The sequence below is a fragment of the Loigolactobacillus zhaoyuanensis genome (assembly GCF_003946385.1).
Taxonomy (GTDB): domain Bacteria; phylum Bacillota; class Bacilli; order Lactobacillales; family Lactobacillaceae; genus Loigolactobacillus; species Loigolactobacillus zhaoyuanensis.
This window is the reverse complement of sequence record NZ_RHOE01000006.1, coordinates 1-55,305: the sequence shown is the minus strand read 5'-3', so window position 1 is coordinate 55,305 and position 55,305 is coordinate 1. Positions and strand designations below refer to the sequence as shown.

Below are 55,305 nucleotides of genomic sequence, written 5' to 3'. Positions count from 1 at the left end.
TCGTTCCATGCCGTTTTAAGTCGATCGGCAATGTTCTCGATCGTTTTAAAGATGTTCGTGAAGATATCTAAAATGTTAGCTGCTATTGACTCACCAACGCCTGAGTTCCACGCCTCACGGAAGGCTACTGCAATGGAATGCAATAACTCAAGAATGGCATTGAAAGCATCAAAGAACGTCTGAATCAGCCGCGTACCGCGTCCATCATCGTTCCAGGCATCCTTGAATGCCTTAGCAATATCGCCAATGATATTTAGTACATCAGCTAGCAGGATCAACAAGTTTTCGACAAATTTCTCGCCGGTCCCGTTATCCCAAACTTTCAGGAATGACTTACCAATGGCTTCGACTAATCCTAGTAATTCGCCTAGTGCGTACTTAAACGCCTTGACCACTTTATCGCCAACGGCATCCCACGCTTCAGCAATTGGTGTCCATAAATCCTTAGCAATTGCTTTGACTGCATCAGCAAATGCTTTTAACCAAGCTGGAGTACTGTAATTGCCCGTGGCCGCGCCAAAGTCGGCACCACCAAGCGGTGATTCTGCGGCTCCGGTATCTGGTGTTGCTGTGTCCGGTGTATAAGTATTTGGTGTACTACCAGTGCCTGATTCATCATCGTTGTTTTGTTGTAATGTATTAATTTCGTCAAAACTAGCTAGTGATTGTTGTAGTTCCTTAGCTTTCTTGGTTGCATCACTAGTGTTGTTCGCTAATTGTTTAGCATTATTAGCTGCCTTAGAAACGCCGGTAGTACCAGCCGATGTAGCATTCAAACTTTGAATGCTTGATTGCAAACCAGAAGCACCTTGCTTAGCCGCACTATAAGTCGTACCAAATAAATTAGCAATGAAGCTAGCAAGTACCCCGGTAGCTTTAGCTAAGCCTGCCATTAGGGTATTCAGCGCTGGCATCACTGCCGTATAGATTGGATAGAAGGCCGTGAGCAAGTTGACATAGACCTGGTTAAATGATGATGCAAACTGACTGTTAGTGTTTGCTGCACTCCATAGCCAACCGACTAGTGACATCAAGCCTTGACCAAGCAATGAAAATAGGAACACTTGTGACCCAACCATTTTCAAGCTACGGCCAATGCCACCCAAACTACGTTCTATTCTGCTGGAACCAACTTGAACTTCATTGCTACCGGATCGGAATCGATCAAAGAAACCGCTGGTTGAATTTCTTAAGTTATTAAAAAATCCGCCACTTTGCGTAGACTTCTTGCCGCCGTTACCACCTCTACCGCCAGAACCATCACTGCCAGCGTTAACTCCGGCTGCAGCCATGCGACCAGAAATAGCTTCCTTATCTAGTTCGGTGTTCACTGATTTAAGCGCATTGCGTAGCCCTGATGCACGATCCTCTGTGTTAGCATAGGATTGCGCTAAGTAATCATTTTCCGAAATTAACTTACTCATTGAACCTTGCAGCTTTTCAATTTGTTCTTTAGTTTTAAGTGATTGTTTAGAATCACCCATATCAAAGCCAGATTCAAAGTTTCCACCAACTGGGACTCGTTGTTGTTCATAGGCTGCAGATAAACTTTTAACTTTGGCGCGCAACTGTTCGATTTTACTTTCATTCTGACTCATTGCACCGTCAATCTTCTTAAACGATGCTGGAACGGCGTCTAGCTCGCGCGACATGCTTTGTGCTAAGTCTTTAGCCTGATTCTGATAACGTTGCATCTGTGCTTGGGCACCAGCAATCTGCGAGTCAAACTGTAACGCCTTACCAGTGTCGCCGGAGCTTTGCGCCGCTGCACGCTTAAACGACAACGACTGCAGCTTAAGCTGGGCCGCCTTCGCCTGCTCCATTTTGGCATCAATATCACGGACCATTGAATCAATATCTTTACCAACAGCTGTACGCATCTTAGTCGTATTTTTAGTGACGCTATCGGTTAAACTAGCCGACCCCTTAGTTGTAGTTTCACGCATCTTAGTAAAGCCTTGCGACATACTCTCGTTCATCTTGGTTACTTGCTCAGATAACTTTGTAACGGCCTTGCTAATATCAATACCGGCTGACGCATCCTTACCAGCCTTTGCACTGGACTGTTTAACGGTGTCGCTTAGCTTCTCAAACATCTTTGCTGCTTGATCAGTCATTTGTTTTAAACCACTTAGATCAAGATTAAAGCGACTTTCTAAATCACCAATATCAATTCCATCCGCCATGATTAGTTCACCTCCTCGTTATTTTTGTGCATGTTTCCGTTGCAACGTTGCTTTCACCACCATTGCCTGTTGTATCAGCATTGCCTGATCATTCTGCCATTCTGCTACAGGTTCTTGCTTCGGTTGTGATTGATTACCTTCAAATTTATCCAGGAACGGATAGGCCTTGGCCACCGAAGGCATCTTTTGTGGATCATTCATCGCGAATGCCATTAAAGTTGCTTGCGTGTGATCCATAATAGCTTGTTCTCGTAGCTGTTCCTCATGTTGATAACGATTAGCCTTAATCTGAGATATGATCTGCAAATAAGGCATATCATCGTATTCAGTTGCTGAGATACCAGCATTAATAGCTGGTTGCCGCAGAGTCTCAAATAAATCAGTTAGGCTATCTATTCGAGCGGACTGTTCTTGTTTTCCTCCGGTGCGTCGAGCGTAACGACTTTGCCAGATTCCTGCTTCTCGCCCTTCTTGTTGTCCGCCTTGTTTCCTAAAAAACCTGATGTATCAAGTAAGTTTTGAACAATATTCATTAGATCCATCGTGGTGTGACCTTCTTCCAAGTACTTACCGAACGCGTCAGCAATGACTTCATCAGTCACACCATGTGTAGTATTTGCACCTTGAATTACGATTAACAATTTGTTGGCTGGTGGTAATCGAAACCCACCTTCACTGTTAATAAATAGACCCACCATTGATTCGCGTAAGCGGCCCTCGATATTTAATACGGTACGTCCTGTGAGCTGTAGCTGTAATTCCAATCCGCCGAATTGAATTTTTGTTGGTTTCTTAAGTGCCATTATAATGACCTCTTTCTGATTTTATTTTGGTACAAAAACAAGCCACCCTTTGACAAGTGACTTGCTAGTAATTTCTAATTATCCGGCTGCTTGAGTATCCACTGGATGAAAATCAGGTCCGTCTGAAACAACAACGATCAACGTGAACTTCAATGCACCATTAACTTCGGCAGAGCCTAATTTGATTGATGGCTGCCCAGTAAAGGTAACCGTCATCCCATCAGGATAAGTTACAGTCCAATCATAATTAGTTGTCGGAACTAGGGCATTGACAGCTTTAAAGTTAGATCCTTTATAAATTGCTGTAAATGCAAGACTAGAAGCATCCTGCAACCCCACAACTGATTTTTTCTTACTATCTGCTAGAGTTGTAACATCAACCTTTTCTGGATCAGCACCAATTTCCGGTACTGTGCTAATCCCAACAATCTCAGTCGGTGTTCCTCCAGTAGCCCCATGAGGGGTATAACTTAATTTAGTACCTTTTGATAATAGGCCATGACTTGCATCAACTTCTTCGGCAAATTTTTGTAAATTAATCTTCATCTGTAATTTCCTCCTTAGTGATAAACGCGCTGCAGATCGTTATCGATCACAGCATTAAACGTACATATTGTGCGCCGCAAACCGGCAGTATTTGATTGCGTAGTATCGCCAGAAAAACCGATCAACGCAAAGGCAGAACGTAGTTGCTCGGTTAAATCAGTTAGACTACCAGTATCCGTATAGAGTTCAACGGTAATCGTCCAGCGCGTCTGCCGTTCAATTTGATCAGCATCAATATAAATCGGCTCGTGCGCCGTACGGTAAATCGCAGCAGGAAACTGTGACCAAGTATCGGGATAATCGGCCGCACGTAATTTTAAAGTAGCGATACGATTAAGTATCCGCATTACTTCGGTGTTCATGTTGTAAATCACAGTTGCATACCTCCCTGTACTTCATCATGAATCCGCTGCTGTAACAACCGCCGTGCATCTTTCTCACCAGTCTCACGCAGTGCCGGTACTAAGAACTGCCGCGCCGGCTGACCGCTAGAGATATAAAACTTACGCCCCTTAATCGTGATCACACGCATACCGTAAATTTTATTTAGGTCCACATCGACCATTTCAGCGGGGATAAACCACGGCGTCTGCCGATATACTGGCTGGAACCCAGACGGAATATCTTTAGGCGATGCTTGACCATGCTGACCAGTACCGAGTTCTCGATAAATGGCGACCGCATTATCCGACCAAACACGACCAACGATATTACCTTTATCATCATTGACGACCTCATACTTAAGGCTACGCGCTAATTCACCACTAGAATGTTTCATACCAGACTGTAGGCGCTCGGTCGCCCGCGTGGCCGTTAGTTCCATGATGTCGAACGCGGCATCCCACGCCGCCTTTTGTATCAACTCTGGCAATCGTCGTAAGTTAGCAACTACTTTGCTAACATCAAGCTCCATTCCCATCGGTACCACGCTCCAATCGTTCAATCAGAATATTCTTGTGGGTGGCAAACTGCTGAATACTGATGATTTTGTAATCAGGCTTATCTGTGTCCAAAACGTCAACACAAATACCAGCGCCTTCGTCGTGATTGGCCGTGATCATGTCACCTTGATACTTTAGCTGCAACATATAAGCTAGTCGCTCACCATACAGAGATGCATTAAGTTGACCATTAGCCGGTTGCACATTGGCGTTGATCTCAATTGCATCCCCCCAGCCTTTGAGCGGATTACCTTCATCATCATAGCCGCCACCACGTCTCCGTAAATAAACAGTATGCAAGTCCTGCGGTCGCAGTCTCATGACAATCGCCTCGTTCGTCCCAGTCGGTAAGGTGCAATTGCGGAGCGGATAGATCCGGGAATGCCAATTTCAAACGTTCGCGATACGCCACCCTCAACGCGTTGAGTTTCACCTTCGTCTGCCTGCTGATTGTAGTAGACAATTGCTAAGCGACGCGCAGCAATCAACAATGAGTGATTCAGTTGAGTAGTGGTGCGGCCAGTATAATCAAGCACAGTTTGTAGTGCCTCATCATAAAAATCTGCAATCAGCTCTTCATCTGCGGCATCCGCCCCCAGCCGTCGTTTCATTGCGGCCAATTGAGCGGTCTTATCATCTTCGACTGCCATCTAATCACCTACTTACTTAAAGTGACAGTTGCTTGGATAATTTGATCAGGCTCAGCTAAGGATGGCAACGCAACCGCAGACGCCTTTTCAAAAGTACCGATTGGATCATGCGTTTCGGTGTAGATCATGTCGTAAACATTTGACACAGTGGAAGTTTGCGCGTCACTTAAATTAGCAAGCTCTTCCGGCGTTGGACCGAAGACTTTTTCGCCAACGATTTCGTCATCGAATAACGCAATCTTGTCATCAGGCCAATAATTTTTACTGATGTACTTACCATTAGCGGCCTGAACGCGATACTTTTCACCATAAGGGCGAATAACCGGTAACCCCTGTGCTTGCATGAAACTGTCAAGGTCGGCCTGGCCTACGACACGACCAGAATCTTTGCCAAATATTGCAGCGATAATCTTAGGATTACGTGTTAGTGCCCGGTAGATTTTCTTGGAGGTCATGGCCCGCGTTGGATTAATATCTAGCAAGTCGCACCAATCCTCTAAGTCACGTAATGGATCAGAGGCATCATTGTCCCAGCCAGTAGCGGCAGTAATTTTATGAGCTTTTGGTACTTGATAATCGATCACACCACTCTTCTTGTCCTCAGAATTGAGTGTGACAACACCAGTGGATAGCACTTCCATCGCCATACGCTCAACCTGTGCCAAGACGCCTTGATTCAAGACATCAAAGTCGTTATAAACGCTGTTACGCAAATATTCACCTTCTTGAGGTGTGCGCGGATTAAGCAATGCATATAAGTCCTGCTCCTTGATCTGCATTTTCCGCTTGATCAGTGCTAAATCCTGAACTGCCTTATTAGCATCACGACTACCGATTTCTGCTTCACTATCAAACCCGGCAACATTAGCTAAAATCGGCACCTTAGTGCTGCGCGTTAAAATATCAAGTGTCAGCGCTTCTACTCGCCGTGTTGGAAATAAACTGTCCCCAAGTAAAGTTGGGTAAGTACGGTTGGCCGAATAGTCGATCAAACCGTGTTGTGTAAATAAATCTGCAATAGTTGTCATGAATTAGTTCCTCCTTTTTTTAAATCATTATTCCGCTGTAGTTGGTGTAGTACCGTCAGACATATCTTCCTCGTCTGACGGAGTTACGCTTTCGGGCCGCTTGCGCCACCTTCAGTAGCGGCTGGTTCATCCCGCCACTTAATTTCTGTCATTGCCGTTTTGGCAGCATCAGTTGGTGCTACCGGCAAACGTTGTTGTAATAGATAGCCTTCCACAATAACACCAACTGGCACTGCATTGTCGGTCACATCTACTTCGTCAATCGTGACACCCTTTGCTGTTGCGTCATTGGCCGGATAAACCGTCCCAGCTGGGATGACTTTACGACCACGGTCATCGGTGATTACAGCAGTATTAGTGTTATCAACGTATTCCGTAAATGATTGAAAATGACCACTGGCCAAAAAATTAATTTGATCGATATGTTTACTTTCTACATAAGGCATAGTTCATTCCTCCTTGTTATTTCGTCTTCCATGGATCAACTACAGTTGTATGTTGTTCGTTGCGCGCCTTAGCGGCAGTTTCACCCGCTGATAAATTCTCGGCACCGGTGCCACCAGCACCTGGCTTACCGGCAGAACCAGCCAATCGCTGATCGACGCCAGACTTAACAGCATCACGAAAGATAGTCGTGATTTTTGTGTAAGCCTGTTCGATATCGTTGTCTTCGGCACCAAGCACATCATCAAAAACACCAATCAAGTTCCCAGGCAATTGATCAGTGGCTAAGCGTTCACTGAGTTTGGCCTTATTAACTAATTTGGTATTTTCCAACTTGGTTTGGGCAAGCTGATCCTGTGCTTGTTTCAAATCATAAGTCTGCTTTTCAGCCGGAGACATATCTTCATAGGCCTTTTGTGTTTGTTTATCCTTTTCCCATGCTGACTTAGCTTCGTTCAACTTATTGCTGATCAATTCATCCAATTCAGCTTGAGACTTAAAACTGACGGCATCTGGGTTAGGTTTATTGGGATCCGCTGGCGGATCAGTAGGATCTGCACCATTTGGATTCTGATTACCAGAATCACCTGCACCGTCTCCTGCATCACCATTACCACCGTCGGCAAATAGTTGTAGATTCAATTTGAGTGGCGCTTGTAACGTAATTAAGTTCTTTTTCATGTTGATCTCCTATTCCGCGGCCTGATAATAGGCACAATAAAAACGCCCTGCAATTAAGCACGACGCTAGTTCAGCATGTCCATTTCTCGATGCCACATTCATATTTGAGTTTAGGTATAATTTAACGACCTCCGCAGGTCAATTAGGGTAAATTAAAAGCACCCATGTAAACTATGAGTGCCTAATGCTGAATATGCTCCTGTTTTTCATAAAGCTTGTTAAACTCTTCCTGTGAAAGGACTCGTTCGATATCGTCAGAAGTGAAGTAGATGATCTCCCATGTGCTGGGATCATGTCCAATCGTGCCAGTGTATGACTCCGCAACTGCATCCTCAATAGTAGTTACTCGTCCGTCTTTTAATAAGACGTTGTCGTATTCTTTTGCATGCACTGCCATCTTTATCCCTCCTTCACTTCATTAATGAACATCGTAGTCATACGAGTCTCTTTCTCAGTTACAGCCCAGGCAACTCGAACATTTGCTAAGTGACCGTTTGGACCCTTCACAATAATCTGTTGTTGCCATCCACCTCCGCCATTGTTAGGCAAGGTGCGCGTCAACTTAGCGGGAAAGTGTGGCGCAAGATCAATAACTTGATGCTTCAAGTCCTGCCAATTGCTTGCACTATATCCGAGAACACTCTCAAAGTTTTGGCCCTTGGCTAGGCCGCTCTGATGGTTACCACCAAAAAGATACCCAGTGAACTTTGCATCAGCAGCAGTGGCCTTATCCGCGCTCGGTAACGCCAACTCTGGGTTGCGTTGCAATCGCATGCGCCGCTCATAATCAAGTTGAAGCATGTGCCAATCTCTATCATCATTATACTTCATCATCTGGAAGTCGTCGAAGGTTTCGGGCATATCATCAGGCATTAAATCACTGTATCGATCAAATAATTCAGCATCACTACTATAATTGGTAGCTTTCATCTGCTCAATTTCAATTGCCTCTTTACCATACTTATCAATAAGAGCTTGCTCCCACTCATGCCAAGTCGTGCCGGCCGGCAGCTCAATGGAATGCCCTAATGGATTATTAACTTGATGTTTGCCAACAAACGTTTCGTCCCCGAAGTAAGCTGCAGCGACAGTACGGCAAAACGAATGAAATGGCGGATAATTCCCACTAGGTCCATTGCAGTGCGCATCAGCAACATTGAATACCTTGCCATCTTTCTCACGACAGATTGTAGACGTACGAAAATCAAGCACAGCAATTAATACATATTGCTTGACACCATGTGCTCGCCAGCCCTTAAGCTTGGCTTGCCCAGCAACAAAGTTAGCTTCAGTTCTAATCAGTCGGCGTGCTTCATAGGCACCCACCTGAAACTCTTTCTGCAATGCAGTCATCATATCCCGTTCCGACATACCCGATAATTGCTGTGCTGTGAACAGTTCCTGTAGTTGTTTAGCCAACTTGTCGGTATTACCCCAAATGCGACTAGAGTAGTTACCACCGACCCAGTTAATATCAAGTATCGCCTTGGTCTGTTGCGTTGACATGTGCTTAAAGATCTTGACCGGTTTTTCCGGCTGCAAAGTAATTGATTTGACTACCTCACCAGTATCAGGGTTCTGAAACTCCATCACATTCGGCAACTTACGCGCACCTGGTACTGCACTGGGCGAATTCAATTTAACATCATAATCAGTTTTACTTAGAACTGCTTCAGCGGCCGCCTGCTTGTAGGCAGTCTGTGCCACCTTAGTCAAGAAGTCAGTCTCTTGCCGCAACTGCACATCTGCTAGTTGCTTAGTTGCAACATACGCTTTAGCGCGTAGCATCTCTAATTGTGTGATACGGGACTTTGCCGCCAAAGCGCTAAGATAGGCTTGCAGCTGTTTACGAACCTGTCTATCTTCAACTGTTTTAAGCAGGATGATCAAATCGTTTATATCCGAATTACTAGCTTTAGTGTTCAAAATATCGGTTAACATTGCTTCAGACACGCCGTCACGATTCGCATAACGGTCAAATATTTTCTTTGCTTCGGTCTTAAGATATTCTTGAGCCTGAATGTACGCCATAAGAATATCGTGTTCTGGACGTTTAATTCCTTTATGAAGTGTAGCATCTTGCTCAACAGCGCGACGTTCCCAGTAACCGAACGTTGCCGAGTTATCTTTAGAATTATCGGACATAGGCTACATCTCAATCTGTAAGTATTCTGGGTATTGACTAGCAATACTTTGCAGACCATGTTTTAATGCCTGAGTCAATGCCTGATTGGCTAATGTCGGGGCTATATCAGCTACAGTGAGAATATTATCATCTGTAATCTGCGGTGTTCCCTGTAGCTCATTTGTGATTGTAATAGCTAACGCTGATACTGCCGCACAAACTATATCCATACCCTTCGGCAAATAATGAGCATGACCACTAATTTGATAGCTCATCAGATTCCGATTTTCGTCCAACTTTAGTCGAGCCTTGATCATTGTCATCACCTCCGCCCTCATCATAGCTTGAAGTGTTTGGACCGCCGGCCGCAGCAATTTGCGCCGCCTGTCGTTCCATGTTGGCTTGCTTTTCTGCATTAAGCATCGCTACTAACTCATCTGGATTATCAGACCCAGGTAACCAACCTAATGCGATCTGCTGCGGAATAACGCCCTGCGCATTCTTGATATTATTGACAATATCAGTCATATTAACGGGGATGTTAGGCACAATCGTAATTTCAGTACCACTGGCATCCACTGCTTGACCCTTTATGTTGACCATATTAGTCAATAATTTAAGCCGCCGCTGAATGCCGCGAGCTAGATAACGTTGCTTAGTTGCCAACAATTGTAGTAGACCAAACAACTTATACTTCATCGCTTCACCAGAAACATTGCCCATGAAGTTCTTGTCGTTCATATTGGGCACATAGGTAATTTTATGAATGTCATCCTCGATTGCTTGTGCTAATACTTGGACCTGTGACTCATCAAATGATTTGGTCAACCAATCAACCTCGGCGCCATCATCACCCTTGCCTGGTGCTTCAATCATCCCATTCTTAATTACATCGTCTTCCAGTTTAAAGCCATATACAACGAGCAATGCGTCAACAAATGCATCCTTATCATCTAAGCGATCACTTTGTAACGAATTATAAGCGTCAATTAGTGAGATTGCCTGCTCATAATCGCCTTGTCGCTCCTCGTTGTTGCGTAACTCATTGAGTTGTACATCTCCGAAATACTGCGGCGTTACCGTACGCTTACGCACATTTGTAGCAGTCGGATAAAGTCCACTGGTGCGATAAGTGATCACATTATGTGGTGTATAGATTGTAGTTAAATAGCCATCGGCGGCACCAGTTAGCGTAAACTTCTTTAACCAGTGCACACCGAACAATGGTGTTTTATCAACAGTGTCATCAGTTACTAGCACACACCCACGCGGATCGATTTTAGCCACACGCTCCTGAGTGGTGCCATCATCGTTGAGATCCAGATAGATTAATTCATAAGCTTCACCAAAAACTGATAAGTCTTTTTCAAGCTCAGCGTCATGTGAGTTGATATCCATCGTGTCTAAGACGTCCATCAATGGCTGAATATTCTTACCCTTACCGCCGGTGATACTAATTGGATTGCCTGTTGTAAAGCCAACAATCATATCCGTCACGTACTTAGCGTGGTTGACCATTACATTAGGTGCAGCCTTACCGGTCGTACTTTCATGCTGTAACCGCCGCTGTAAAATTGATTGTTTGCCATTGTACGTATCAAAAAGGTGATCTAAACGCTGTAACGACTTCTGCCGCTGCTTGATAGCGTACGAGATCACCTCAAAGCTGGGATTGTCGATATCACCAGCAAGTTCTCGATCAATTGGAACTCCCATATAATAAACCTCCTTCCTAGCCGCGTAACCGACTTGGCTTGCGGGTAACTTTCGCCTTAGTTCCTTTATAAATTACTAAGTAAACGAAGTACCTTAGTGCATCACAGCAATGATCATGCTGCTTAACTACCTTATCTTCGCCGCGCTCAGCCGCCTTAGCATCCCAGATGTAAGAGCCAAACTCGGCAAATAGTTCTTTGAGGTTATCAGCAAACACAATCTTACCGTTGTTCATCGCCCGTTGTGTAGTGCGAATACCAGGTAACACATCGTTTGCTGCTTTACGCACAGTGTAGCCACGATTCTGCAAAGTCTTGCGAAACGAACTGGCCGACGGATCAATGATGATTTGAGCTTTGATGCCGTCCATGAACTCATCCATCTGATTGGCGTACCAAGCATCATCATGCTCTATTTCCGACTCACGGCCGGAATGGTAGAACATCTTGCAACAATGCCACGTATCACCGTTGCGGCCAAACATCAAGAATACGGTGGGATTCTGAATACCATAGTCACAGCTCACATAATACTCTTCGAAGCCATGAACATCTGGCGTTGGTTCAGTCATAGTCTGCTGATTCCAGTTAGAATAAACAACTCCATCGGCCAGCACCCACAGGCCAAGAATGTAACGCTGGTAAAATATGCCACTGTAGCGTGTTTTGTAATCCTCAAGAATATCATTAGTAAGGGATGGGTTATCCGGCATCGTAAAGTGAATGTGTAGTGCACCTTTTTTAGTTAGCTGATCTAGCCATTCTAATTTGAACCAGTGGTAGGGTCCTTCTGGATTACAATTGAACCACAGCTTTGAATTAGGCCGCGAACAACGGGCAGTTGCCTGATTAGCAAAGCTCTGTGGCATCAATGCTACCTCATCAAAAAAGAAACCGTTGAGCGTGATACCCTGAACTAAATCTTGGGACGCTTCATCTTTGCCGCCAAAATAAAAATAGTAATTAGTTTTACTGCCTTTACGAACTTCAAACATGTTATCAGTTCGGTGTTCGATTACGATATACCCACGGCCTAATAGCATCTGCTTAAGTGGACGAAATACATTTCGGCGGAATGAACCAATCGTTTTCCCAGCCATACCAAATTGTTCGTAGTTGAAATCAGTCATTGACCACATTACATAAGACAAAGACATAATGACAGTCTTACCTGCACGGACAGACCCATCACAAATGATTGCCTTATAATGCTTAGTCTTTGGATATCGCCACCACGTCAGAACCTGCAATTGTTTGCGCGAAAATGGCGTAAATTTGAATCCATTATTAATCTGTGCCATCATCGTCACTCCAAACTTTATCGCTAGCTTTGTCAATTGCGGTTAGGAACCCATCATCATCACTACCGGAATCAATCACAATGTCAGGCAGATTCTTGAGTAGCATATCCATCGCTTTCTGCGGATCATTGATTTCGACAATAACGCCGTCCTTACCTACGCGGACCGACTTAAGCAAGGATGTATCGACCTCCGACTTATCTCGCAATGTGACACGGGAAACGCGCTTCATACGTGGCTTACCCGTAGCTGAATCAATTACTTTTCGTCCTTGCTTGTCAGTCACTGGAACTTCTTTGCTGCCAAAATCGATGTAATCGCCAATGTTAGCCGTCATCTGCCGTGCTGCTTCGTTGAGAACATCCATTTTAGTCATGTGCAACTCAGCCGCCTGCTCTGCTTTAAGTTCATCGATCATAGTCCTGACGCTAACATTTGCTAACAACCGTGGGGCACTTGCTCTTGCCGTATCCGCATTAACTTTATAAGCTTTCATATATGCCCAAGTACCGTTAAAACGTTCTAAATAATATTGTGCAAATAGCTTTTGCTTTTCAGTAGCATCTGAATCTTCAATGACTTTCGGCACATTTTTAGGGTGCACCCGTTCACTAGTTTTGGGTGCACCCTTTTTGCTTGACGGTGCACCACGTGACCAACCGTTGCGCTTGCGCCATGATTTAACTGTATTCAGCGATACATCGTATTTTTCGGCAATGTCCTTATACCTCATCCCGGCCGCGTAATCGACAGCCGCTTTCTTCTGATTATCATTCATTACATGATCACCACACCTCATTCCAGCACAAAAATACCGCATCCTTTCAGATACGGTAAGGCTAATTATATTAATGTGTTCTTTGACGAATTTTATTCAGTAACTACAGACTCATTGTTGATATAGGCTTTAGCATGAAGTGTAATTTGTCTTTTTAGATTATCTGCACCAGAAATACTATTATTATAGAATATTGTTTCATTACCATGAATATCGAATGGAAGTTTCTCAGCAAAATCATTAACATAGCTTTCTTGATCACAAAGAATTATTGTTTTCTTCCCTAGAGTATGGCAAATACCCAATTCATAGAAAACGTTTGGATTTTTTTCTGAAATATCGACAATGACAAAATTTGCGACATTAATTCCAATCCAAATATTTTCCATTATTCCTTGTTGACTAGGATTAATGATACTCCCAGATTTCACAACATTCACATCAAAAGCAGATGCAAGGCACTGTTTAACAATATCAAAAATAGCTAAACGTTTCTCACTAAATTCTAAAGCATAAAATATCTGTTTTTCGTCTATAGTCAAATCGCGAGCTTGAAAAATAGGATTAATTTTCATTCTATGAGCCTCCCTAAATAATTCGTTAACAAAATATTCACATGATTTTACAATATTTATTATCCACCATGATGCTTTACCAGTATTAGAATGCTCTTCATCAGATATTCTTGATAGTTCTTGCCATGTTTTTCTACTATCACCACGAGAATTCAGAATAAAATCATTCAAAAATGGGACATTACTATCGTTTCTTGATAATTTTAACACCATGATTGGACCATTCCAGCCTAATTCATTATTTGCCGTGTCTACAAAGCCTTTTCGAATCATCTCAATATCATCGCTATACGCTTCTTTAATAAAGATTAGCGATGTTTGCTTAATTTGGGCACCACTATATGTAATACCAAAATAATAAAATTTAGAGCTAGTAGCTACTAAACAATTATAGGGTCTCAACTTAGGTAAAGGAGGTACCCCGCCTTTTTGAATATACATACCAGAACTCACAAGCATTAATACATCTAATAACCATTCTATACTATCCTTTTTCAAGCCACCAATAGCCAAGTCAGCAGGATAAACAGAAAATGGAATTGATTTTGTTGAATACTCCAAAATATCACCTCACTAAAAATAGTACCTGATATTTCTACCAGATACTACTCTTTGAGGTAATTTATTTACGCTATCATACTAACACTTAAAAAATGACATTGTCACGAAGCGTTTACGACACCATCTCTTCTAGACTGACAATACCGAATAAGAAAATAGAAAATTCCTTGATTGCTTCTTTTTGATCACGCTGACTTGTTCGCTCGGTCACTCCTAACTGCTCTGCAACTTCCATAAACGTACATTTATGTTCTGTCGTAAACATATGAACTAAGGTAAAATAGCGTCTGTGTGCGGCGTCGTCACGCTTATCCGTGTAACGCTTATACGCTCCGATCATCATATCCGTATACTCCATCATTTTCTTAGTCCGCGCTTTATATCCAGTTAAACTGCGTAGTTTTAAGTCTTCTTGACTGAATACATCTTTTAAATACATATCAATGTCAGTATCGATTTCCATAGAGTGCTCTTTTAGTATGTCGTAATTCTTAAGTAAAAGACGTGTATTTTTAAGTCTCCAAGTCTGCTCATGTAAGAATTGCTTGTGCCGTTCCTCTTTTACCAGTTGAGTCACTAATGTTGCTATATCTTTTACGGTCTGTTCGTTTAGTTCACTCACATGATCAACCCCTGTGTTATAATTAATCTGCTAAGATATTGAGCTGCCATGCAAATGGTGGCTTTTTTTATATTAATGCGGCATCACTATCCTTACGGTTATCAATCACGTAAAACGTCTTAGTTGTTGCTGTTGAATTGTGCCCCATCATCACGCTAACTGCTTCGATTGGTTTGTGCTCGCGAACCACCAAATCGGTGGCTCGTGTTGTCCTCAGATCATGCGGGTGCACATTGCGACCTAAAACTTTGCTGAAATCATCAGAAAACCAATACGCAAACGCTGCCGGGGTTAAATCAGTGACGCCACTCCGATCAATGTGTACAAATAGGCTGGCGGCATCATCCCCTAATCCCAATTCATTAACTAGCTCGCGGCGCTGTTTATCCCAACGGCGGATATAACGCATTGTGTCGGTCGATATCTTAAACTCACGCACCTTACCTAACTTACCAGCGCCCTTACAGCGAATTGAATTACTCACAAAATAATTATGATTAATCCCGTAATCATCTTGATAATAATGCATGTCCTCAACCGAATACTGTGCGATTCTCCGCTCAAACTGAGCTGATTCAGCTCGACGACACGCAGTTTGGTAGGTTAAGACTAAGTAGCACAGGCGCTGATAATCCTGTCGCTTTTCCAAAGTATTCATCAGCAATTCAAATTCCTCTGGCGTGATTGGATGCTTCTCTTTCCTAGGAGTCTGTACCATGTTTTCGCGCCCTTTACGAATCGGATTTCGAAAAGATGGGTACTCGTCTTCATAATATTTCTCAATATATTCACAAAGCTCGGAGGCCGCAGCCAACTTGACCTTGACGTTATTCGTCGATCCGTTATGTCCGAGCAACCAGTCCTGATAAGCTTTACCGTCCCTGATTTTAAGCTCAATGATTTTTTTATTATCACAATAATCATAAATCCACTTGGCGAAAATTCGCAGGCACGATCGATATTGCTGCAATGTTGCCGGAGACAATCGCGGCGAATGCTGCAAGTACTCTTCTATTTTCTTACGATTAAACTTACGGGCCTGTTTCTTAAGCCATTGATCTGTAACGGGGGCGATTCTAACTGTTTGTTCCACTTCTTAAATGCACTCCTTTAATTAATGACGAACCAAAACCAGACTAAATATTTACATACCGACAAAACAAACATTCCAGTGAGTGCCATCGCCCACCAACAGATGACTGCACCCGTGATGACTGTCAAAACATCAGTTAAAAATTTCATGCTGGTGTCACCTTTCATAAATTGCTCATATCATTGGACAATTTCTTGTTCAGATTTTCTATTCTCAGGTCAAGTACATGCAAGTAATCTCGCATGTGACCTAACTGCATTTCTAGCAAATGTCGCTGTGGCTCATATAACACGCCGACCGCACCGTTACCGCGATCTATTTTATTCCACAGTTCATAACGTTCGGATAGCAAGTCGTGTAATGTCTGCTCGTTTGTCTTCATCTTATTCACTTCCTAAAAATTACTTTTTATAATGATAAAAGCCGACCAATATCGCTAGGTTGGTGTCCGTCCCATTTGGGCGCCTGCGGCAATTCTGGGACTTTAAACATATCCCATTCCGACAGCTCATAATGATATGAGTAATCTCCTTCCGGTGTGTGAATGCCAACAACAAAGTAACCTGGGAACATAGAACCGTCCTCGTGCTGTTTTGACTTCCATGCTACGTCTGGGTGATCCTTGCAAACTACCGCAAACAGAACTGCTCGGTGATGATACAATTCACCAAAAGTATGCGAACCGTCACTGATGCCATTTGTTTCATCGCCTTTAAGCTGGTATTTAATAAAACCGTTCATGCGACGAACCTTTGTTTTACTCAAACTAATTCCTCCCTAAAGTTAGCTTTTAACGTCAACCTAGCGACGCCATTATCATTGATATTTTGTCATCCGCCTTATGCTCCGTATCTTTGAGCAAATGAGCATACGTTTCTTGTGTTGTAGAAACATTAGCGTGACCCAATCGCTTGCTGACAACCATAATTGGAATGCTGTTTGCGATTAAGACTGACGCCTGGGTGTGACGTAAACCGTGACATGTGATTACTGTAATGCCAGCTTTCTCGCAGAGACGTTTCAAATGCGTGTTAACAGTTGAATCAAATACTCGTTTACCATGTACGAAAATTGGTTCATCCCCCGGAAATTGATCAATAATACGATCAATTATTCTTGCTGTTTTGTAATCTATTGCGATTGTTCGCATGCTAGATGGTGTCTTGGTCGGCTTAAATCCGCCCTGGCTACTCTTATGATCCCAAGTCTTATTTACAGTTAACGTTAGATTATCTAAATCAAAATCTGCTGGTGTCAGCGCTAATGCTTCCGCAAAACGTAGGCCCGTTTTAGCCAGTAAAAAAATGAATTTATCCCAAGTTGGATCGTTTCCTGATAAATCAAGCACTTTTATTAACTTGTCCAATTCATCGCGCTCCAAATATTTTTTATGCTTTTTTCGAGTCGGTTCTTTCCCTTTAATAACGATCCGAATCATTGGATTACGGGTTAAAATCCCCTCGTCGATGGCATCAGTAATAGCCGCACGAATTTGAGTGACAAAATCTTGTGTCGTTACTTTTTCGTGTGTTTGTGCGTAGCGATTAACTAAGCTTTGCATTTCACTACGATCTAATTGCTCCATTTTCATTTCGCCAGTTAATGTTCTAATCCACTTGGCTGTCATTAAATATTTGGTGTATGTTGCCGAAGCAACTACACCTTCCTTGTAGGTTTGAATCCATTTATCGTAATAATCAGCGAACAACCATTTACGTTTTGTTGCTAATTTAGTCATTTCACTCGTTTACCTCCGATCATTAAAAGGATCATATTGGCAACTGGACCGCTTAACTCAGTTGACTCGATATGCTCTATAGCTGGTTCAGTCCACTTCTTAATCTCAAACTCTTTCGCTACTGCCTCACTATGCGGCATTATATTAATACTGCTAAACTGCAAAACATCATCGTGATCGTTTTGAATAAAATAAATCTGTTTTATTTCACGGCTCAATGAGTCTCCATGAATCACATAAGCGTTCATGCCGCGAATTGCCAGATTAAATAATAAAAACGGAACTGCGCGGTCAGATAATTCTTCGCAATAATAAAAATAATCACTCGGCTTATAATCCCAATATGAGATTGACAGACAGTCTGCCCACCATTTAGCTATTGTTATTCCGCCTGTCCCAGCGGCAACATCGTAATTTGAATGGGATCCAGTAGTCAGTCGAGTGAGAACTTTTGCCACAGCCTCTGGTGTAAAATCCTGCTTCTTAGTTTTCCGCTGCGCTTGCTCGTCCTCAAAATACTCGTGGAACCAATCAAAGCTCATATCTGCGGAAACAGCTAGGAAATTTCTAAATAATTGTTCTCGTTGTGATTTATCCATTAAAATCTGCATTAACTTCCCCGGCGCTTTAAACGCGTCATCGATATCTAACAATTGATTGACAACTTCTTCTGTAAAGTCAGGCATGCTTCGCCTCCTTGTAGATAAAATTCATCAGCTTGTTGTGATAGTCATACCGTTCTTTAAGATTGAGATCCGATCCACCCAGGCGCTTAGGTTTAGGTAATCGATCTTCGTTTCTAAGCTTGCTAATTCGGTGTTCTATGGCAATGCGTGATCGCTGTAGGATAAATGCGAGTTCATTGGCGTTTGTATTAATCCAATTGGCATCGGATTTAAAATTAACGATCAATAACTGCTCATCGTCCCTAGTCCATGGTCGAGCATTGTATTCAAGCTGTCCTGCTGTTATAAGTCTGGATTTTAACCATGCGATCCCTTTTCTAGTACGGCCAAAGCGATCGGCAACCATCTGTACACTTGCGCCAGCCTGAAACATTGCAATAATTCGCTCGATTTCTTGTTCAGAGTACGGTCGTTGATATTCTTCAAATTGATTTTGCAGTTTCAAAGGTGGCAAAAAACCGGTTCGTCTCAATTTATATATCCGGCGCCGCAAAGTATAGGTAGTGATATTAAACTTCTCGGCTACTTCCGGATAATTCAAGATTTGGTTTGTATTCGGGTCGGTAATTAATGCGCTTCGCAATTTTTCAATTACTTCCGGATTAGACCATTGGTTATGAGCCACCTTCAACACCTCCGTAAATTTAACTTTTATTTGCGATCGCTTTGTCTGCCGCAATCACTAGCTCACGTAATCCTTCGTTTTCTTTCCAATAATTCTTAGGGCGTAATCCAGCTTTGATTGCCATACGCTGAATGCCATACAAGTCTTCGCTTGAAAATTCCCACGATTCATAATAGGGCTGCAAAGTGTGTGCAGCGAACTTGCGCATATAATCATCGAGTTCACCTTGAGTGATTGGTGCCATAGATTCAATTAGTTTGGCATCATCATCTGCTTTAAGTGATGCTGATATTTCCTTCAATTGTTCTTCAAGCTTAGCCTTCTCTTTTCCTGATAGTGGCATCTATTTCACCTCCGTAAAGCTAGTTTTCTTCGTCATCTTCATCTACATAAACATCGTCGAGAGACATGCTAATGCTGCCCTCGGTAATAATTTCCTCCAGATCAAAATAAAAATTGTTATATAATGCAGCAGTGACATGCCCAAGTATTTGTTCAACGTTGTCACGAACTGAATCACGGCTATTCATCGCAATGTTTTCTATTGCCGTATTGATTAACAATAATTGTTTCCGATTATATTCGGCAGCAATTACTTTTTTTGATGCAGGCATTAATTTTAGTGTTCCTGTTGGATAGTCTAGGGCGGTTTCTAACGCTGCCAAATTATAGCCAGCAACTTTATAATCTAAAATAAGCGAATTATTTTCATCCTTAGAAGTTTCATATACCAATCCATGTGAGATGGCGGTGCGCCCTTCCTTGGTAACATATTCTTTTCTTTTTGAATCATAAATAATATATTTATCGCTCATAGCTTCACTCCCCTAAACTTAGTTTTAGTTATCAAGCTTACGCCCACAGATCGGGCAAAAATTGATTGGAATCTCTATATCCTCGTCTTGTAGCATGTGGCGTACAAAAAGCTTGCCTTCCTCAATCTCGACAGTCATTGCCGGATCATCATCTGTTTCTGGACCCCAGAATTGATTGCCACGACAATACGGACATAACATAGCTGCACTCATAATTTCATCTCCAAATTTAGTTTTAAAACTCAAAATCGGTTTTAACGTACTGAGTAATCGAAGCAATCGGTGTAACAAATACATCTTCAATGTTTTTGTGATGGAGCCAATCGTGTTCGTTAAATTCGCGAATTTGATTGGCTCCACCCATCTCGATTGGTAAGGAATCTAGAAGTGTCATAGAATTACCAAATTCTTCAGTTATTTCGTTCATCGAATATAATTCCGCCTCGAATGGATTGGCATAATAACCGCCAAACGATCTAGGTTCATTATCTTTTGTCCTATGTCCCCAAAATAGCGGATACTTAATTGACGAATGCTTAGCAGTCATCAAAACATATTTTCTTTCGTCTAAATCCATGCTCGAATCACCTCTAAATATTGTTTTTATCATCCCTGTGAACCAAAAATCCTTCTGAATCGGCTACGGTAATGGTTACCTTATTTTCTAAAAGTAGACATTGTCGGATGAAATGGTATAAGCTCATTGCCTCTTGGTCATCCAACTCAAATGAAGTACTCTGTCCTTTACTAATTTCGATGCCATCCACTTGTTCATCAGCATAATAATCGTCAACATCATCAGACGTCGAAACACTTAGGAAAAATTTGCTCATAAAATCACCTCTAAATTAATTTTTTAACTATTTTCCGTTATAAGCCTGCAGCATATTAATAAAAATATGATCTGCAAGCTCAGCTGCTGCATTTGAACTATCAGTCCGTTCACTTGCTCCTTGTAATAGCCCTATATAGATACCAACCAAAGTTTTAGATGACTCTATCATTTCCTGATTAAGCACCAAACCCTTCATATCCAAATTAGTGAACTGTTCAATATCTGGTTTGTTATTTTTCATTGCTTTTATTCCTCTTTCTGATCTTTCTGATCTTTTTGCCCCGAACCCAGGTGCCAACATCATGCTCTGACCACTCACCACGTGCTACCAGATAACGACTCTTGATTGGTCCACCGACTTTAAGCTGTTGAGAAACGGCTGATCTGGTGACCTTCAGCAGACTGGCTAATTCCGTTATATTAATTGTGTAACGGCTATGGTGCGTATACTGATCAGTAACACGATATTGATAGACTGCTTCACTCGCCGATAACTCGCGATTAAGTAGCAGTATGCGCGGATCATCATCTGGTGCGTTCAGCACACTGCCATATTGGTCTTCGAGCTGCCTAATCAATTTCAATTCGCGTTCTTTCATGTTTCCACCTCACATCCAGTAGCCGATCTGAGCAAGCTCAGCCATTGTTAACTTTGTCTTAATGCCCGACTACTATTACTACTCTAAAATCGTATGAGCTGCACGATACAGTGCCTTATCAAAGGTTGATTGATAACGTTCTTCATTTTCGCGTCGTTTAGCCTCCATACGTCGCTTTTTCTTTTTAATCGCTGATTTTTTCTTCTTGCGTTTCACTAAGTCTTCTCACCTTTCTAATAGGCCCATGATCGATAATACGAGCCTTTAACACCCTGTACCGTTCTATCGTGTACATTTGTCCAACTCTAAAAACAGGCCCATCAAATCCAATATATTCGCCTTCTGGAAGGTGTATATCAATATATCTAGTCTTAACAAGGCCACCAAATTGACATACTAGTTTAATTTCAACGTGTTTCATTTTTGGCGTTTTCCTCCAGATTTTGCTCCTCAAAATAATAAGCAGTACCGCGTTGCATAATGCCTAGCTTGACTAGCTCCTCATAATCAAGGCTAATCGGTTTGATATGGTACTTAGCGATAAACGTGTTGATGCCGATTGTGTGTTGCTCAGAATGATGAACCGCACAGAGCGCCATAAAACGGTGCTTACTATGATCTATTTTTTTACGGTTCATCCCCATTCCAACGGTTTCAACGTGTGCATACTGCGCGCGGCGACGACAAATGACACATTCACGGTGTTCTAGACACTTTTTCTGTGCGAAATAATCGTTAGAGATTGCATCCCAGACCTTGGTGGCGAATGGCACATCATTTTCAAAGCAAAACGTCAGCAACGTCTCGATAAACAGCCTAGCCGTTGTCACACTGCAATTGCTTAAGCTAAATTGACCAGTAATCTCGGCATGCTCATTAATCGCTAACTGTTTCATCGTTGCTTCCACTTCTGGCGAATTACGACCCTCTCCCTGCCATTTCGCAATCTCATTGATCAAGATCCAAGCTTTAGCTCGTTGCTCTGGGGAAATCAGCCGATTATCAGTAAAAGTTAACTGTCCGGTTGCTGGCGCGCCGCCTGATAATTTATCGACTAACTCAAGGTTTAATGGTTCATCCAGATCGAGAGTGACGCGTTTACGATCATGACTGATCATCACTAGCTGTACAGCATTATTGGTCTCCATTATCATCATCTCCATTCACCCAGTCGTACATTGGAATTTCTGGCGTTCCAGCTGGCAACGGTGGTACTGTAGCCCGATCCGGTTCCTTTTGTTTCAGCGCCTTGACTTTCATTTGGTCATACTTTTCGCGTAGTTTTTTTGGTGATAAGATATTGGTCAGCCAAAATGAGTCAGCTTGGCACCACTCGATCATGTTTTTAATTTGATTTGGCGTTCTTTTGTCGCGCTCAATCATTAGACGAATATCATTAGACCAAGTTTGCAGATTAGGTTTTTTAGCATCTGGATTATTTGATTCAATTTTTTTGAATAAGTAAGTTGCTAATTTGTATTCTGTATCTGTTACCTGGTAAACACGCTTGCGTGATTTACGAGAAGATTCTTTATTACCTAACCTATCCTTACTCTTACCTTCACTAACCTTACCTAACCTAACCTGTGCTTCCGAATCGGATACACCTTGTATACATTTTGTATACGTACCATTGTCGCTCACTTTTAGTTGAGCCTTTTCATCCGTATAAACAGTAGGGCTATAGCGATCTTTTTGAATATAATTGTGGATACGCCAATCCTTAATAACGACGACACCCGTATCAAATGGCAAAATGAACTGCTTGGCTATTAATAGCTTAAGGTCGTCCTCATTTGCTTTAACCATACGCATCAGCGTTTTAACATTTGAAATAAATCCATCGTCGTCAGCATGCATATTTAGGTGAAAATAAAAGGCTTGTGATGACAATGGCATATCAAGAAATGGATCAGTATCAGTGATTTTTAAACTAAACATTCTTCGCTGTGCCAAAATTTAACCTCCTCTAAAATGGCATGTCGTCATCGGAAACTTCAACGTCATTACCACTAGGATAAGGAGGTGCGTCTTGCCGCCGGCTCATGTTATCCGATTTAGGTTCCAACAATGAGAAGTTATCAGCAACAACTTCGGTCACATAGACACGGGTTCCGGCATCATTGTCATAAGAACGTGTCTGAATCCGACCGACAAGCCCGACTAACGACCCTTTGTGCGTGAAGTTGGCGAAGTTTTCTGCGGACTTCCGCCACATTACACAGTTGATAAAATCTGCTTCACGTTCGCCAGATTTATTTGTGAACGGTCGGTTAACCGCTAAAGTAAATGAAGCTACTGCGGCGCCGCCAGCGGTGTAACGTAACTCCACATCACGGGTCAATCGACCGGTTAAAACAGCATTGTTAATCATTTGTTGTCCTCCACTACCTTCCATTCCGCCTGTACTGCGTTAAAGAACTTTGCAGCGTTACTTACTACTTGCAATTCCGAATCAGCATAGCCAACCTGGCCTAAAATTCGCTGATAAATATCCGGTTCTGGTTCGTGTGTCTTATCGCTGATCCGCTTGATAACTTTAGTTGCGTTATTTAAAATCCCACTAGATCCACTGCTTAGACCACTCTTATTACTGGTATTCTGATTATTAGGTCTCTGACTGCCACGCTTTTGGTTATCGTTATTAGCTTGCTGTTGCGGTGGCTCTGGCTGTGCACCGTCTCGGTCCTCGTCGGTGACAATGCCGAAGATAGCGGAGATCTGATAGCGCTTTGCATAAGTGATTGTGGCGCCGCCTTCTTGGGCAACAGACATCCGTTTATTTTCGGCAACCGTGATTAGGTAAGGCTCAAAGTGAATATATTCACCCGATGTATGTGTGATGATAGTGCCACAACCGATCTTGTTATCTTTGGTTACAGGGTATTGCATAACCGCTAAGCCGTTTTTGCTAGTCAATGGCAGTAGTTCTTGGTTGATACTATCTAGATTGGCGTATTTACTGTGAGAAATAGGATTATCCCTATCTTTTTTGATAGTTGGTAATTCTCCCTGAACCTTTGCAATTGCAGCCGTGATCTCTTTAATACTCTCTGAACGATCCATGCTATCCCTCCAAATACTCATATTCGACGGCAGAGTCATCCATAAACTGCTTTAACGCCATCAGCTGCTGCTGTGTACCGGCAATTCTTAACCGTGTTTCAATCAATTCCGGTACAGTATTAATAACTTCACCGGTTTCGGTGTCTACTGTTTTATTTCCAACTTGTTTCTGCTTCAATTTTTCGACCGCCGCAGCGGCTTCGGCTGCCTTACGCTCTTGTTCTTCAACTTCTTTTTGCTGGATAACCGCTTGATCAATACGTTTAAAAATTTCGACTAATGGTACACCGCTAGAAACCTGACTAACCCAACCTTCCGACTGTTGCCCGTTAGCTTCCGCGTATTTCCGCACCGATAGCGTTTCAGTCGTGATGCGATCGCGTTCTGCTTTGATTGCGGTCATGGTACCGGCGATGCCGTCCACAATTTTCTTGTGGCTAATCGACTTGTTTAACCATTCTGGATTAATTTCGACATCCGCGGCAGTGACACCGTAATTAGGCGCCATTTCGTCAATCAACGCTCGCACGTTCAGCAAACGCTGTTGGCGCTGGTGTTCTTCAAGTTCCTTGATACCGTCATCTATCGGAGTGATCACTTGTTTAATTGTTGCCTTTAAGCCATTAATACGTGCTTCAAAGTCATTTAATGGCTGATTGTAGCCACGTTTAATACTCTTGCGATTATCATCGAGCTCAGCAACGACCTTGCGCATTTCGGCACGTACTGATTTGGTGTCTGCTAAGGTATCCTCGGTAACGACCAAACCTTTATATTTCGCCGCATAATCAGTGATTGCCTGTTTCAGCTGTACTTCGTTAGTGATTACGATTGGCGCCGGCTTATATTCGATCGTAAACTGCGGTAAAATTGCAGTAACTTCATTTGCCATTGATTTAAGACCTCACTTTGTTTTATACTTAACTCGTAAAATTATTTAATATGATTATTTTGTTTGACCGCATGTATGGCAGTACGTGCGGTCTTTTTGTCGTCCTCACAAATTTTCACCCATTTATTAACGACTTTTTCGCGACGGTCAGACGGCGTGCTATCAAGGCCAAAAAATGCTTCAATGCCATCTTTTCCAAGATAGTAGGCACCAAGAACGCTTAGGGCCCACAAGATAATCATTCCAGAGCCTCCCAATTGATAACCAGCTTTCCTGGCAGCTTAGTTAAGCTAAAGCCTTCCGTCACCAACTGCTCGATGCTTTCATCGCTCAAATGATTATCAACAATCAAGCTCTTCTTACCCATATAAGCGGCCGTTTCAATGTCACTCTTTAATCGGACGACATATCCATTGCCTTGTGCCTTTTTAACGACTTCCGCAAACCCTTCAAAATCGAATTGATTATCCATTTAAAATTCCTTCTTTCTTTTTTACTAAATAACCTCTCAACAATCGCTAGCTTGTGAACGTGTGCCCCACGTTATTTTTTGATTACCATTTAGCGATTATTTTTCTAATAGCCTGTTCGGCCTCATCCGGGAAGTATAAAATTTTTTTTGCTTTACGCCCGTCTTCCTGTGGTGCTCGATGTTCAATGATTCGCATTTCAGGTTGATTTGCAAAATGATTACGGAAATACGAATCGCTGACACACATAATTTCTTCAAGCTTTTTCTGATCTATGGTCATGTATGTCAATTTGATATTCGCCAGTAATGGTTCGATTATTTTTCTGGCTTCATCACGGGTAAGATTATCAATGTGTTCAACCATCGACTCTGCCATTGCGATGCCCCTTTCTGTTTGCGATAATTAAGTTATTCCGATATAAGGAGATGAAAAACATGGAATTAAATCCTGACTGCATCCGCGATATTCTGTTAGTTGTTGAAAAAAATGCTACTTTTGGTCAATGGATAGATACATCTGCTTTTGAAAAATCAGATATTTTTAGTAGATACACTGCCGACCAAGTTATTTATCATATTCGACAGGCACAATGGGCCGGATTACTCCAACAAGTTAAATGGACAATGGACGGGTTTATAATTCAAGACTTAAGCCCAGAAGGTCATGAATTCTTATCAAATATCCGTCAAGATACCAATTGGAATCAGACAAAGAAAATTGCTGCCAAGGTTGGTTCTTTTTCTGTCAGTACACTCACTACCATCGCAAGTGGTGTTATTTCTGATTTAATTAAGAAAAACTTGCATCTAAGCTAGAAACCAAAATTTTCATTCTTACCTTGCTAGGCTGATTAGGCTGAACATGAATTCGCATGTCTTCTACACCTGCGATTTTTACACCGTTCAACTCAATTCGGCCTTTTTTGATAGTTAAAGTATCGCTGCTTATCTGATTGACTAAATTGGTGCTACACCGCTTCACATACTCTTCGTAATGCTGGATATATTCCTCCTTGTTGACCGGTTCTCCGGAAAATGTCAGGCCTGCAAAAATATTTTGGTTAATTGTTTTAACCTTGTCTCCAGAAATAGTTCCGCTGGTAATCTTGTGATTTTCTGTCATTCTGCAATCCCCCTTATTCAAAAAGTTCACCTTGCGCATTTTGGTTTGCAATCTCTAAACGTGTCTCCGTGTCGGGTAACCACGCTTCAACATAGCGGATGCCTTCGTCAAACTTGATTCGTGGTAGTTCACCATACCGTGGGATCTCGAAGTAACGTTTAAAATCATGCCAGCACTGCTGGAAAACGGATGAACCAAGCTTGCTGTACGCCGGCGCTTTCTTACCGCCAATGATCTGCATCACATGCTTGTTGACTGCCATGCGCAATTGCTGTTCCTGAACACCAGACACGCGCATAGTGTCTTCCAGAGTGGTAACGCGGTCGTCGATTTCTAAAACCGATTTAACTGCTAGAGACAATTGTTCGGTTGCACTCATTGGCTTTTGTGGCAAACGCAGCTGCGGATTGAAATAGTTTTCCTCAAGCTGATCAAAGACATCCCATGCCCGATCAGTGCCAACCATTTTCGAGTGGCGGGCGGCACCGCGTTTCGTCCAAAGATAAAGGGATCTCGTCATTGAGCTAATTTGCAAGTCGAAATTTTCGACTTGCAATTTAAACATCTTCAATTTTTCACCTTGTAGTTTGAAGTAGTGTTTCCCTTCAATGAATTTGTCCTTGTTATTATTAAAATTTTGCTTAATAGCCTTTTCTGTTGTTCCATAAAATTCTGCTAATTGTTCGGTGGTTAGAATCAGTTCATTGTTAAATTTAATTTGTGGTAATTCTTCCAAAGTGCTTCCTTCTTTCTTCACTAGCTGGCCTCATGTTTCTTACGTAATGTATAACTTAAAGTTGACGTAGGGGTAAATTTAATAGCGTCACTAGGCCACTTATATAATTTAGCAAAAGCCTCTCCCCAGCCAACCGGTGTTTCTTCTGGATGCTTTTCAAAAAATGAAATACGTTGGCGCGAAACTTTCGTGCCTAAATAGTCAGTTAACTCTTGAGCGACCTGTTCTTGACTTAAACCAGCATTAATTCTTGCAGCCCGTAAAGTGATACGCATCAAATTTTTTGGCAAATTATTTCCTCCTTCCTTGATGAACAAGTTCAGTATAAGTCAACTTAAAGTTATAGTCAATAACTTTACATAACTTTTTATAACTTTAGGTTGACTTTAGATAACATTATGTTATTATTATTTGTGACATAGATAGGAAGTGAAACAATGGCTACAGGAAATAAAATATCTCAACAAATTCAATATTTAAGATCAAAACGTGGTTGGACCCAAGAACAGCTTGCCGATAAATTAAGTGTATCTAAACAAACCGTTTCAAATTGGGAAACTGGCCAAAAGAGTCCGAGAATGGGCGCACTACAGAAAATGTCAGATTTATTTGAAGTTTCCATTGGATACATCACTGATGGAGATGGCACAGAAGAATTGCTTGATACAAAGATCAGCATGACTGTTGCTAAATTAAGCGATGATCATAAACTCAGCGTCTATAAATTTGCTCGGCAACAACTAGCAGCCCAAGAAAAGCCTGAATTACCTGCGGCTTTAGCAGCTCACGCAGATGATGTTGATCATAAATATACTAATGAAGAAATACAGAAAAACGTTAATTTTCTTAATGATGCTATCCACAAATACAAAAAGAACAACAAGTAGGTGTTGGGATTGAACAGATATGAGGAAACTTGCAGTGAATTATACCCAGATATAATTGTTTTAGAACCAAATAATCTTCACAAAAAAACTGGTTGGTGGGGTACTTTTGAAATTGATGACGGTCAACCATATATTTTTATTGAACCAATGCAGTCTGCAACCGATAAATATCAAGTATTAAAAGAAGAGTTCTATCATGTTTTAACGGCTGTAAGCATTTTGTTAGAGCGGCCTAATATGAATTACTACCAACGCCTTTCGGTACGTAAGCAAGAGCTAATTGCCCGGCATCTCGCCTATAAAGATATCATTACACTTGATGATCTAATCAAGTGTTGGCAAGATGGTCTAATCTATGAATGGGAAATTGCCAATCAGCTTGACGTCACTCCAGAGTTTTTGCATAATGCAATTCAATACTTAAAATCGGTTTATCCAACACGATTTATCGCTGAAACAACTTCTGGTATTTATCGAATTGTAATTAATGCAACATTTAATTTTTATTTACTGGATGCCAAATTGACGGCATAAAAAATTCCTACTCGTCGGTAACTCTAGGACATTGCGGTCTAATTACTTGTTGAAAATCATTTTGCTTTTGGAAAATATGAGTGTGATTTAACTCGTGGAGTTTAATTATTTGGATAAAACTTTGGAGGTCTATATGTAGGATGACTTTCAAGTGGAAGGAATTGTGGTGCTATAGATGGAATCATTTTATGATAGAGTTATGAGGCTAGCAATCAATCATGGATATACACCCAATTCTTTCGAAAGTTCTTTAGGAATTGGTCAAAATTCATCCTATCGCTGGAAAACAAGCCTTCCCAATGTACAAACAATGATAAAAATCTCTAATAAATTAAATATTTCTGTAGATTACTTATTAAATTTATCTGAAAAATCTCATGCAATAGATAATTTTAAAATTGAAGACTTTTTGAATTACATTTCCGACCTATCTATCAACATTACAGCAAAAAATAGAATTGTCTCTTTTCAAGACAGAAACAATATCTATAAATTATTAATGACCTATTTAAGCTCAATAAACATAGACATACAAGAAAAAATTACAACTAAATCAGTTAAAGAACTTCCAAAATCAAGTAGTTTAAAAACGGAGGCTCAGCTCAATGATGGGAAAAACACATACTTTGTTTATACCCCTGACGGCCATTTTGTTGTTCAGGGAAATGCTACAGAACTGGCTAGATTTATGCATGTTACTCCTTCCGCGATAGCTCAAGCAAAAGACCAATTTGGATCCACTAACTCTCAAGGGTTAATAATTTCAACTAGTACTGATTCAATGCATCTTGCCAAGCTTAGAGCTGGGTTTCAAAATTCTAGAAGAAAAAGACCACAAATTACAAATAATCTGCCAATTTATGTTTTTGATTTATCGGGAAACATCATCGAAGTAGTTCGCGGCACTCAAGAATTAAAAAGAAGTAAAATATATGATAATTCTAAAAAAAGCAATATTTCTGAAGCTGTGGATCAAAAAGCAATCTCAGCATACAAAGGATATATTTTATTGAGTAACTGTAATCCTAAAGACTTCTCTGCTGCCTTAGAAAAGGTAGCTTCATGTAAACTACCAGATTCATACTCAGTAAACACCTATGCATATAGCACTGACGGCAAGTTCATTGGTCACTTTTTAAATTTGAAGGAGCTCATAAAGGCAACTGAAGTTAAACCCATCCGAATTTTTAAAGCTCTTGACGCCAAAATATTTGCAACAATAGATGGCTATATTTTCGCTTCACATAATGAATCCGGCTATATATCAGAGCTCTTAAACAATGCAAGATTATCACCTTTATTTAAGCTTCCGCATAAATCAAAAATATATTATGCATGGACAAAAAAAGGAGAATTATTTTTTAAATCAACAAAATTATCTGATTTTGCAGATAAATTCGGTGTTAGCAGACAGGCTGTTCAATCTGCTTTTAAAGATGGAAGACAGGTTGCTGGTTTTGTTATAACAGCCGATAACTCCAACAACGTAATTATTCCCACAATTATATCTGCATGGACACGACACTCTCAAAAAGGACGGCCTAAAAATAAATTACCTAATTGAATAAATAAAGTTTTGGAGGGGTTATTTTGAAAAAATCATTTGTTGTTGGATTGTTGTTGCTTTCGTCCTTATCTCTGGCTGCATGCGGGAATAACAGTTCAGCAGAAAAAGCCAGCTCATCCGACAACGCACGGTCAGAAAGTATCAGTAAAGCTAAGAAAGAATCACTCGCCAAAGTAAAGTCGGAATCCAAAGCTAAAGCAGCTAGTGAGTCACAGGCTAAGGCAGCGTCCGAAAGTAGTGCCAAAGCTGCAAGCGAATCAGCAGCGGCGTCTAGTGCTGCTGTAGCATCATCTCAAGCAGCGTCTAGCTCGTCACAGGCAGCAGCAACTAGCCAGGCTCAACAGTCAACCGCTCAAACTCAGGGTGAAGTCAATCAGGATCGCGGTTATGATCCTAACGGTAATCCAATAATGCCTGGTCAAGATCATGCTGCTGGTACTAATCCTGACGGAACAACAGATTCTTGGGTCTCTGGACAAGACGATTGGGCTAAGCAGAATGGCTATGAAAATCAAGACGGAACGCCAACTGCAAAGGGACAATCTGCAATTGACGAAACGATGCAAAACGCCTATTGATGAGGTACGTCCAAATACTGAAGACATTAAAAGCTGATATTTATTTTGGGGGGATTTTTTTGGCTAATAAAATAAAAGGCGCCGATGGTAAAATGTATAAACAGGTTGTTCCAAGCACAAACCGTAAACGTACGTTAGAAATCGTATTTGGCGCTATTAGCCTTGTAGTGTCACTTGTTTCACTAGCTTCTGGTTTTGGGTTAGCAGCAGTAGCGGATTCATTCGGTGGTGGTGGCTCATACACTGGCGAATTAATGTTTGGCATAATCTTATCAATCATTGCATTTGGCTTAATCTTCTTGATTAACAAAAAACATGCATTAGTAAGCTTGGCTATTGTTGTTTTAGGATTCGTATTATTATTTTCTTGTGGTAATTTCGGTATTATTGGAGGATTTTTGTTCATTATTACCGGTCTTATTGCACTCTTTAGAAAGTAGGTTGGGGAAATGTCTAAAAAAATAACAGATGAAAATGGTAATCAATTTGTCGAAGTAAAACCGTGGTATAAACGTTGGTGGATTTGGGTAATTATTGTCGTAGTAGCTGTTTTCGCAATTGGTGCTTTTGGCGGCGGTAATGATGATTCTAGCAGCAAGTCAGATTCGTCTACTAAAAAAGCCACAACATCACAAACAAACGATGCTGATGATACAGGCACTGCAACTAATGGGACGGTCAAAATTGATAATGGAACAGCAACTGTCTTATCAAAACAAACATATGATCCGAACTGGTCTGATGATACTTGGGCTGGCACAACCGTTAAAATTGACAAAGTAACTGTCATCAAAGTTAAGCCTTTCAAAGATACCGATGAAAAAAACAATGTTTATAACGGTGTCGTCAAAGTACACTATGTCATTAGCCCTACTAAAGACATTCATTTTTATGCTACTCAAGGCACACTGAATACTAATGACGGCCAGCAAGTTGATGCCAACATGTACACCAGCGATGACTTTGATGGAGATATCAATCAGGGTGCTACTAAATCAGGTAATGTTATCTATACTTTGAAAACCCTAAATAACGTTAAAGACATCACTTCATTGCGCTTAAAATGGGATGCTGATTATGACACTGATAATTACGAAGATGAAAATGCTAATAAGACTTACGATATAACTGTTAATTTGCAATAGTTACCATACAAATCTTGGAGGGATTATTATGTCCGATAGTGAAAAAAATAACGCACAAAATCAGTCATCGCCAAATAAAAAAATACGAAAGAGTCATTATGTAGATCGTGAATTCGAGCGTAGAAGTACTGTGATGCCACAACCCATGTCAGAAGACATAATGACTAGCATAATTAAGGCCAAGAAAAACGCTAAAAATAAAGACAATACTAATAAGTAACCGTAGTTTTTTCTTGTAGCTTTTTTTAAATTTATTATTGTTTTTTCTACTTTCTTGTTCTAAAAAGATAAATATTTTGACTTTCTGTTCAATATTTATGTATTGATGAAATACGACTTTACCTTCTAACTCACGAGCCATATCCAAGACCTGTTTTTCTGATACATTATTATCCATTGAGTTTACATTATCAATCAGTAATTCAAATGTTTCGTTCCTTATATCATTTGGAAATGCCTTTAATTGACCTGCAGTTACACAATGTGAATTAAAATCAAAAATATACACCATTCCAGGTTGTGAAGTCATAGCTAACTGCCAAGTCGACAATAAATTGATTGGTGATAATCCAGTCATCGAACGTACTAGATTAACCAAAGTTACTAGCCCTTTAACAAGTGGTATAAAACTGAGATTTAATATAAACAAATAAAGTATGGCTAAGAATACTCCAAAAACTATACCATAACTTACTGGATTTACCATTTTCCATACTAAATAAACTGGTGCAACGTCTAAAATTGTCAAAATCAACATCCATAATTTATTGTCTGAACTATTATTGGATATGGAAATCAAATTAGTCTGTTTTAGCAGCGTAAAACTTAATAAACCTGGTATGCCTAACATTAATACTTGATAAATAATCTGCGACATTTGATTTGAAGACACTAAATTAACCACCGTTTCATCTTGATAAAATAGCACATCCCCTCACCGACCAAAGTAAACGGGATGTGCTAACCAAATCACACGCAATAATTGCGCGCTATTTACATATAAAATTTTACCTTAAAGGAGGTGATTTGACAATCTCAACCTTGTGAACGTGTGCCCCACTAAACTAGGAGTGAGATCAATGAGCAAAATTAAATATAGCAACAAATATAAACATGTATTCAGTTATGGTACCGTGAGTGGAACACTCTACGGTTTCCGGTTTCCTTATTATGATAATAACGAAGTGCGTCATGAAAAACAAAAACGTAAGTTTGAAACCGAGGAATCTGCCTACAAAGCCTTATTAAAAGTACAGCTAGATATTGCTAATAATAACATCGCAAGTGTATCCTCATCTGAGATGACATTTGAACAATGGAGCAAACAATGGTTAGAGTCTAAGCTTGGAGCGGTTAAACCATCAACGTATAGTAGATATAAGACTGTCTTAACTTATCAAATTAATCCTTTGATAGGTAAGCAAAAGTTATCTGAGTTAAACAAAATCACCTATCAACGATTAGTGATCACGCCGTTGGTTCAAAAAGGACTACTAAAAAAGACTATTCTCAACTATAATTCCGTTACCATGAACGTTATCAATTCAGCGGTCGATAATGAAATTATTGTCAGAAACAAATTATCCGGTGTGAGCATTCCTAATACTGGGAAGTTAGAACGTCGTATTATGACCGAAAGTGAACTTAAAATTTTTAATCAGCAGCTTAAGAAAGCTCCATTACGCATTCAGGCTGGCATCATGCTGTTAGAATATACTGGTATGCGCAAAGGCGAAGCACTTGGGCTCAGATGGGCGGACATTGACTTTGATAACCAAAAAATCTCGATCAAACGAACACGCGATAAATTTGGTGCACGGAGTCCAAAAACTCAAAGTGGCCGACGTGACGTCACAGCAAATGATAAGCTGCTTCACATATTGCGTCAATACCGTACAGAAACGATTGCTGTAGCCTTACAGCAAGGTCGTGGTGCAATTGTAAATAAGGATAGCTATGTACTATTGAGCCGCTTGTGTAAGCCTATGAACGAAAGCCACCTCAGATATAACTTGAAATCCTTACTAAAATCAGCGGGCTTGAAATCTCTGATTGATCACTTCACTCTTCACACCTTTCGTCATATGTATGGCTCGTATTTAGTAGCTAACGGTAAAAATATCGTAGCCATTTCAAAAGAACTTGGACACGAAGACCCCTCAATTACTTTGAGAATTTATAGTCATGTTATCCCAGGAAGCGAAGACAATATGTCACAAGACTTTCTAAATAGCATTAGCAATTAGATTGCTGTGGTAAGTGCTGTGGTAGCTAACATTAAGTAAGTACAATGAGTCCTATCTAATCACCTTTTTTGAAGTAATTATGGCTTTCTGCGCTTTCTTCAACGATTGTCCTTGTAATTTGGCATCTTTAATCATTTTTTGCTACACTAAGACCAGATTATTAGAAATTAGGTGGAAATATTGGCTGTTGAACAATTATTGACCGTGACCAGTTCGGTGACGAAACAGACTAATTTATTAACGCGTTTTATCCAAAATATTCAATGGGAAACTATTTTAGGTAAGGTCGTTGCTGTGGTTTTGGAACTATTGCTTTTAAGTTTATTATTCTGGATCATTAATCGAGTGACTCGCTTAGTTCTCGAGCGTAGCTTTAGTAATTATAAAACAAAGCGTAATCTGAGTGAAGGTCGCGCGCAAACGATCTATACATTGATCCTTAATAGTTTTAAGTATTTGATCTTCTTCTTTTATTTATACGCTATTTTAAGCATCCTCGGGGTGCCTGTGGGAACACTCATCGCTAGTGCCGGTATTTTGAGTGTGGCAATTGGCCTTGGCGCGCAAAGTTTAGTCAAAGATTTCTTATCCGGCTTTTTTATCCTTTTAGAGCAACAATTGGATGTTGGTGATCATATTAAGGTAGGCACGATCGAAGGTACTGTCATGTCGGTCGGTTTAAGAACAACACAAGTTAAAAGTTTTGATGGTACGTTGAATTTCATCCCAAACAGTAACATCAATATTGTTAGTAATCTATCCCGCAGCAATATGCGTGTACAAATTGATGTGCGTCTCTTTCCCGACACCGACTCTGAAAAAGTACAGACTGTGCTCACCGAAGTGAACCAAGAATTAGCTCCAAAATATCCGGATATTCAATCTGGTCCTGATGTTTTTGGCCTAGTTGATCTCGGTAACGGTAACTTTGCCGTACGTGTACTGCTTTATACACAAAATGGTGCTCAGGGGCGGATTCAAAGTGATTTTCTGGCCGCTTACATCGCTGCTTTAAGCGACGCTGGCATTAAATTACCGACAACACCATTATTGACTAGTTAATTTACTGAAAAGTCACATTAGTGGCTTTTTTGTTGGCTTGTGAATTGTCAAATCACCAGACTAGCTCTACAATAGTGTTAGAATACAATTTGAAAAGGAGTTCACTATGACTGAGTTATTACAACCTAAATTACGTTTAGCCGATGGTCACACAATGCCCCAGCTAGGTTTTGGCGTCTATAAATTAGCCGATCAAGCGACAATGAATACTGCTATTGCTGCAGCCAATCGATCCGGCTATCATTTATTCGATACGGCGCAAGCATACGGCAACGAAGCAATCTTAGGGACTGCTTTTAAAGAATTGACCATTCCCCGTACAGAATTATTCATCATCACTAAAGTCGCTGAGGTTAATCAAGGCTACGATAATACATTACGTTCAGTTGAACGTTCACTCAAACTGCTTCAAACTGACTACCTTGATCTCTTATTGGTTCATTGGCCGATCCATTCCCAGTTTTTTGAAACTTGGCGTGCCTTTGAACGTTTAAAAGCTGAAAAAATCGTTCGCAGTATTGGTGTCTCCAACTACCATCAAACCCATCTGGATTACTTGGCAACCCGTGCCAACGAGCAGCCAGTAGTCAATCAAATCGAAAACCATCCCTATTTGTCGCAAGAACCATTACTGGCTTATGATCGTAAACAACAAATCGTTAGTCAGGCCTGGAGCCCACTTGGTCGTGGTGTTGTTCTGCAAGACCCTGTGTTGGCGAAAATTGCCAGCCAACACCATCGTTCAGTTGCGCAAATTATTTTACGCTGGCATATACAGCGTGGCTTAGCTATTATTCCTAAATCACAGAATCCACAACGGATCAGTGAAAATGCTGCTATCTTTGATTTCAAGTTAGATGCAGATGAGATGACGGCAATTGCTCGCTTAAACCGTCGCCAAAGAACTGGCGCTGACCCTGAAGTTGTTTACGAGATCGAACATCAATACCATTAACTTATGCGACTGCAACGCTTAATTTATTTGAGATAAGGAGATCTGCAACTATGACTGCTGCCAATCACGATTATACTTTTCCTATAAAAATCACCAAAGGCACTGACCGTTTTTTTATTCAGTTTTTAACGATTCCGCAATTAACTGCCTCTGGTGAAATCTATGCTGAAGCTGAATATTACGCTTATCGTGTGCTAGCAGATCATTTGCTAGCGCTTAAAACCCAACCGGCCAAGATCGAGGCGCTGACTGGTACAAGTGCTGAGCAAACTGTCGATGATCAATCTTTTCTGAGTCTCATTATCGTGCCACAAAATTTAGATCCACATAAAATGCAAGCCCAGTTCGTTATCCCTCATGACACACCTGAACATGCCCACAATGAAATCAATAAAATCACACGCTTGATCAATGAAGAACTCCAATAAAAATAACCAGCCAAATTTGGCTGGTTATTTTTTAAGTTTAACTAAATCTGTGCTAATGCCTGATCCAAGTCAGCTAGTAAATCATCAGCATTTTCAATCCCAATTGATAAGCGAATTAAGTCTGGTGTAATACCAGTTTGTTTCAATTCGGCTTCGTTCAATTGAGCGTGTGTCGTTGAAGCTGGATGAATGATCAAAGAATGGGCATCGCCAACGTTGGCTAACAATGAGAATAGATCAAGATGTTCGATCAGTGCCTTACCCGCAGCCTCGCCGCCTTTTAAACCGATCGTAAAGATCGAGCCAGCACCTTTCGGGAAGTACTTCGTCGCTAACGCATGGTATGGGCTATCAGCTAATTCAGGATAGTTGACCCAAGCGACCTTTGGATGTTCATTTAAATAGTTAACGATTTTGCGGGTATTGCTAACATGGCGTTCAACTCGCAGTGATAGGCTTTCTAATCCTTGAATCAGCAAGAATGAGTTAAATGGGCTAATCGTGCCACCGAGATCACGCAAAGTTTGTGCCCGCACCTTAGTGGTAAAAGCCGCTGGCGCAACATCTGTCCAGACCAAGCCGTTATATTGTGGATCAGGGGTAGTAAAGCCAGCGTAACGTCCACTAGCTGCATAATCGAATTGACCATTTTCTACGATCACGCCACCCATGGTCGTGCCATGACCACCAATAAATTTAGTTGCTGAATGGACAACAACATCCACGCCGTGATCTAAGGGTTGAATCAAATATGGTGTGCCAAAAGTATTATCGGCGATCAGGATCAAGCCATGTTTATGGGCAATGGCGGCAACCGCCTCTAAATCGATCAAGTTGATGCCTGGATTACCAATGGTTTCTACATACAAAGCTTTCGTATGCTCATTGATTTCTGTTTCAAAGTTAGCTGGATCATCGGGATCAACAAAATGTGTTGTGATCCCTAATTTTTTCAACGTTACACTGAACAGATCGTACGTACCACCATACAATGTACTGGCAGAGACGATCTCGTCACCAGCATCCGCTACGTTAAGAATTGCCGCAGTGATCGCCGCAGATCCAGTTGCTAAAGCGACACCAGCAGTTCCATTTTCCAAGGCTGCAACTCTTTTTTCTAAAACGTCAGTCGTCGGATTAGTTAGCCGTGTATAAATATTACCGGCATCAGTCAAGGCAAAGCGTCCAGCTGCTTGGGCTGCATCTTTAAAGACATAAGACGTGGTCTGATAGATTGGTACGGCACGCGCGCCTGTTTCATCGACTGTTTGACCAGCAGTAACTTGCAACGTTTCGAAATGTAATGATTCTTTTGACATAATATTACCCTCTTTAATTTTTTTAGTTTAACTGTTGTAGCCAATTAGCAATAATTTGTTGTCCTGAAGTATGCCAGCGCTCTAAAACCTGCGCATTAGCATCGTTACCGTAAAAATAGTTCTCTGGTAAAGTGATTGGAATACCATCAGTCAGATCACGCTGATATTCTTGTGCCAACGTGTTCTGCGAGTATTCGGGATGGCCGGTAATAAAAGTTTGCCGTTGATCACGGCTTTGAACGATCACTGGCCCAACATCAGCATCATCGACCAGCAAATTCAGGTCCGCTTGAGCTTGAACATCACTGGACTGTAAAGTAGTGTGCCGTGAATGTGGCATATAGAAACGATGCGGTACGTTAGCTAATAATGGTGTGGCTTGAGCTGCTTGATGTTCAAAAATCCCAAAAACTTTAGGCCGTACTGCGTATTTTTCAATTCCATATTGTGCATATAAAGCCGCCTGTGCTGCCCAACAAATGAACAAGTTCTGCCGCACATGGTCTTGCGCCCAATCCAGAATTTCTGTGAATTCTTGCCAGTAATCCACTGCCGCGTATGGCAGCGTTTCTACAGGTGCGCCAGTAATGATCAAGCCATCATAGTCGTTATCGGCAATTTCAGGTAGCGTGGCGTAGCTAGTTTTTAAATAAGGTAAAATTGGTGATTTAAAATGGTGCGTCTGCGGGTACAGGAAAGTCAACGTTAAGTTTTCCGGCAAGCCAGCAAATAGATCCAATAATTGTCCTTCGGTTTCTAATTTGTTAGGCATTAAATTTAATACAACCAAATCGATCGTTTGCTGCGTACTAGCACCTAATTGGTTAAATACTAGCCGTTTACTCGATTCGTGCTTTAAAGACATCAAGTGACCACCTCCCAAATTTAGTATTGAGTGAAAAAAAAGCTTTCACCCCAAACGTATTAAAACGTTTAGGGACGAAAGCTTTCGCGTTACCACCCTGATTTACATTGATCTCACAATCAAATATCTTAGCAAGTACATCAAACAGACTATACTCCGCAAAATAACGCTTGCCGACGGATAAACAGCGTCACCGCTATTTATCAAGCTCCAAGACCATCTTCAGTTAAGTTATCCTACTTCCTTGCACCTGACGAAGTTCGCTAAAAAAGATAACTTTACTTACTCTTCTCTTCATTGCTTATCATTATTCTTTAACTTGTTACCCATATTATCATCATAATTTTCTCATGTCAAGCTTTGATCAACAAAAATTCGGTATAAAATTGCAGTTAAGTAGGATTTCGCTATAATAGAAGATAGCTTACATAGTTCTACTATCTAAATTAAGCGTACAAATAAGTACCGTTTAATCGGGCAGCTGCATGCGTAATTCAATTTTAGTCGTATGCTAAATATATTAATTCAATTGCTGCCCCAATTATTATGCAGGAGGCTCCTCATGTCAGAAAACGATGCACCTACACGTAGTAATCGACAACCACCGAAAAAAAATCATTCGCTTTTTAAAATTATATTGTTGCTGGTCTCAATTGTTATTTTTTTGATCGGAATTTTTACCTATAAGCTTTATTTACACGCTGGTAATACCGTCACTGATATGCACACACCGATCGGTAAAACTTCAAAAAAAATTGCACAGAAAAAGCCGTTTTCAATTTTATTACTTGGTGCAGATACCGGTGCTGACGGTCGTAAATATAAAGGTAATTCGGATACGATCATTGTGGCAACCGTCAATCCAACTAAAAATCGCGTTAAATTAGTTAGTGTGCCCCGTGACACGCTAGCGGAACTTATTGGTGCCAAGCCGCGTAATATGCAAAAAATCAACGCCGCTTATAATTATGGCGGAACAAAAATGGCGGCTAAAAGTGTTGGCCAGTTACTGGATGTGCCGATCGATTATTATATGACCATCAACATGAGTGCACTAAAAACCATCGTTAACGACGTTGGTGGTATCGATGTCAACATTCCTTTCTCGTTTACCAGTGTTTGGACAGGCGGTCAAAAATTTAAAAAAGGAATGCATCACTTAAATGGCACTCAAGCGTTAGCGTACTCCCGCATGCGGCATGAAGATCCACGTGGCGATTACGGACGACAACTGCGCCAGCAACAAGTTATCCAAGCAGTTTTGAAAAAAGCAATGCAACCAAAGATCCTACTAAAATACGAAGATATCACGCGTGATTTAGCCAAAAATATGCGTACCGACCTTACCTTTGCTGATTTAAAGACTTTAACGATCGACTACCGCAATACAGCTGGTAATATTAAGTCCGACCAACTACAAGGACAAGATGCTTGGATCAATGATTCTTCTTACCAAGTCGCTTCAACGAAAGAACTAAATCGTGTTTCCTCTAAAATCCGCCATGAACTCGGACTCAGTAGCGAAAAAGTTGATAATGCCGAAGTTTACCAAAACGAGCTCAATCCTTATTTTGATGGTACCAATAATCAGCTGTTCTACATCAGCAATGACTTTACCACGACAATGGCCCAATAAATAATTGAATGTAAACAAAAAAGCCTTGCGTTTCAGTGAACGCAAGGCTTTTATTATTTAAATTAATAGTTGATATGCACACCAAACGATGGCATGAAGTAACTACTGATTGAAGCAATTTTAACTGTTTCACCAGGTTGAGGTGCATTGATATATTGGTTATTACCAATATAAAGAGCAACGTGATAAGTTGCGCCAGCGCTACCCCAGAAAACTAAGTCACCAGGTTGTAATTGACTGATTGAAATTTTGCTACCAGCACTTTCCTGCGCGGTAGTTACTCGGCCAATTGAAACACCAGCTTGAGCTAGCGCATATTGAGTCAAGCCAGAGCAATCCAAGCCTACACCAGGTGTAGAGCCACCCCAAACATAATTCACGCCAATCTGTGATTCAGCTGCTGAGATCGCGGCTTGAGCACCAGTACCGTAATTAGTACTGTTACTGGCAGAACTACCAGCTGACGAGTTATTGTTCGTAACTTGAGAAGCCGAATTAGATGCCTGTGCAGCATTATTTTGGTTAGTTGTTTGTTGTACCGCTGCAGCTGATTGCGCAGCATTGGCACTGGCCGTAGCTGCTGATTGAGCTGCTTCAGATTGTGCAGCGTTAGCACTGGCTGTAGCTGCTGATTGAGCTGCTTCAGATTGTGCAGCATTAGCGCTGGCTGTAGCTGCTGATTGAGCTGCTTCACTAGCAGCTGCAGTTGAAGCAGCGTTAGCGCTGGCTGTAGCTGCTGATTGAGCTGCTTCAGATTGTGCAGCGTTAGCACTGGCTGTGGCTGCTGATTGAGCTGCAGTTTGTTGAGCGGCCTCAGCTGAAGCTGCGTTGGCAGCAGCAGTACTTGCGGCAGCCAATGATTGTGCAGTTGCCTCACTAGCAGCGTTAGCGCTGGCTGTAGCCGCTGACTGAGCTGCTTCACTAGCAGCATTAGCGCTAGCGGTAGCTGCTGATTGTTGATCAGTAGCTGCAGAAGTCGCCTGTAGATTTGTACTTGCAGCTGGTTTAACACCAGTTAAATCTGTATTGTTATAGGCAACGTAAGCACTTGGTACCCATGCATTGTCACCGATCTTATACCAAGTGATACTACCAACTTGAACTTTTTCAGTAGCTGACTTAGTTTGACCGTAAACCATGTAGTTACCAGTAGCGGCACCACTAGTTGGTGAAGTCCAAATCGTAATTGCGCCTTCGTTGTAGTTACCAGTTACCGTGTCGCTTGTTTTAGCAGCAACTTTTTCAGTAGCTGCGGCTTTGAAATATTTAGCCGGAACCCATTCATCATTACCGATTTGGTACCATTTCTCGCCAAAGACTTGTTTTGTAGCCTGAATATTAACGGCTTGGCCTTCAGTTAGGTAGCGGGTAGGTTTTTGACCAGTATTTGGATTGCTCCAAACTGTGGTTGCACCATTTTGATAAGTGACTTCAGCCGTTTGCGCGGCTTGTGCCTGTTGTGCACCTGCAAGTGTTGCACCTGCTAAGCCGACAACACCAGCAGCCAAGTATGTAGATAAATGACTTTTAGACTTTGATTTTACTTTTGACAATATAACAGCCTCCTTGTTATGCCTAGATTAGGATAGTGTACTTTATCACTAAAAGAACTAAACTGGGAACAACTTGGGTCCCCGTACTTTCGAACTTTAGTATAACGTACTTTAAGAAAAATTTACAGTATTTATCCCTTCGTGCGGAATTTGTAATCTGTTTGTGATGAAAAAGGCTTGAAAATTCAGTAGTTACCGTTTAGTGCGACAAACAGATTACAATTAAGACAAAATAATGAGCATAAATAGCTAACCCATTTTGATTTTACTGTTACCTACATTGAAATTGCGTTATAATGATGGAAGTGAAATTCTACGGCAAAAACTTTCTACAGGAGCGTGATAACGTCAATGACGCCGATCAAGGAAGATTATCTGAAAATTATTTTTGAATTAGGCGGTGCAAAAAAGGAAGTCTCTAATAAGCAGATTTCGCTGGCTTTAGGGATTGCCGCCGGTTCAGTTACTGAGATGGTCAGCAAGCTTAAAAAGGAAAATTTAGTGACGCACAGACCCTATCATGACATTGCTTTAACTAAAGCTGGTTTAGATCAAGCCATTTTATTGATTCGTAAACATCGCCTTTGGGAAACTTTCTTGGCAAATGATTTAGCATTCGCGCTTCCGGATATTCATCCTGAGGCGGAAGTTTTGGAACACGTCACCAGCCCTAAATTATTGGCGCGGTTAGACAAGTTTCTTGGCTTTCCCAAGCATTGTCCCCATGGCGGTGTGATCCCCGACCAAAATGGCCATTTTCAGGAAGAGAGTTATACCGTATTAGCTGAGATCCCAGACGCACAAACAGTTACGATCGAACGTTTTATCGATGATCATGACTTGTTGATTTATTTAGCGGATATCAAGCTAGCATTAGAAACCAAGGTCACCGTCGTTAAGCACGAACCATTTGATGGTCCAATTAGTGTGACTACTGCTGCGGGGCAAGAATTCAATATCAGTTTCAAAGCGGCCCATAATATTTTTGTCACTGATGAAAATGGAGCCACCTTAACCCAATAAGAATGCACAAAAAGCGTGATCGCTACTCACGCTTTTTTATTTTACAATGAAGTTTTAACTACGCGACGTTCAAATGGATCTGAACTAATGCCCTCTTCAAGAATCTTTTTCGACCATTCTTTAGCAGAAAATAATGAGTGATCGCGATAGTTACCACAACTGGTAATATCAGTACCTTGGACATCATCCCAAGTTGCTGGTCCAGCGATAAATTCCAGTGCGCCCTTCAAAGCAGCCGCAACATCTTCTGGCTTGTGGCGACCCCAAAGAATCAAATGAAAGCCTGTCCGGCAACCAAATGGTGAACAATCGATCACGCCATCTAGACGATCACGTAATAAACCGGCCAACATATGTTCAATTGTGTGTAAGCCTGCGGTTGGAATTGCATTTTCATTAGGTTGAACCAAACGTAGATCGTAATTTTGAATTTCGTCACCTTTAGCACCAGATTCAGTTGTAATTAAACGAACATAAGGTGCTTTTACTTTAGTATGATCTAAAGCAAAACTTTCGACTTCTGCCATTGTTGATTCCTCCAATTAATCATTTGCGTAAAAAATGCGCTAAGTTCATTGTACCGCTAATTAGTCTTTTTTTAAAATCCCTAATTTAAGTTGCGGCGACAGTTTGAGCATAAATATTTACCTATAGTTGTGCTAATAATGCGGCAACTGCCCGTCCGCGGTGGCTGTATTGTGCGCGGATCGGCGCTGGTAACTGAGCCAATGTTTGGCCTAATTGTGGTATATAAACTAAGCGATCAAAGCCACCACTTAAGCTGCCTTGTGCTTGCAATCCGACTTGCGCCGTCAAACTACCATGTGCCTGTAGCCGGCGGGCACCGATCTGCAAGACCAAGTAGCTATGTAACGTGATCGTTCGTTGGTCAATATTTTTTAATCGTTCTAGCAGATAATCATTCGCCGCTAATGGTTGCTGTGCCAGTGTTCGTGCTGTATAAACACCGAATTCACCTGGAAAAGCAGCTAAATCAAGCCCTGAATCATCCCCTAGCACTGGCAACTGGCAAAAAGCAGCCACCTGTGCTGCTTTGCTCGCTGCATTTTGCCAGTAATCAGCGCCTTCTGCGGAAAAGGTTAATTTTGGTATTTGCGTCGTATAGCCACGCAATGAAATTTGATGTTGGCTAAATAATTCACGCAGTTCGGCTAGTTTACCGGTGTTGTGCGACGCTAATAGAATTGGCTGTTCAAGCATCTGGTAACAACTCCTTCACTAAATAAAAAGAGCCGGTGACGACAATTAATTCATCAGCTGTCGCTTGTTGCCGGGCGACTTGTAATGCCTGTTGTGGCACTGCACAAACCGTTAGTGGTAAGTGTGGTGCAATTTGACGACAAGCGGTTGCCAACTCATTTGCTGGTAATTGGCGTTGCGGATTATTGGGTGTGGTCACAACGACGCGGGTTGCGCTGGGTAACAGTATGTGCAACATTTTCCGGTAGTTCTTATCGCGCAACATACCTAATACTAGGGTCACCGGTCGTTGTGGCGCTAATCGTTGCAATGTGGTGACCACTGCTTGACTACCATCCGGATTGTGCGCGCCATCCAATAATACTGTAGGCGCGTGGCCAATCACTTGTAAGCGCCCAGGTAAATGCACCTGCAACAAAGCTTGCCGAATCACTGCTGTGGATAATCCCAATTGTGCCTGTAGCACCCGCACAGCAGTCAGGACGGTTACTAAATTAGCCACTTGAAACTCACCGGCTAAGCTTAATTTTAAATGCGACCAAGTAAACAGTTCACTACTTAAGCTGACCGTCATCCCCGTTAAATCAAACTGTTCGATTTGATACGTTAATTCTTGAGTTTGCCAAAATGGTGCCTGATTTTGTTGTGCTGCTTGCTTTAATACGACTTCAGCTTCAAGTGCTTGTTGTGGATAACTGACCACTGGCACCATTGGCCGCATAATTTTACTCTTGGTTGTCGCAATTGCAGTTAAGGTGGCGCCTAATAAGGCCATATGATCATAGGCGATTTTGGTGAAGATAACCAATTCAAGCTGTTCTAGTGCATTAGTGGCATCAAACTCACCACCAAGTCCAGTTTCAATCACCGCCCAGTCAACGTGTTGCCGCTGAAAATGGACCATTGCTAAAATAAAATACCATTCAAACTCTGACAAAGCAGCCGGTGTCAAATTTAATTGGACTAAGGCCTGTTTAACTTGTGTGAACGTAGCTAAAAATTCTGCCGCCGTAATAGCTTGGCCATCGGTAGTCATTTGTTCAAATGGATCACGCAAGTATGGGCTCATAAATGCGCCACTACGATAGCCAGCTGTGGTTAGAATCGTCCGTAACATTTGCGTTGTCGAACCTTTACCGTTAGTACCAGCAATATGGATGATTTTAAAATCATTCTCTGGGTGACCTAGTACTGCTAAAACTTGGCGCAATAAACCAACCCGATCACCAACCTCATACAACATGCCTTGGGTCATCTCAGCTTGTGCTGCTTTAACTTGTTGTTGCAATGTCATTAGCGCAACCGCCGCTCAAATTCTGCGATCCGCACTGGATCATTTAAATCACCCGTAAAGCGAGTCGTCACCGTTTGACTGCCCGTCTTTTGAATGCCGCGCATTTCCATGCACATATGCCGTGCCTCCAGTTCTACTGCAATACCTTTTGGCTGTAATATCCGCTGTAATTCATCAACTAATTGTGACGTCAACCGCTCTTGTACATTTGGCTTATGGGCAACATAATCAACTAAGCGAGCAATTTTGCTTAAACCAATGATCTGACCATCCGTTGGTAAATAGGCAATATGCGCCGTGCCGAAAAATGGTAATAAATGATGCTCACACATCGAATAAAATGGGATATCTTTAACCAGTACCATTTCGGCATGACTATCAGTTTGAAATAGCTTGTAATTAGTAAACTCAGGTTCTTGTAGCGAGCTAAAAACTTCAGCGTACATCCGCGCTACGCGTTCTGGTGTCTCAACTAATCCTGGCCGGTCTGGATCCTCACCGACTGCTAATAAAATCTGTTGCACTGCTGTAATAATCTGCTGCTTCTGTTCATCATTCATCCTTGCTCATCCTTAATCTTGGTTACCCGCTGAGCGGCGGGCAACGCCTGTAATAATTTCTCGATTTTTTGTTGCTGCTGACCACTGGTAATTTCCTGTAGCGGCACTAAAACAAATGCTCGCTTAGCCATTTCTGGATGAGGAATCGTTAAATTAGCAGTTTCGATCGTTGCATCATCATACCAAAGAATATCCAGATCGATCGTGCGTGGCCCCCAATGGATCAATCGGCGTCGCTTCTGCTTTTGTTCAATTTGCTGAATAATTTTCAATAACTCGGCTGCTGACAAACTGGTGGCTAGATGAACTGCACAATTATAAAAATCATCCTGTACCACTCCACCAACTGGGGAAGTTTCATAAACACTTGAAACCTGGATCACTTCAATCGCAGGTTCATTTTCAAGTGCCATAATCGCTTGCTGTAGCTGCGCTTTGCGATCACCAATATTAGAACCAATACTTAAATAAACCTGATGCATTAACGATTCACCTGCACTTCGATCTCTACGTTATCAAATATACCGGCGATTGGTACACTATATTTACGCACTCGTAATTTCACTGACTCAACCAATTGATATTGTTTTAATAGTTCCTGACTAATGTGGTTAGCTAAGCTTTCAATCAATTGATATTGTTGTGTCTGGGCAATTTCAGTCACCGTTGCATAAACTTTAGCATAGTTGACTGTTGCCACAAGTTGATCCTTAGTGCCTAATTTTTCGATGGGTACGGTTAAGGCAACGTCAATTTCAAGTCGTTGGCCCAAGCGATTTTCTTCCGGCAACACACCATTATAAGTGTAAACTTGGATATTATTTATTTTAATTAAACCCATGACCATCCTCCATTTTAGCGACTAAAACTACGCTTGATTTTATCGATAATGCCTAGCGTATACCGTGTTTCAGCAATATCATGAGCACGCATAAAATTAACGTCCAAGCCTGCTGAATTAGCAAATATTGCCATCGTTGGCACCAGTCGTTCTTCAACTGGCAGATCCAGTAACGTTCCGATAAAACCTTTACGCGAAGGTGCGATCAACGTAGCCACCCCTAAATCATTAAAGTAATCTAATTCGCGCAATAAACTATATTCTTGTTCATAATTTTTCCCGTAAACAGTGCCTAACCCAACATCAAGTATCAGTTGTTGGCGTTCAATTCCATATTGCCCGGCAAAATCGATTGCTGTCGCAAAGTAATCATGAATATCTTGGGCCAAATCAGTGTATTGATCACCGTTTTGCGTATGCATAATAACTAAGCCAGCATCCACTGCCGCAATGGCTTCTAATATCCGTGGGTCAGCTTGCAGTGGTCGCACATCATTGATAATGTCTGCTCCCGCTGCCAAAACGGCGCGGACCACTTCATATTTATACGTATCAACCGCGATCGGTACAGCAACTGTTGGCCGAATTGCTTCAAGTACTGGCACTACGCGAGCAATCTCCTCTGCAGCCGTTAATTCCACATAACCTTTACGCGTAGATTGACCGCCTAATTCTAGTACATCAGCGCCTTGAGCGACCATTTCTTGTGCCCGCTTAATTGCTGCAGCCGGTGTAAAATAGCGCCCACCATCGTAAAATGAATCATCAGTAATATTTAGAATCCCATAGACGCTAGTTTTCACTTGTGTGTCCAGTGTGTATTTGCGAGCGTGGAATAAACGTCGCTGCCGCAGTGTGTCCGCAGCAGTACGCAAAGCAGTAACGTAAGTTTGTGCAATTGGGGTGAGCTGGACCGCTGCGACCCATTTTTCTAATTCCAACAATATATACTTATCGATCACTAATGCACGGGCCGATAAATACGTGATCTGCAGCTGATGATTGACTTGCCGTGCTGCTGGATCATCGGGTAAGTCGACATCCGCCACCAACATGATCAGGGTTGATTTGAACAATCGTGCCGGCAGCGTCGTTGTTGCTAATGATTGTTGGCTCAATTGCATGCTTATCACCCTCCATTATTAAATTGATTAGCCCAATCTTACCTAGAAAAGGTAGCAAGGTCAAACAATTGTCGTGTATAGCAAAAAGGAGCGGCCATGTTCTCCGCTCCTAAGTTTACAATTCAGCATCGCGCTGCTTAAAATAAGTGGTCATGGCGTACACGCCTTTTTCTATCGCACCCACATGTGGCACCAGATGTTCTGAATGTAGTTGGTATGGTTGGTCAACGCCTAGCCAAAACATTGTGCCGTGGATTTTAGAAATCAAAAAGCCAAAATCTTCACCTGTCATGGCTGGCTCAGTTTCAACGTAATCAATCGTTGGATCAGCTTGCATTGTTTTGATAAACGCTGCAGTGGTCGCCGGATCATTTTCGACTGGGTAATAACCACCCTGATGTAAATCTAAATCTACTTCGCAATCGTAACTTAAGGCAATTCCTTCCGCAATCGTCCGTACCCGTTGCTGAATGTGTTGATTCATTACTTGCGTCAACGCCCGAATCGTACCATCGATTTGGGCACTCCCACTGATCACATTACCAATAGTTCCGGCGTGAAATTGGCCTAAAGTAACAACACCGCTTTGAATCGGATCGACGTTACGGCTGACGATCGTTTGAATTTGATTAACAAACTGGGCACCGGCCACCACCATATCATTAGCTAAATGCGGATAGGCAGCGTGTCCACTTTTGCCACTAAAATGAGCATGAATTTCACAAGTACCAGCGAATAAAGTTCCTTGACGGCAACCAATAGCACCAGTCGGTAACTGTGGATTAATGTGTAACCCATAAATTTCGTCTGGTAACCATTCAGTTAAGGCGCCCATTTCGTACAAGCGCTTGCCGCCACTGGCATTCTCCTCAGCTGGTTGGAATAAGAAAAGCATATTATTTTTAGGTTGCTGCGTGGCAAAATAGGATAATAAACCCAACGCCACCGTCATGTGCATGTCATGTCCGCATGCGTGCATCATCCCCGCGTGCTTTGAGGCAAACGGAAGCGCCGTTTGTTCCTGCACTGGTAAAGCATCAATGTCCGTGCGCCAGCCTAATGTTGCGTGTGGATCCTGACCGCTGATAAATACCAAAGTCGCAGTATCAACCGTTTTTACGGTCAACCAAGTCTGGGGCAGCTTGGCGATCACTGCCAGTAAATAGGCTTGCGTTTTAAACTCTTTTAAGCCAATTTCAGGGATTTGGTGTAAGTCTTGATAAATTTTAGTTAGTTCGCTGGTTGCTAAAGTCATTTACGCGCCTCGGTCTATAATTGTCGCAGTGCGTCAAGAATTTCAGTTTTGCTACGCGTTTTATCATCAATATCTTTGATTTTACGCGCAGGAACACCGGCCACGACAGTATAAGGTGCAACATCTTTAGTGACGATCGCCCCCGCGGCCACCACTGCACCTTTACCAACACGGATACCTTCCAAAACCACTGCGTTTGCACCGATCAGCGCATCATCCTCAACGACAACTGGTTGCGCTGAAGGGGGCTCAACAACGCCGGCCAACACCGCACCAGCACCGATATGAGCATTCTTGCCTACTGTTGCCCGGCCACCAAGCACGGCACCCATATCGATCATTGAGCCCGAACCGACTACAGCGCCAATATTAATCACCGCACCCATCATGATCACCGCGTTGTCGTGGATCTCGACTTGATCACGGATAAAGGCGCCTGGCTCGATTCGCGCATTAAATTGTTTTAAATCGACCATTGGTACTGCTGAATTACGAGCTTCATTTTCAACCCGATATTCGCTAATGGACTTTTTGTTTGCGGTCAAGAAAGGCTCAACATTGGCCCAATCACCGAATAAGACGCCACTATGTGCTTCAAAAAAAGTTTGGATCGATGTGGGAATTGTTAACTGCTCTAACTGCCCCTTCACATAAACTTTAACTGGGGTTTGCTTCTTTGCTTCACTGATGAAACGGATGATTTCATTTGCATCCATATCACACACACCTCTCCATAATTTATCATTTTTCACTCTCGTTTAGCGGATGACCGGCTCAAAATTATGCGCTAAATAGTTCACGCTCTTCATGATTTCCCGCCGCGTCACTATGCCCGTAAAATCGCCCTCGCGACTGACCACCGGTAAGAAAGGATCATCCACTAATAAATGTAATATTAACTCAATATCGTATGGGTTTTCAACTGTTGTTACGTCTTTTTCGCAAACATCACCTACACAAAGCTTATTTAACTGGCTAAGATCAAAATCATCGCGGCCTAACATTGTCTCTGTGATCATCGGTAATGAGAGCAATCCAATAAATTTTGACTTATTATCGATTACCGGAATTTTAGCGTAACGCACCTTCGTTAAAACTAAAAAAGCATGATTTAGGTTGTTATCGACCTGTACATTGGCCACCTTTTCAGCTGGGATCAAAAAATGGGCTTTGTTTTTCAATAAAATATCTAGAATTGGTTGACTTATCAATGCAGCACCTCCGTACTAATCTTGTTTAAGCCAGTCGCGCCATACTTTTTCTAAGTTGCGTAATGCATTGCCCCGATGACTGACTTCATTCTTCTCGGCAGCAGTTAGTTCAGCCAAACTTTTATCTAATTCTGGCACTAAAAATAATGGATCATAGCCAAAACCATTGTCACCGCGGGGAATACCTAGAATATAGCCATTGACCTCGCCATCAACGACTAAATCTTTTTCAGGTTGGTTAGGCTTAGCAAATACTAACGTGGTATGGAAAGTTGCCTGCCGCTCCTCCCGCGGGATACCGCTCAATTCGTACAATAGTTTCGCATTATTGGCAGCATCATTATGATCACCGGCGTACCGCGCCGAATAAATACCTGGCCGACCATGTAAAGCCGCTACCTGCAAGCCAGAATCATCAGCTAACACTGGTAAATTCAGTAGTCGGGCAATCGTATCCGCTTTTAAACTAGCATTTTCCGCAAAAGTTTTACCGGTTTCTTCAATTTCTGGTAAGTCCGGAAAATCGCTTAACGTCTTCACTTGAATCTCATCAGCCGCAAACATCGCCGCAAATTCGCTGGCCTTACCTGGATTACGGGTGGCAATAACAACCGTGTTAGCTGCCAACATGGTGGTGTCGTAAGGATGCTGCAACTTGTCAAACTGATAACGCTGTGCGGTGATCAATTGCTCAATGCCTTGCGTCCCTAAATACAATAATTCATTCAGTTCACTCCCAGAAAAAGTGGCTTCTTCACCGGTACCTTGTAACTCAATAAACTCACCATGGCCCGTCATCACCATATTCATGTCCACTAAGGCTTGTTGATCTTCACTAGCTTCTAAATCCAGTACCGGACCGATTTCTGGTAAAATACCGACGCTGATCGCTGCTAGATCATCCTTCAATGGATTGACGGTCAACACTTTGTCAGTCACCAATTTGGCTAGCGCTAATTTTAATGCAAAAAAAGCGCCGGTGATACTTGCGGTCCGCGTACCACCGTCGGCTTGAATTACATCACAATCGACAACCAACGAGCGTGGTCCTAATTTTTCCAAATCAACTACTGCCCGCAATGCGCGCCCAATCAAGCGTTGAATTTCGATCGTCCGACCAGTTTGGCGCCCTTTAGTTGCTTCGCGCCGTGTTCGTTCCTTGGTTGCCCGAGGTAACATACTATATTCAGCACTGATCCAGCCTTTATCCGTATCACGTAAAAAAGGTGGTCGATTATCCTCAACGCTGACGTTACAAATTATTTTAGTCGCGCCTAAAGTCATTAAAACGGAACCTTCTGGATTTTTTAAATAGTTGGCAGTTATCTCAAATGGCCGCAATTCTGCGGTGCCACGATCATTATTTCTTTGCATGCTTAACCTCGCTATGTTTAATAAGTTCTTCTAAATCAATATGGCGCACATCCAAATCAGTTAATTCTAGCCAATCACCGGCGATTCGCTGAAACATGTTAGGATTACCGGTGGTGTAAAATTCATGTTGCGGCTGGCTAGCTGGTGCCGCTGCTAATTGGTCAAACTCAAGTAAGGCTGATACTTGATTGACCGTTTCAGCACCAGAATCGATCAACGTGACCTGATCACCGATTCGATTTTGAATCAAATGACGAATGATTGGATAATGCGTGCAACCTAAAATTAAAGTATCAATATCACGATTATCGAATGGTTCTAACGATTCGGCAACCACTTTCTTAGCCACTGCTGACTGATATTCATCACTTTCGACCAACGGCACAAATTTAGGACAAGCAACGCCAGTCACTTCGACTTGTGGGGCCTGCCGTTGAATCGCTTGGGGATAAGCATGGCTTTTAATTGTGCCAATTGTACCGATCACACCGACTTTTTCATTTTTAGTGGCTTTGATCGCAGCTTGACTGCCAGCAACGATCACACCGATAACTGGAATATCTAACGCCGCTTGAATTTCTGGTAATGCAGCAGCCGTCGCAGTATTACAAGCAATAACGATCATCTTAACTTTTTTACTGAGCAAAAAATTAGTCATCTGCCAAGTGAACGCCTTAACTTGGGCAGCCGGACGTGGTCCATAGGGATTGCGCGCGGTGTCGCCGATAAAAATCACCCGTTCATTTGGTAGTTGTCGTAAGGCTTCTTTAACCACGGTCAGGCCGCCCACGCCTGAATCCATGTAACCAATACCTTGTTGTACATTCACCATTTATTTTCCTCTTTCTGTACAAACTAGCGCACGCTGATCGATCAACTGATCAGCTCACTATTACCCTTATCTATGATTTTCGCCTTTTTTGCAACTAAGTTCAAGTGAATAGACTAGGTTATCCAATTTTTAATAATTATTTACCCGACACCCGCTAAGCACAATAATCTTTGCTATAATGATAAGGAAGAAAAATGAGGTGATCAGGCTTATGCCAGAGAATCATTATGAAAGTTTATTGCGGGCAGTGTCTACGCCGGAAACACTCGGCTACGAATTATTGCGTGATATTTTATTACCCGATCTATTAGGACAGGAAGCCCCAGGCATCTTATATTGGGCTGGTAAAGATTTGGCACGACGGCTACCACTCAGTCAGCTAGAAGATCTACCAACTTTTTTTGCGCAATTTAATTTTGGTGAATTGACCTTAAGCCAGCAAACTAAAAATCGTTATATCTATCAACTTGATGGCCAACAAATTGAACGCCGCCAAAAAGCTTTTAGCCAAGCTGATTTCCAACTTGAGACCGGCTTTATTGCTCAACAGATCCAGCAGTTGACCAATACAATTGCTGAAGGACAGCTAGAATTTGATCGCAATAAAATTACGATCATCATTCAAACTGATCATACCGATGTTCCTCCTGCGACAACGATCGATCAGCCCATTCAGTTACATCATTTCGGGAGTACCGATAAGTCAGCTGCAAAGACACCCACTGATCCAAGTGCTAGTGATACACCCGTTAGTGACTTAATGCCAAAACGGACCCAACGCCATAAACGTGGTTGGTTCAGTCGTAATTAAAAAACATGTCCGTTTTACAGGACATGTTTTTTAATTACCCACGCTGATCTCCAGCGCCAAAATACTGCCATTGGCTTAATAACGGTTGTGCAATAAGATCATCGATGCTGACAAATTGATAACCTTGTAAACGCAAATAACTGATTATATTGGGCAATGCTGCTACCGTCGCCGGTTGAATATCATGGAGCAAAATAATCGCGCCAGGATCAGTGGTTTGCTGGATCACATTTAAAATGGTTGTGGCGTTTTGACTCTTCCAGTCCTCACTGTCAACTGTCCATTGAATGAGCGGCCGATCAGCAATGGCTGCAGTTACACGATTAATACTGCCATACGGCGGCCGCACTATTTTAGGCCATTTTCCAGTTGCCTGATAAATTGCTACATCGGTCAGCGCCAATTCCTGTGCCACTTGTGTTGTCCCCAAACTTGTCAACAATGGATGATCATACGTGTGATTCCCAATCACATGACCTGCATCTGCCACTTGTTTAGCCAACTGTGGGTAGGCTGTAACATTCGTGCCGACCATGAAAAAAGTCGCCTGAATCTGGGCCTGTGCTAAAATTCGTAAAACCTGTGGCGTCGTATTAGGATTAGGACCATCATCAAAGGTCAATGCCACTTGCTTACTTGTAGCTGCTATAGGAGTGGTAACACCCCAGTCTGCTGGCAGAAAATAACGCAGATCAGTAAAATTGATTGGCAATGCCAGCGGCGGTTGATTGGCAGCCAACACATAAAAAATTAATTGCTGATGTTTAATTGCCAGCCAAGAACTTAACGGTCGCGCCATAAAATCCTGCCTAGTTTGTTCTAAATCCGCTGGTTGTGGTTGAACAAGGTGCAAGTAATCATTGAAAAGTTGCAGCTTTAATGCTTTTAAAATCACGGGATCTTCAGTGATCTGTGCTAGATCGACCACTTCATTTTGGTCAGCGTTTAATAATAATTGTCGCCGTTCTAACGGCAATTTCAGAACCGTTTTACGTCCTGCATTATCGGTGACTTCGGCCGCTAAAGTAAAAGCAACTAAGCGACCTACACGACTAACCTCAGTTGGATAAATTGTTACCGCTACTGTCGATGCCGGTACCCGAACTTGCTTAGCAAAAACTTGCCAAAAGTCAGCCGTAGTTTGTTGCTAGCAAGCAGTTGATTCGGAATAAAAAAATGATAGCTGATTTGATCAATTTTTGAAGTGAACCCCCGGTATTGGACCAGAATCCAATACCGGGGGTTTTACTATGACTAAATATACTAAGCAGTTTAAACTGCAGGTGGTTCAAGACTATCTCACTTCTTCGTTAGGGATTGTATTGATTGCTAGAAAGTACCAGATCAA

The 55,305-nt window shown here is 41.8% G+C and carries 75 protein-coding genes and 1 other annotated feature (1 of these 76 only partly in view); of the genes, 14 read left to right on the top strand and 61 right to left on the bottom strand.

The annotated features are described in order from the left end of the window. The 41 genes from EKM76_RS02505 to EKM76_RS02305 all read right to left on the bottom strand — a co-directional run. A protein-coding gene (locus tag EKM76_RS02505; RefSeq protein ID WP_125549092.1) for a transglycosylase SLT domain-containing protein crosses the window boundary here: on the bottom strand, positions 1–2,186 show its beginning. The gene continues 3,682 nt to the left of window position 1, outside the view; only the first 2,186 of its 5,868 coding nucleotides appear in the window; its start codon is at positions 2,184–2,186; its stop codon lies off the left edge, out of view. An 18-nt stretch (positions 2,187–2,204) separates the two neighbouring features. Then, positions 2,205–2,492 carry a hypothetical protein gene (locus EKM76_RS02500; protein WP_164507565.1) on the bottom strand — a complete coding sequence of 96 codons (288 nt, stop codon included), beginning with the start codon at positions 2,490–2,492 and terminating at the stop codon, positions 2,205–2,207. 86 nt (positions 2,493–2,578) lie between these two features. Beyond that, positions 2,579–2,989, bottom strand: coding sequence for a DUF6096 family protein (locus tag EKM76_RS02495; RefSeq protein WP_125549090.1), 411 nt, complete (start codon positions 2,987–2,989; stop codon positions 2,579–2,581). Between the two features lie 78 nt (positions 2,990–3,067). Then, on the bottom strand, positions 3,068–3,535 hold the full coding sequence (locus EKM76_RS02490; protein ID WP_125549089.1) for a phage tail tube protein: 468 nt from the start codon (positions 3,533–3,535) through the stop codon (positions 3,068–3,070). A 14-nt stretch (positions 3,536–3,549) separates the two neighbouring features. Continuing rightward, a complete protein-coding gene (locus EKM76_RS02485) occupies positions 3,550–3,909 on the bottom strand; it encodes a hypothetical protein (protein ID WP_225417859.1) in 360 nt (119 codons plus the stop codon). After that, positions 3,906–4,454 carry an HK97 gp10 family phage protein gene (locus EKM76_RS02480; protein WP_125549088.1) on the bottom strand — a complete coding sequence of 183 codons (549 nt, stop codon included), beginning with the start codon at positions 4,452–4,454 and terminating at the stop codon, positions 3,906–3,908. The genes EKM76_RS02485 and EKM76_RS02480 overlap by 4 nt, the downstream gene beginning before the upstream one ends. Continuing rightward, a complete protein-coding gene (locus tag EKM76_RS02475) occupies positions 4,438–4,797 on the bottom strand; it encodes a hypothetical protein (RefSeq protein WP_125549087.1) in 360 nt (119 codons plus the stop codon). Before EKM76_RS02475 ends, EKM76_RS02480 begins: the two co-directional genes overlap by 17 nt. Beyond that, on the bottom strand, positions 4,794–5,126 hold the full coding sequence (locus EKM76_RS02470; protein ID WP_125549086.1) for a phage head-tail connector protein: 333 nt from the start codon (positions 5,124–5,126) through the stop codon (positions 4,794–4,796). Before EKM76_RS02470 ends, EKM76_RS02475 begins: the two co-directional genes overlap by 4 nt. A gap of 8 nt (positions 5,127–5,134) precedes the next feature. Continuing rightward, positions 5,135–6,154, bottom strand: coding sequence for a major capsid protein (locus EKM76_RS02465; protein WP_125549085.1), 1,020 nt, complete (start codon positions 6,152–6,154; stop codon positions 5,135–5,137). Positions 6,155–6,237: 83 nt separating this feature from the next. Then, positions 6,238–6,600, bottom strand: coding sequence for a hypothetical protein (locus tag EKM76_RS02460; protein WP_125549084.1), 363 nt, complete (start codon positions 6,598–6,600; stop codon positions 6,238–6,240). Between the two features lie 16 nt (positions 6,601–6,616). After that, positions 6,617–7,279: a capsid assembly scaffolding protein Gp46 family protein gene (locus EKM76_RS02455; protein WP_125549083.1), complete on the bottom strand. Its 663-nt coding sequence runs from the start codon at positions 7,277–7,279 to the stop codon at positions 6,617–6,619. 181 nt (positions 7,280–7,460) lie between these two features. Further along, positions 7,461–7,676, bottom strand: a complete 216-nt coding sequence (locus tag EKM76_RS02450) for a hypothetical protein (protein WP_125549082.1) — start codon at positions 7,674–7,676, stop codon at positions 7,461–7,463. A gap of 2 nt (positions 7,677–7,678) precedes the next feature. Further along, positions 7,679–9,424, bottom strand: coding sequence for a minor capsid protein (locus tag EKM76_RS02445; RefSeq protein ID WP_125549081.1), 1,746 nt, complete (start codon positions 9,422–9,424; stop codon positions 7,679–7,681). A 3-nt stretch (positions 9,425–9,427) separates the two neighbouring features. Then, entirely contained in the window at positions 9,428–9,721 is a 294-nt protein-coding gene (locus EKM76_RS02440; RefSeq protein WP_164507564.1) for a ribosomal-processing cysteine protease Prp, read from the bottom strand. Beyond that, positions 9,663–11,120: a phage portal protein gene (locus EKM76_RS02435; protein ID WP_125549079.1), complete on the bottom strand. Its 1,458-nt coding sequence runs from the start codon at positions 11,118–11,120 to the stop codon at positions 9,663–9,665. The genes EKM76_RS02440 and EKM76_RS02435 overlap by 59 nt, the downstream gene beginning before the upstream one ends. Before the next feature lie 16 nt (positions 11,121–11,136). Next, entirely contained in the window at positions 11,137–12,420 is a 1,284-nt protein-coding gene (locus tag EKM76_RS02430; RefSeq protein ID WP_125549078.1) for a PBSX family phage terminase large subunit, read from the bottom strand. Further along, positions 12,407–13,198, bottom strand: coding sequence for a terminase small subunit (locus EKM76_RS02425; RefSeq protein WP_125549077.1), 792 nt, complete (start codon positions 13,196–13,198; stop codon positions 12,407–12,409). The genes EKM76_RS02430 and EKM76_RS02425 overlap by 14 nt, the downstream gene beginning before the upstream one ends. A 92-nt stretch (positions 13,199–13,290) precedes the next feature. Further along, complete coding sequence (locus EKM76_RS02420; RefSeq protein WP_125549076.1) at positions 13,291–14,334, bottom strand: hypothetical protein; 1,044 nt, start codon at positions 14,332–14,334, stop codon at positions 13,291–13,293. Positions 14,335–14,446: 112 nt separating this feature from the next. Next, positions 14,447–14,797, bottom strand: coding sequence for a hypothetical protein (locus EKM76_RS02415; RefSeq protein ID WP_125549075.1), 351 nt, complete (start codon positions 14,795–14,797; stop codon positions 14,447–14,449). Between the two features lie 226 nt (positions 14,798–15,023). Beyond that, positions 15,024–16,049: a tyrosine-type recombinase/integrase gene (locus EKM76_RS02410; RefSeq protein ID WP_125549074.1), complete on the bottom strand. Its 1,026-nt coding sequence runs from the start codon at positions 16,047–16,049 to the stop codon at positions 15,024–15,026. Positions 16,050–16,212: 163 nt separating this feature from the next. After that, positions 16,213–16,431, bottom strand: coding sequence for a crAss001_48 related protein (locus tag EKM76_RS02405; RefSeq protein ID WP_125549073.1), 219 nt, complete (start codon positions 16,429–16,431; stop codon positions 16,213–16,215). 26 nt (positions 16,432–16,457) lie between these two features. Then, on the bottom strand, positions 16,458–16,814 hold the full coding sequence (locus EKM76_RS02400) for a WDGH domain-containing protein (RefSeq protein WP_225417858.1): 357 nt from the start codon (positions 16,812–16,814) through the stop codon (positions 16,458–16,460). 31 nt (positions 16,815–16,845) lie between these two features. Beyond that, positions 16,846–17,787, bottom strand: coding sequence for a tyrosine-type recombinase/integrase (locus tag EKM76_RS02395; RefSeq protein WP_125549072.1), 942 nt, complete (start codon positions 17,785–17,787; stop codon positions 16,846–16,848). Next, complete coding sequence (locus EKM76_RS02390) at positions 17,784–18,473, bottom strand: N-6 DNA methylase (protein ID WP_125549071.1); 690 nt, start codon at positions 18,471–18,473, stop codon at positions 17,784–17,786. The genes EKM76_RS02395 and EKM76_RS02390 overlap by 4 nt, the downstream gene beginning before the upstream one ends. Continuing rightward, entirely contained in the window at positions 18,466–19,098 is a 633-nt protein-coding gene (locus tag EKM76_RS02385) for a hypothetical protein (RefSeq protein WP_125549070.1), read from the bottom strand. Before EKM76_RS02385 ends, EKM76_RS02390 begins: the two co-directional genes overlap by 8 nt. A gap of 19 nt (positions 19,099–19,117) precedes the next feature. After that, complete coding sequence (locus EKM76_RS02380; protein WP_125549069.1) at positions 19,118–19,441, bottom strand: hypothetical protein; 324 nt, start codon at positions 19,439–19,441, stop codon at positions 19,118–19,120. A 19-nt stretch (positions 19,442–19,460) separates the two neighbouring features. Continuing rightward, positions 19,461–19,913 (bottom strand): hypothetical protein, encoded by a 453-nt coding sequence (locus EKM76_RS02375; RefSeq protein WP_125549068.1) that lies wholly within the window; start codon positions 19,911–19,913, stop codon positions 19,461–19,463. Positions 19,914–19,937: 24 nt separating this feature from the next. Then, positions 19,938–20,126 (bottom strand): hypothetical protein, encoded by a 189-nt coding sequence (locus EKM76_RS02370; RefSeq protein ID WP_125549067.1) that lies wholly within the window; start codon positions 20,124–20,126, stop codon positions 19,938–19,940. Positions 20,127–20,148: 22 nt separating this feature from the next. Beyond that, positions 20,149–20,490, bottom strand: a complete 342-nt coding sequence (locus tag EKM76_RS02365) for a hypothetical protein (protein WP_125549066.1) — start codon at positions 20,488–20,490, stop codon at positions 20,149–20,151. Positions 20,491–20,503: 13 nt separating this feature from the next. After that, a complete protein-coding gene (locus tag EKM76_RS02360; RefSeq protein ID WP_125549065.1) occupies positions 20,504–20,746 on the bottom strand; it encodes a hypothetical protein in 243 nt (80 codons plus the stop codon). 27 nt (positions 20,747–20,773) lie between these two features. After that, a complete protein-coding gene (locus EKM76_RS02355) occupies positions 20,774–20,989 on the bottom strand; it encodes a hypothetical protein (protein ID WP_125549064.1) in 216 nt (71 codons plus the stop codon). Beyond that, a complete protein-coding gene (locus tag EKM76_RS02350; protein WP_125549063.1) occupies positions 20,979–21,347 on the bottom strand; it encodes a hypothetical protein in 369 nt (122 codons plus the stop codon). The genes EKM76_RS02355 and EKM76_RS02350 overlap by 11 nt, the downstream gene beginning before the upstream one ends. Positions 21,348–21,531: 184 nt before the next feature. Then, a complete protein-coding gene (locus tag EKM76_RS02345) occupies positions 21,532–21,768 on the bottom strand; it encodes a hypothetical protein (RefSeq protein WP_125549062.1) in 237 nt (78 codons plus the stop codon). Next, positions 21,755–22,495 carry a putative HNHc nuclease gene (locus tag EKM76_RS02340; RefSeq protein WP_225417857.1) on the bottom strand — a complete coding sequence of 247 codons (741 nt, stop codon included), beginning with the start codon at positions 22,493–22,495 and terminating at the stop codon, positions 21,755–21,757. Before EKM76_RS02340 ends, EKM76_RS02345 begins: the two co-directional genes overlap by 14 nt. Next, entirely contained in the window at positions 22,482–23,303 is an 822-nt protein-coding gene (locus tag EKM76_RS02335; protein ID WP_125549061.1) for a replication protein, read from the bottom strand. The genes EKM76_RS02340 and EKM76_RS02335 overlap by 14 nt, the downstream gene beginning before the upstream one ends. 13 nt (positions 23,304–23,316) lie before the next feature. Then, on the bottom strand, positions 23,317–23,721 hold the full coding sequence (ssb, locus tag EKM76_RS02330; RefSeq protein WP_125549060.1) for a single-stranded DNA-binding protein: 405 nt from the start codon (positions 23,719–23,721) through the stop codon (positions 23,317–23,319). Further along, positions 23,718–24,413: an ERF family protein gene (locus tag EKM76_RS02325; protein WP_164507563.1), complete on the bottom strand. Its 696-nt coding sequence runs from the start codon at positions 24,411–24,413 to the stop codon at positions 23,718–23,720. Before EKM76_RS02325 ends, ssb begins: the two co-directional genes overlap by 4 nt. A 1-nt stretch (position 24,414) precedes the next feature. Further along, entirely contained in the window at positions 24,415–25,305 is an 891-nt protein-coding gene (locus EKM76_RS02320; RefSeq protein WP_125549058.1) for a DUF1351 domain-containing protein, read from the bottom strand. A gap of 41 nt (positions 25,306–25,346) precedes the next feature. Further along, entirely contained in the window at positions 25,347–25,547 is a 201-nt protein-coding gene (locus EKM76_RS02315; protein WP_125549057.1) for a hypothetical protein, read from the bottom strand. After that, positions 25,544–25,777 (bottom strand): hypothetical protein, encoded by a 234-nt coding sequence (locus EKM76_RS02310; RefSeq protein ID WP_125549056.1) that lies wholly within the window; start codon positions 25,775–25,777, stop codon positions 25,544–25,546. The genes EKM76_RS02315 and EKM76_RS02310 overlap by 4 nt, the downstream gene beginning before the upstream one ends. Positions 25,778–25,859: 82 nt before the next feature. Further along, positions 25,860–26,153 (bottom strand): hypothetical protein, encoded by a 294-nt coding sequence (locus EKM76_RS02305; protein WP_125549055.1) that lies wholly within the window; start codon positions 26,151–26,153, stop codon positions 25,860–25,862. A 59-nt stretch (positions 26,154–26,212) separates the two neighbouring features. Here EKM76_RS02305 and EKM76_RS02300 point away from each other — a divergent pair, with 59 nt between their 5' ends. Continuing rightward, positions 26,213–26,593 carry a DUF2513 domain-containing protein gene (locus EKM76_RS02300; protein ID WP_125549054.1) on the top strand — a complete coding sequence of 127 codons (381 nt, stop codon included), beginning with the start codon at positions 26,213–26,215 and terminating at the stop codon, positions 26,591–26,593. Here EKM76_RS02300 and EKM76_RS02295 read toward each other — a convergent pair. Genes EKM76_RS02295 through EKM76_RS02285 form a run of 3 tightly spaced genes read right to left on the bottom strand, consistent with a single transcriptional unit; the run spans position 26,568 to position 27,926 of the window. Then, a complete protein-coding gene (locus EKM76_RS02295) occupies positions 26,568–26,900 on the bottom strand; it encodes a hypothetical protein (RefSeq protein ID WP_125549053.1) in 333 nt (110 codons plus the stop codon). The genes EKM76_RS02300 and EKM76_RS02295 overlap by 26 nt on opposite strands. Before the next feature lie 13 nt (positions 26,901–26,913). Beyond that, positions 26,914–27,657: an ORF6C domain-containing protein gene (locus EKM76_RS02290; RefSeq protein WP_225417856.1), complete on the bottom strand. Its 744-nt coding sequence runs from the start codon at positions 27,655–27,657 to the stop codon at positions 26,914–26,916. Further along, on the bottom strand, positions 27,657–27,926 hold the full coding sequence (locus EKM76_RS02285; RefSeq protein ID WP_225417855.1) for a helix-turn-helix domain-containing protein: 270 nt from the start codon (positions 27,924–27,926) through the stop codon (positions 27,657–27,659). Before EKM76_RS02285 ends, EKM76_RS02290 begins: the two co-directional genes overlap by 1 nt. 147 nt (positions 27,927–28,073) lie before the next feature. On the opposite strand from EKM76_RS02285, the gene EKM76_RS02280 reads away from it, so the two are divergent. From EKM76_RS02280 to EKM76_RS02255, 6 genes are all read left to right on the top strand, one after another. Then, positions 28,074–28,523 carry a helix-turn-helix domain-containing protein gene (locus EKM76_RS02280; protein WP_125549052.1) on the top strand — a complete coding sequence of 150 codons (450 nt, stop codon included), beginning with the start codon at positions 28,074–28,076 and terminating at the stop codon, positions 28,521–28,523. A gap of 9 nt (positions 28,524–28,532) precedes the next feature. Further along, on the top strand, positions 28,533–29,057 hold the full coding sequence (locus EKM76_RS02275) for a hypothetical protein (RefSeq protein WP_125549051.1): 525 nt from the start codon (positions 28,533–28,535) through the stop codon (positions 29,055–29,057). Positions 29,058–29,232: 175 nt separating this feature from the next. Beyond that, positions 29,233–30,621 carry a helix-turn-helix domain-containing protein gene (locus tag EKM76_RS02270; RefSeq protein WP_125549050.1) on the top strand — a complete coding sequence of 463 codons (1,389 nt, stop codon included), beginning with the start codon at positions 29,233–29,235 and terminating at the stop codon, positions 30,619–30,621. Between the two features lie 26 nt (positions 30,622–30,647). Then, complete coding sequence (locus tag EKM76_RS02265) at positions 30,648–31,202, top strand: hypothetical protein (RefSeq protein ID WP_125549049.1); 555 nt, start codon at positions 30,648–30,650, stop codon at positions 31,200–31,202. A 59-nt stretch (positions 31,203–31,261) separates the two neighbouring features. After that, a complete protein-coding gene (locus EKM76_RS02260) occupies positions 31,262–31,642 on the top strand; it encodes a hypothetical protein (RefSeq protein ID WP_125549048.1) in 381 nt (126 codons plus the stop codon). Positions 31,643–31,651: 9 nt separating this feature from the next. Next, positions 31,652–32,347 carry a hypothetical protein gene (locus EKM76_RS02255; RefSeq protein WP_125549047.1) on the top strand — a complete coding sequence of 232 codons (696 nt, stop codon included), beginning with the start codon at positions 31,652–31,654 and terminating at the stop codon, positions 32,345–32,347. Between the two features lie 148 nt (positions 32,348–32,495). Here EKM76_RS02255 and EKM76_RS02250 read toward each other — a convergent pair whose 3' ends face one another. Then, positions 32,496–33,224, bottom strand: a complete 729-nt coding sequence (locus EKM76_RS02250; RefSeq protein WP_164507562.1) for a hypothetical protein — start codon at positions 33,222–33,224, stop codon at positions 32,496–32,498. Positions 33,225–33,426: 202 nt separating this feature from the next. On the opposite strand from EKM76_RS02250, the gene EKM76_RS02245 reads away from it, so the two are divergent. From EKM76_RS02245 to EKM76_RS02230, 4 genes are all read left to right on the top strand, one after another. Then, complete coding sequence (locus EKM76_RS02245; protein WP_125549045.1) at positions 33,427–34,593, top strand: tyrosine-type recombinase/integrase; 1,167 nt, start codon at positions 33,427–33,429, stop codon at positions 34,591–34,593. Positions 34,594–34,764: 171 nt separating this feature from the next. Next, the gene (locus EKM76_RS02240) at positions 34,765–35,655 is read left to right on the top strand and encodes a mechanosensitive ion channel family protein (RefSeq protein ID WP_225417854.1); all 891 of its coding nucleotides are present in this window, start codon (positions 34,765–34,767) and stop codon (positions 35,653–35,655) included. A 106-nt stretch (positions 35,656–35,761) separates the two neighbouring features. Further along, complete coding sequence (locus EKM76_RS02235) at positions 35,762–36,610, top strand: aldo/keto reductase (RefSeq protein WP_125549043.1); 849 nt, start codon at positions 35,762–35,764, stop codon at positions 36,608–36,610. 50 nt (positions 36,611–36,660) lie between these two features. Further along, entirely contained in the window at positions 36,661–37,038 is a 378-nt protein-coding gene (locus EKM76_RS02230; RefSeq protein WP_125549042.1) for a hypothetical protein, read from the top strand. A gap of 41 nt (positions 37,039–37,079) precedes the next feature. Here the strand turns inward: EKM76_RS02230 and EKM76_RS02225 are convergent, their stop codons facing one another. Both EKM76_RS02225 and EKM76_RS02220 read right to left on the bottom strand, forming a co-directional pair. Then, entirely contained in the window at positions 37,080–38,357 is a 1,278-nt protein-coding gene (locus EKM76_RS02225) for an O-acetylhomoserine aminocarboxypropyltransferase/cysteine synthase family protein (RefSeq protein ID WP_125549041.1), read from the bottom strand. A gap of 22 nt (positions 38,358–38,379) precedes the next feature. Next, positions 38,380–39,222 carry a homoserine O-acetyltransferase/O-succinyltransferase family protein gene (locus EKM76_RS02220; RefSeq protein ID WP_125549040.1) on the bottom strand — a complete coding sequence of 281 codons (843 nt, stop codon included), beginning with the start codon at positions 39,220–39,222 and terminating at the stop codon, positions 38,380–38,382. A gap of 67 nt (positions 39,223–39,289) precedes the next feature. Continuing rightward, positions 39,290–39,529: a binding site (T-box leader), on the bottom strand. 255 nt (positions 39,530–39,784) lie between these two features. Here EKM76_RS02220 and EKM76_RS02210 point away from each other — a divergent pair. Further along, positions 39,785–40,858, top strand: a complete 1,074-nt coding sequence (locus EKM76_RS02210; protein ID WP_125549039.1) for an LCP family glycopolymer transferase — start codon at positions 39,785–39,787, stop codon at positions 40,856–40,858. A 62-nt stretch (positions 40,859–40,920) separates the two neighbouring features. Here EKM76_RS02210 and EKM76_RS02205 read toward each other — a convergent pair whose 3' ends face one another. Further along, entirely contained in the window at positions 40,921–42,411 is a 1,491-nt protein-coding gene (locus EKM76_RS02205; RefSeq protein WP_125549038.1) for a C40 family peptidase, read from the bottom strand. 351 nt (positions 42,412–42,762) lie between these two features. Here EKM76_RS02205 and EKM76_RS02200 point away from each other — a divergent pair, with 351 nt between their 5' ends. Further along, complete coding sequence (locus tag EKM76_RS02200) at positions 42,763–43,434, top strand: metal-dependent transcriptional regulator (protein WP_125549037.1); 672 nt, start codon at positions 42,763–42,765, stop codon at positions 43,432–43,434. A 41-nt stretch (positions 43,435–43,475) separates the two neighbouring features. Here the strand turns inward: EKM76_RS02200 and EKM76_RS02195 are convergent, their stop codons facing one another. From EKM76_RS02195 to racE, 12 genes are all read right to left on the bottom strand, one after another. Then, entirely contained in the window at positions 43,476–43,961 is a 486-nt protein-coding gene (locus tag EKM76_RS02195) for an S-ribosylhomocysteine lyase (protein ID WP_125549036.1), read from the bottom strand. 121 nt (positions 43,962–44,082) lie between these two features. Next, positions 44,083–44,655 (bottom strand): non-canonical purine NTP pyrophosphatase, encoded by a 573-nt coding sequence (locus EKM76_RS02190; RefSeq protein ID WP_125549035.1) that lies wholly within the window; start codon positions 44,653–44,655, stop codon positions 44,083–44,085. Then, complete coding sequence (locus EKM76_RS02185; protein WP_125549034.1) at positions 44,648–45,949, bottom strand: bifunctional folylpolyglutamate synthase/dihydrofolate synthase; 1,302 nt, start codon at positions 45,947–45,949, stop codon at positions 44,648–44,650. Before EKM76_RS02185 ends, EKM76_RS02190 begins: the two co-directional genes overlap by 8 nt. Then, the gene (gene folE / locus EKM76_RS02180; protein ID WP_125549033.1) at positions 45,949–46,509 is read right to left on the bottom strand and encodes a GTP cyclohydrolase I FolE; all 561 of its coding nucleotides are present in this window, start codon (positions 46,507–46,509) and stop codon (positions 45,949–45,951) included. The genes EKM76_RS02185 and folE overlap by 1 nt, the downstream gene beginning before the upstream one ends. Continuing rightward, a complete protein-coding gene (gene folK / locus EKM76_RS02175) occupies positions 46,506–46,991 on the bottom strand; it encodes a 2-amino-4-hydroxy-6-hydroxymethyldihydropteridine diphosphokinase (RefSeq protein ID WP_125549032.1) in 486 nt (161 codons plus the stop codon). The genes folE and folK overlap by 4 nt, the downstream gene beginning before the upstream one ends. Then, complete coding sequence (folB, locus tag EKM76_RS02170; RefSeq protein WP_125549031.1) at positions 46,991–47,350, bottom strand: dihydroneopterin aldolase; 360 nt, start codon at positions 47,348–47,350, stop codon at positions 46,991–46,993. The genes folK and folB overlap by 1 nt, the downstream gene beginning before the upstream one ends. 14 nt (positions 47,351–47,364) lie before the next feature. After that, positions 47,365–48,474, bottom strand: coding sequence for a dihydropteroate synthase (gene folP, locus EKM76_RS02165; protein ID WP_125549030.1), 1,110 nt, complete (start codon positions 48,472–48,474; stop codon positions 47,365–47,367). A 115-nt stretch (positions 48,475–48,589) separates the two neighbouring features. Then, positions 48,590–49,729 carry an N-acetyldiaminopimelate deacetylase gene (locus EKM76_RS02160; protein WP_125549029.1) on the bottom strand — a complete coding sequence of 380 codons (1,140 nt, stop codon included), beginning with the start codon at positions 49,727–49,729 and terminating at the stop codon, positions 48,590–48,592. 14 nt (positions 49,730–49,743) lie between these two features. Then, a complete protein-coding gene (dapD, locus tag EKM76_RS02155) occupies positions 49,744–50,445 on the bottom strand; it encodes a 2,3,4,5-tetrahydropyridine-2,6-dicarboxylate N-acetyltransferase (RefSeq protein ID WP_164507561.1) in 702 nt (233 codons plus the stop codon). A 42-nt stretch (positions 50,446–50,487) separates the two neighbouring features. After that, on the bottom strand, positions 50,488–50,940 hold the full coding sequence (cbpB, locus tag EKM76_RS02150) for a cyclic-di-AMP-binding protein CbpB (protein ID WP_164507560.1): 453 nt from the start codon (positions 50,938–50,940) through the stop codon (positions 50,488–50,490). Positions 50,941–50,955: 15 nt separating this feature from the next. Next, the gene (rph, locus tag EKM76_RS02145) at positions 50,956–52,314 is read right to left on the bottom strand and encodes a ribonuclease PH (protein WP_125549028.1); all 1,359 of its coding nucleotides are present in this window, start codon (positions 52,312–52,314) and stop codon (positions 50,956–50,958) included. After that, positions 52,301–53,146: a glutamate racemase gene (gene racE / locus EKM76_RS02140; RefSeq protein ID WP_125549027.1), complete on the bottom strand. Its 846-nt coding sequence runs from the start codon at positions 53,144–53,146 to the stop codon at positions 52,301–52,303. Before racE ends, rph begins: the two co-directional genes overlap by 14 nt. 211 nt (positions 53,147–53,357) lie before the next feature. Between racE and EKM76_RS02135 the strand changes: the two genes are divergently transcribed. Continuing rightward, entirely contained in the window at positions 53,358–53,957 is a 600-nt protein-coding gene (locus tag EKM76_RS02135; protein ID WP_125549026.1) for a YslB family protein, read from the top strand. 34 nt (positions 53,958–53,991) lie between these two features. On the opposite strand, the gene EKM76_RS02130 is transcribed toward EKM76_RS02135, so the two are convergent. Beyond that, the gene (locus EKM76_RS02130) at positions 53,992–54,933 is read right to left on the bottom strand and encodes a polysaccharide deacetylase family protein (RefSeq protein WP_225417853.1); all 942 of its coding nucleotides are present in this window, start codon (positions 54,931–54,933) and stop codon (positions 53,992–53,994) included. Between the last annotated feature and the right edge of the window lie 372 nt (positions 54,934–55,305).

What these genes read in the sequence shown, in the direction of transcription:
- EKM76_RS02345 (WP_125549062.1), bottom strand. Translation starts at nt 21,768, where the DNA reads ATGAAACACGTTGAAATTAAACTAGTATGTCAATTTGGTGGCCTTGTT.
- EKM76_RS02370 (WP_125549067.1), bottom strand. Translation starts at nt 20,126, where the DNA reads ATGAGTGCAGCTATGTTATGTCCGTATTGTCGTGGCAATCAATTCTGG.
- EKM76_RS02445 (WP_125549081.1), bottom strand. Translation starts at nt 9,424, where the DNA reads ATGTCCGATAATTCTAAAGATAACTCGGCAACGTTCGGTTACTGGGAA.
- EKM76_RS02190 (WP_125549035.1), bottom strand. Translation starts at nt 44,655, where the DNA reads ATGCTTGAACAGCCAATTCTATTAGCGTCGCACAACACCGGTAAACTA.
- EKM76_RS02200 (WP_125549037.1), top strand. Translation starts at nt 42,763, where the DNA reads ATGACGCCGATCAAGGAAGATTATCTGAAAATTATTTTTGAATTAGGC.
- EKM76_RS02415 (WP_125549075.1), bottom strand. Translation starts at nt 14,797, where the DNA reads ATGGAAATCGATACTGACATTGATATGTATTTAAAAGATGTATTCAGT.
- EKM76_RS02395 (WP_125549072.1), bottom strand. Translation starts at nt 17,787, where the DNA reads ATGACTAAATTAGCAACAAAACGTAAATGGTTGTTCGCTGATTATTAC.
- rph (WP_125549028.1), bottom strand. Translation starts at nt 52,314, where the DNA reads ATGCAAAGAAATAATGATCGTGGCACCGCAGAATTGCGGCCATTTGAG.
- EKM76_RS02185 (WP_125549034.1), bottom strand. Translation starts at nt 45,949, where the DNA reads ATGACATTGCAACAACAAGTTAAAGCAGCACAAGCTGAGATGACCCAA.
- EKM76_RS02365 (WP_125549066.1), bottom strand. Translation starts at nt 20,490, where the DNA reads ATGGATTTAGACGAAAGAAAATATGTTTTGATGACTGCTAAGCATTCG.
- folE (WP_125549033.1), bottom strand. Translation starts at nt 46,509, where the DNA reads ATGAATGATGAACAGAAGCAGCAGATTATTACAGCAGTGCAACAGATT.
- EKM76_RS02435 (WP_125549079.1), bottom strand. Translation starts at nt 11,120, where the DNA reads ATGGGAGTTCCAATTGATCGAGAACTTGCTGGTGATATCGACAATCCC.
- EKM76_RS02230 (WP_125549042.1), top strand. Translation starts at nt 36,661, where the DNA reads ATGACTGCTGCCAATCACGATTATACTTTTCCTATAAAAATCACCAAA.
- EKM76_RS02450 (WP_125549082.1), bottom strand. Translation starts at nt 7,676, where the DNA reads ATGGCAGTGCATGCAAAAGAATACGACAACGTCTTATTAAAAGACGGA.
- EKM76_RS02270 (WP_125549050.1), top strand. Translation starts at nt 29,233, where the DNA reads ATGGAATCATTTTATGATAGAGTTATGAGGCTAGCAATCAATCATGGA.
- EKM76_RS02280 (WP_125549052.1), top strand. Translation starts at nt 28,074, where the DNA reads ATGGCTACAGGAAATAAAATATCTCAACAAATTCAATATTTAAGATCA.
- ssb (WP_125549060.1), bottom strand. Translation starts at nt 23,721, where the DNA reads ATGATTAACAATGCTGTTTTAACCGGTCGATTGACCCGTGATGTGGAG.
- EKM76_RS02300 (WP_125549054.1), top strand. Translation starts at nt 26,213, where the DNA reads ATGGAATTAAATCCTGACTGCATCCGCGATATTCTGTTAGTTGTTGAA.
- EKM76_RS02465 (WP_125549085.1), bottom strand. Translation starts at nt 6,154, where the DNA reads ATGACAACTATTGCAGATTTATTTACACAACACGGTTTGATCGACTAT.
- EKM76_RS02315 (WP_125549057.1), bottom strand. Translation starts at nt 25,547, where the DNA reads ATGATTATCTTGTGGGCCCTAAGCGTTCTTGGTGCCTACTATCTTGGA.
- EKM76_RS02490 (WP_125549089.1), bottom strand. Translation starts at nt 3,535, where the DNA reads ATGAAGATTAATTTACAAAAATTTGCCGAAGAAGTTGATGCAAGTCAT.
- EKM76_RS02310 (WP_125549056.1), bottom strand. Translation starts at nt 25,777, where the DNA reads ATGGATAATCAATTCGATTTTGAAGGGTTTGCGGAAGTCGTTAAAAAG.
- EKM76_RS02255 (WP_125549047.1), top strand. Translation starts at nt 31,652, where the DNA reads ATGTCTAAAAAAATAACAGATGAAAATGGTAATCAATTTGTCGAAGTA.
- EKM76_RS02305 (WP_125549055.1), bottom strand. Translation starts at nt 26,153, where the DNA reads ATGGCAGAGTCGATGGTTGAACACATTGATAATCTTACCCGTGATGAA.
- EKM76_RS02320 (WP_125549058.1), bottom strand. Translation starts at nt 25,305, where the DNA reads ATGGCAAATGAAGTTACTGCAATTTTACCGCAGTTTACGATCGAATAT.
- EKM76_RS02360 (WP_125549065.1), bottom strand. Translation starts at nt 20,746, where the DNA reads ATGAGCAAATTTTTCCTAAGTGTTTCGACGTCTGATGATGTTGACGAT.
- EKM76_RS02425 (WP_125549077.1), bottom strand. Translation starts at nt 13,198, where the DNA reads ATGAATGATAATCAGAAGAAAGCGGCTGTCGATTACGCGGCCGGGATG.
- EKM76_RS02225 (WP_125549041.1), bottom strand. Translation starts at nt 38,357, where the DNA reads ATGTCAAAAGAATCATTACATTTCGAAACGTTGCAAGTTACTGCTGGT.
- EKM76_RS02355 (WP_125549064.1), bottom strand. Translation starts at nt 20,989, where the DNA reads ATGAAAAATAACAAACCAGATATTGAACAGTTCACTAATTTGGATATG.
- EKM76_RS02295 (WP_125549053.1), bottom strand. Translation starts at nt 26,900, where the DNA reads ATGACAGAAAATCACAAGATTACCAGCGGAACTATTTCTGGAGACAAG.
- folP (WP_125549030.1), bottom strand. Translation starts at nt 48,474, where the DNA reads ATGCAATTGAGCCAACAATCATTAGCAACAACGACGCTGCCGGCACGA.
- folB (WP_125549031.1), bottom strand. Translation starts at nt 47,350, where the DNA reads ATGGGTTTAATTAAAATAAATAATATCCAAGTTTACACTTATAATGGT.
- EKM76_RS02340 (WP_225417857.1), bottom strand. Translation starts at nt 22,495, where the DNA reads ATGGAGACCAATAATGCTGTACAGCTAGTGATGATCAGTCATGATCGT.
- EKM76_RS02455 (WP_125549083.1), bottom strand. Translation starts at nt 7,279, where the DNA reads ATGAAAAAGAACTTAATTACGTTACAAGCGCCACTCAAATTGAATCTA.
- EKM76_RS02245 (WP_125549045.1), top strand. Translation starts at nt 33,427, where the DNA reads ATGAGCAAAATTAAATATAGCAACAAATATAAACATGTATTCAGTTAT.
- EKM76_RS02160 (WP_125549029.1), bottom strand. Translation starts at nt 49,729, where the DNA reads ATGACTTTAGCAACCAGCGAACTAACTAAAATTTATCAAGACTTACAC.
- dapD (WP_164507561.1), bottom strand. Translation starts at nt 50,445, where the DNA reads ATGGATGCAAATGAAATCATCCGTTTCATCAGTGAAGCAAAGAAGCAA.
- EKM76_RS02470 (WP_125549086.1), bottom strand. Translation starts at nt 5,126, where the DNA reads ATGGCAGTCGAAGATGATAAGACCGCTCAATTGGCCGCAATGAAACGA.
- EKM76_RS02475 (WP_125549087.1), bottom strand. Translation starts at nt 4,797, where the DNA reads ATGAGACTGCGACCGCAGGACTTGCATACTGTTTATTTACGGAGACGT.
- racE (WP_125549027.1), bottom strand. Translation starts at nt 53,146, where the DNA reads ATGGTGAATGTACAACAAGGTATTGGTTACATGGATTCAGGCGTGGGC.
- EKM76_RS02235 (WP_125549043.1), top strand. Translation starts at nt 35,762, where the DNA reads ATGACTGAGTTATTACAACCTAAATTACGTTTAGCCGATGGTCACACA.
- EKM76_RS02495 (WP_125549090.1), bottom strand. Translation starts at nt 2,989, where the DNA reads ATGGCACTTAAGAAACCAACAAAAATTCAATTCGGCGGATTGGAATTA.
- EKM76_RS02195 (WP_125549036.1), bottom strand. Translation starts at nt 43,961, where the DNA reads ATGGCAGAAGTCGAAAGTTTTGCTTTAGATCATACTAAAGTAAAAGCA.
- EKM76_RS02405 (WP_125549073.1), bottom strand. Translation starts at nt 16,431, where the DNA reads ATGAAGACAAACGAGCAGACATTACACGACTTGCTATCCGAACGTTAT.
- EKM76_RS02440 (WP_164507564.1), bottom strand. Translation starts at nt 9,721, where the DNA reads ATGATCAAGGCTCGACTAAAGTTGGACGAAAATCGGAATCTGATGAGC.
- EKM76_RS02210 (WP_125549039.1), top strand. Translation starts at nt 39,785, where the DNA reads ATGTCAGAAAACGATGCACCTACACGTAGTAATCGACAACCACCGAAA.
- EKM76_RS02460 (WP_125549084.1), bottom strand. Translation starts at nt 6,600, where the DNA reads ATGCCTTATGTAGAAAGTAAACATATCGATCAAATTAATTTTTTGGCC.
- EKM76_RS02480 (WP_125549088.1), bottom strand. Translation starts at nt 4,454, where the DNA reads ATGGGAATGGAGCTTGATGTTAGCAAAGTAGTTGCTAACTTACGACGA.
- EKM76_RS02375 (WP_125549068.1), bottom strand. Translation starts at nt 19,913, where the DNA reads ATGAGCGATAAATATATTATTTATGATTCAAAAAGAAAAGAATATGTT.
- EKM76_RS02430 (WP_125549078.1), bottom strand. Translation starts at nt 12,420, where the DNA reads ATGGCACAGATTAATAATGGATTCAAATTTACGCCATTTTCGCGCAAA.
- EKM76_RS02390 (WP_125549071.1), bottom strand. Translation starts at nt 18,473, where the DNA reads ATGCCTGACTTTACAGAAGAAGTTGTCAATCAATTGTTAGATATCGAT.
- folK (WP_125549032.1), bottom strand. Translation starts at nt 46,991, where the DNA reads ATGCATCAGGTTTATTTAAGTATTGGTTCTAATATTGGTGATCGCAAA.
- EKM76_RS02380 (WP_125549069.1), bottom strand. Translation starts at nt 19,441, where the DNA reads ATGCCACTATCAGGAAAAGAGAAGGCTAAGCTTGAAGAACAATTGAAG.
- EKM76_RS02350 (WP_125549063.1), bottom strand. Translation starts at nt 21,347, where the DNA reads ATGAAAGAACGCGAATTGAAATTGATTAGGCAGCTCGAAGACCAATAT.
- EKM76_RS02250 (WP_164507562.1), bottom strand. Translation starts at nt 33,224, where the DNA reads ATGTCGCAGATTATTTATCAAGTATTAATGTTAGGCATACCAGGTTTA.
- EKM76_RS02325 (WP_164507563.1), bottom strand. Translation starts at nt 24,413, where the DNA reads ATGGATCGTTCAGAGAGTATTAAAGAGATCACGGCTGCAATTGCAAAG.
- EKM76_RS02135 (WP_125549026.1), top strand. Translation starts at nt 53,358, where the DNA reads ATGCCAGAGAATCATTATGAAAGTTTATTGCGGGCAGTGTCTACGCCG.
- EKM76_RS02220 (WP_125549040.1), bottom strand. Translation starts at nt 39,222, where the DNA reads ATGTCTTTAAAGCACGAATCGAGTAAACGGCTAGTATTTAACCAATTA.